Raw genomic sequence first — 57,671 nt, forward strand, 5'->3', positions numbered from 1 at the left:
TGAAAGAACATTATAATCTTACCATTTCAAAAGAGACTTTAATACGTTTTTTAAAAAGATCGGGTATGTATGGAAGTGAGTCCGGCGATCACTCAAGACAAAACGGAATGATATAGACTTCCAACTAAAGCAACATCAACTAACAGAATTACGTAAGTGTGAGGATTCAGGATACTTAGATTTATATTTCGTTGACGAAAGTCACTTTAATCTAACTCCCTATGTTCCATATGCATGGCAGGACAAGAAGAGTCAAATATTACTTCCGTCATCAAGAAGTAAAGCTCTTAATGTTATAGGAGCAATGAATCGTAAAAATGAGATATTTTATGAAGTACATGAAACAACAATTAATAGTGATATTTTGATCTCATTTATAGATAAGTTATGTAATTAGATAACAAAGAAAACAATACTAGTCCTTGATAATGCGCCTATTCATAGATCCAAAAAATTTAAAGCAAAAATAGAAGAATGGAATGCTTTAGATCTTTATATCTATTTTATTCCTCCATATTCTCCAGAACTTAATATCATAGAAATACTTTGGAAACACATCAAATACTTTTGGCTTGAGTTTAAAGCATATGAAAGCTACAATTCTCTGAAAAAATGTCTATTGGAAACACTAGGAGCATTTTGTTTAGAACATACCATTAATTTTGCATGAGTACTTAATATGGGGTGTTTTTAAAATTTATCCCGTGTGGTATGTCTAACTCTATTCCTTCGTTCTTATTAGGAATTGACTATTTGATCGATATTCCTATTTAGATTAAAAACAACTCGAAGTCGTTATAAAAGAGGATAAACTTTAAGAATAAAAGAAAGGGACAGCAGCGCTATCCCTTGTGTTTTTAATTCAAATTTTTGAATAAAATCTCTCTTTTTCTATATCATTTTGAATGCATTCTTTGTCTCTTTTCTCCAATAAGCTAATGCTTCATTATTCGACCATTTCTTGTCTGGGAAATTTGGTCCTATTAGTAGCGTGTTTTTACGCTTAACAAGCTTTTTATCTTTTACGAATGTTTCTCCACGAACTTCTAAGTGTTCTACCATTCGTTGTCTCCACTTTTTGAGCTCTTTTTGATATCTTCTTTTCGAAGAGAGTTCCTTGATCTCTTTAGGGTCTTTTTCAATATCAAAAAGTTGTTCTTCTCCAGTATGGATAAACCATATATATTTCATCTTACCATCTGTTAGCGCTGCCCAATAGTTGGATGCACTATAACATGTTGCATGTTCTAGATCAATATATTCTCTCCACTTAGGCTCTTTATCATGAACGAAAGAAAGAAGAGATTTTCCATCTATCTCTTTGGGTATTTTACCGCCAGCAGCCTCTAAGAATGTTGGTAAAAAGTCGCGTAGCTCTACTGGTTTGAAGCACTCAGATCCTCTTGGCATGGCTCCTTCCATCCAATTCGGATATTGCATTAAGAATGGAATTTTGGCAGATGGTTCATATGCATATGTTTTTCTCCAGTGGTTGTGGTCTCCCATCATATCTCCATGATCAGAGGTGAAACATATAATACAATCGTCATAAATCCCCTTCTCTTTTAATGCTTCGATAATCTTTCCAACTTGATCATCAATAAAAGAGATGTTTGCATAGTAGTGTAATTTCGAGTTTTTTGCATAGTCATCTCCGAAATCACCAAATGCTGTGGAGTAGTTTTCTTTATTTCTTAAAGGAGCAAATTTCTCACTCCAATCTGCTCTAACAGGAGGTTCTATATCTGATATATGATATTTATCTAGATACTCTTTGGGGGGATCATAAGGACTGTGTGGCCTCGCAAATGATACTTTTAAGAAGAGGGGGTTCTCAATCTCATAATTCTCAATAAACTGTACTGCAGTATTACCTGTCCATTCCGTAGGGTGAAGCTTTTTGGGTAGTTTATATGTATCTGCTTTGTTTTCATTCCATCCAATTCCTGTTTTGTCGGGGTCAAATCCCGGAGCATTAAGTCTGAACCAATCACGGTAATCACTTACATAACCATCGTCTTCTATTCTACCACTTTCATCTACAAGTGTTCCATGAAATCCATGAAGTGACTTTTGTGGATACCAATGCATCTTTCCTATTCCAAAAGTATAATAACCTAGCTCTCCAAGCATACGTGGCATTTCAATAGGATATTTTCTAGCCACTCTAGAGTAGCCTAGCATTCCATGATTCCATGGTGATTGACCTGTTAATAGTCCTGATCTTGCAGGAGTACAACTCGGTGTTGAGCTATATCCAGATCGAAATATTAATCCGTTTTGACCAATTTTATCAATGTTCGGTGTTTGAACGACTGGATTTAGTAGACCAATAGCATCTCCACGATGTTGGTCGGTCATAATAAAGATAATATGTGGTTGTTTGTGATTTGGTTTATTCTCTTTGGCCTCCAGTGAATTAGGGGCGAGTGTTAATCCTGCTGCTGCAACGCCTGATGTTTGTAGAAACGTTCTTCTTGTGAGCTTTGTCATAACTTATGTGTGTTTAAATTCTGTATTATATACTATAACGTTAAATATACTGATATAATATCTTTTATCTTGTTTTTGTTCTGTTAAAATTGTTTTCTATCTCTATAGAGATTTATATTCATTTTCACCTCTATCTATAGTTTAGTGAGGATCTTATTATCAAAAATATTAGGCACAAAAAAAGGAGCTTATCAAATAGAAAGGCTCCTTTTTTTCTTTAGTTTATATCTTTATACGATTCCTGAGAATCCCATAAATGCCATTGCTAGAATTCCTGCTGTAACCAAAGCAATAGGTGTGCCTTTTAAACCTTTAGGTACATTCATTAGCTCTAATTGCTCACGAAGCCCTGCAAAGATTACTAATGCAAGACCAAAACCAACAGCATTTGCTACAGCAAATGTAACTCCTTCTAGTAGATTGAACTCTTTCTGTATTGTAAGAATTGCAACTCCTAAGATTGCACAGTTGGTTGTAATAAGAGGTAAGAATACCCCTAAAGCTTGGTAAAGAGAGGGACTAACCTTCTTTAAGATAATCTCTACCAATTGAACCAATGAAGCAATGATTAGGATGAATGAAATAGTCTGTAGATAACCTAATCCTAAAGGATTAAGAATTTCATGTTGTACAATAAAAGTAACAATCGTTGCAAGAGCCATTACGAAGGCTACTGCACCAGTCATTCCAATTGCTGTAGATACTTTCTTAGAAACACCCAAAAAAGGGCAAATTCCCAAGAATTGTGAGAGTACAATGTTGTTAACAAAGACTGCAGATATAATAATGATTATATATTCCATTTCTTAAGCCTTTTTTATTTTGTTAATGATTGCAATAAGGTAACCTAATACCAAGAATGCTCCTGGAGCAAGGATAAATACCAAGCTTCCATATCCTTCGTTAAAGATTGTGAAACCAAAAAGTTTACCACTTCCTAAAAGTTCACGGATACCTCCTAGTAGCGTCAGTGCGAAACTGAAACCAAGTCCCATGCCAATACCATCAAGCATCGATTCAAAAGGACCATTCTTAGAGGCGAATGCTTCAGCACGACCTAGTACGATACAGTTTACTACAATCAATGGAATAAAAAGACCTAGACTTTTATAAAGTGCTGGTAGATAAGCCTGCATTACCATTTGTAATACTGTCACAAAGGTGGCAATAATTACAATAAAGCTAGGAATACGAACTTTATCGGGAATAAATCTAGCTACTAATGAAATGGCAATGTTTGAAAGCATTAATACAAATGTTGTTGCTAACCCCATCCCAAGACCATTAATAGCAGAAGAGGTTACTCCCAACGTTGGACACATACCAAGAAGAAGTACAAAAACTGGATTTTCTTGAAGAAATCCTTTAGATACTATTTTAAGTTTGCTCATGATTCACCTCCTTTGCTCTCGTTGTGTTTTGTCGTTGCACCAGTTGTTGCATCTGTATTTCCTTCTATGGCAGAAGCTCTTCTAAGTGCATCTAGAAATGCTCTTGACGATATTGTTGCTGCAGTAATTGCATCAATATCTCCACCATCTTTAGTTACAGTCATATTTGTCTTAGATGGATCTAGACCAATAATAGAATTATTTTTCCCTTCTTTGGGTGTACTAAACCACTCTTGCATTTTAGATCCCAATCCAGGAGTTTCTTGATGTTGTAGTACTTGGAAACCGGATATTTTATTTGTGTTATCTAAACCGACCATAATATCGATATGTCCTGAGAAACCGTTATTTGTGTATGTTTTAACTGCTCTACCCACAACATTACCGTTTGCATCTAAAGCCGGAAATATTTCTAAGCTGTCTTTATCTCCTTTATTCAACACTTTATAGCTTTTAGCCAATTTGTCGAATTTAGGTAGTACTGAAGCAATCGCTTCTTCTTGGGCTTTAGTTTGACTCGCAGAGATTGCATCTGCGGTAAGCTCATTCATAAAGCCTAAAATTGCACCCGCCCCCATTGTTACCACAAATAATGTGATAACCATATTTGTAAAGTTTGATTCAATTTTTGCCATTATGCTTTTCCTCCGAATCTTTTAGGTTTGATATAGTTATTGATAAGTGGAACAACTCCATTCATAATCAATATAGCAAATGAAATACCTTCTGGATATGCTCCAAAGTTTCTGATACATATTGTAAGTATACCAATTGCTACACCATAGATTAACTGTCCTTTCGTTGACATAGGAGAAGTTACCATATCTGTTGCCATATAAATTGCTCCTAACATTGCACCTCCAGTAAGTATATGGAATAAAGGATTGATGAATTGATCAGGATTAATCAGATATAGAGTTCCTTGTAGAATGAACATACTTCCTAGTACTGCAACAGGAATGTGCCATGTGATGATCTTCTTGTAAAGCATAAAAAGACCTCCTAATAATAGCGCTAAGGCAGATATCTCTCCTAATGATCCGCTCATCGAACCAGTAAAAAGATTAAAATTAGAAGGAAGGTTTGGTAACAACTCAGAAACAGATTGTCCTGATTTGATGCCTTCTTTTAGTATTCCTAGTGGTGTTGCTCCAGAGAATGCGTCCACTGTTTTGTTTGCTGTCCATGATGTCATTTGCACAGGGAAAGAGATCAAAAGGAATACACGCCCTACTAATACTGGATTAAATAGGTTTTGTCCTAATCCACCAAAGGTCATTTTACCTACTCCTATAGAGATTAGTGCACCCAACACTACAAGCCAAATAGGAAGTGAACTTGGAACATTAAATGCTAACAAAAGCCCTGTAATTATTGCGGAACCATCTTGGATTGTTGATTCTCCTTTTATCAAAAACTTCTGAAAAAGGTATTCGAATAATACGCATGATGCTACAGAAACTGCTGTAATCAATAGTGCTTGCCATCCAAAGAATACTGTACTTGCAATTAATGCAGGAATGAGTGAAATAACCACTCCATACATAATCTTAGTAACAGATTCATCTCCTTTGATGTGTGGTGATGGTGATACGGTAAGTAATTTCATTACTTTATAGATTTTTGTGTCTTAATTATCTTAATTAGCTTTTTCTTCCTCTTATAATTTGTCCTACTTTTCCTTTCCCCATTCTGATATAATCAAGAAGAGGGCGGTTTGAAGGACATGTAAATGAACAAGAACCACATTCGATACAGTCCATTACATTTCGTTGTTCTGATTGATCCCAGTTTGATTTCTCTGCCAACGACATCAAAAGATAAGGTTCTATTCCCATTGGACAAGCTTTCACACATTTTGCACATCGAATACATGCATCCATTTTTGCTCGTGCAGACTCTGTGTCTTGCATGATAAGAATACCAGATGTTCCTTTTGCTGCAGGTACTTCTAGATTAACTAGAGCTTTACCCATCATAGGTCCACCGCTAATAACCTTTCCTGTATCTTCAGGTAGTCCTCCAGCAAAATCAATAAGATCGTTTGTTGGTGTTCCTCCTCTTACAAGTAGGTTACAAGGATTTTTTACTGATTTACCTGTTACTGTAACGATACGTTCGAAAAGAGGTTTGTTCTTCTGTATTGCTTCATATACTGCATATGCTGTAGCAACATTATTTACAACAGCACCTACAGCAATTGGAAGTGCACCAGAAGGAACTTCTTTGCCAATAGTTGCTGCAATCAATTGCTTCTCTCCACCTTGAGGATATTGAACTTTCAATGGAGCAATCTCTATACCTTTATAAGCCTTAGCGATTTTTTTGAAGTAATCAATAGCATCTTTTTTATTATTTTCGATACCTATGATCGCTTTTTCAACCCCGACACCTTTCATTAATATAGAGACACCAACCATAATTTCTTCTCCTTTTTCGAGCATGATTTGGTGATCTGCAGTAAGATATGGCTCACACTCTACAGCATTAATGACAAGAACTTTAGCTGTATTTCCTGGAGGAGGAGATAGTTTAATATGTGTTGGGAATGTTGCACCTCCCAAACCGACAATACCAGATTCTGCAATCTTAGCTTTAATTTCTTCTTGAGTTAGAGTTATCTCTTTTACGAGTTCGGTTGATCTATCAATAGACTCTTCCCATTCATCTCCATCAACATCGATTACGACAACATCTTTTTTATACCCAGAGCTGTCGATTATTTGATCGATTTTTTTCACTTTCCCAGAAACAGAAGAGTGAATATTGGCAGAAACAAAACCTGAGGCTTTACCAATCATCTGTCCAACCTTAACCATATCTCCTTTTTTAACCAGAGGAGTTGCTGGCGCCCCAATGTGTTGTCCCATTGGGATATATACGGTCTTAGGGATCGGCAATGTATGAATTTTTGCATTAGCCGACAGTTTGTTCTCAGCAGGATGAATACCTCCGATTTTGAATGTCTTAAGCACCATAATATTTTAAATTGTTTTTTCTTGTTAATTTGAGAGTCTCGTTTATGAAGCAGCTTCTTCCTCTTTCTTCACTTTGCGTGGAGGAAAGTTCTCTTCAACAATAGCACCTGTTGGACATACTGATACACATTTACGGCATAACTTACATTTATCCGCATCGATAAATGCCAAGTTTTTCTCCATTGTAATGGCGTCAAAAGGGCACTCTTTGAAACATTTCGTACAACCAATACAAGCAGTACTACAAGCTTTTTTGGCTGCTGCACCTTTGTCCATATTGCGACATGAAACGTAAACCTTACGACCTTTTGGCATTTTTTTACGTAATTCAATCAGTGTCTTAGGACATGCGGTGACACACGCACCACATGCAACACATTTTTCGTCGTCCACCTCAGGTAGTCCTGTCTCAGGGTTCATATGAATTGCATCGAATTCACAAGCAGTGACACAATCTCCACATCCAAGACATCCATATGCACAACCTGTATCTCCAGCATACAATGAAGAGGCAATTGCACAAGAAATTGAACCATTATAATGGTTTGTTTTAGGACGATGTTCGCATGTACCGTTACATCTCACAACCGCTGTTTGTGGTGCTTTTTTTACGGCTTCTAATCCTAAGATATCTGCAACAGATCCCATGCAGTCATTTCCCCCAACAGGACAATAAAGAGAAGAAAGTTCCATCTCTTTAACGCAAGCTTCGGCGAAAGCTCTACATCCTGCAAAACCACATCCACCACAGTTTGCCCCTGGTAATGTTCCTTCTACATCATCAATGCGAGGATCTTCTTCAACTTTGAACTTTTTCGCAGCAACTGCAAGAATTACTGCTGCCAAAACTCCAATGATACTTAAAACAAGAATCGTGTTTATAACAAGTGTTAGAATCATTATTAATTAGATTTACTAGATTTTACGAATTGTAAATTCAAGCTTACCTGATATTCTATTACGGAATAGATATAAGCCTAAATAATATGGAACAAGAATGGCAATAGCAATTACAGCGGATATCGTGTCTGAAAAACCTATGTTTTTAGATACAATAAGCGCTATGATAAGTATGCATAAAGGAAGAATGTAACCAAGAATAACAGCTAGTTTCTCTTGGCGTTTATTTGCCACCAATAGAACTTTTTCTCCATTCTTGATACTTTGATTTACACGTTTAATGTGAACCATTTTCTCTTCGACATCTGCTACAGAACAAGCCCCTTTTGCATGGCATCCAGCACATGCTGATTTTGAAATAATTTTTACCCAAGCTTCTTTGCCCTCCGTTTTATAAACGACGCCATCGTGGGTTAATTCTCTATTCTTATCCATGATATCTATGAAAAAATACTCTACAAATCTAAATATGATTATCTCTTTTCAAATATCTTTGGTTATTTAAATAATGAATTGACTTCTTATTTATTTTTGTTTTAAATACGGCGTAGAATTATAGACTTTTTTCGGATAATAACGAAAATGTTTTATAGAATTGACACACTAGAAGGACGGAATTTGGGACTTGTGTATTGTTTGTGTACTTGTATATCCCCATGTCTTCCTGTGACTCAAACTATCTGAATTAAATGTGTTGTTGAAGTTGTGAGGACGGTAATGTTTTAATCTTTAGTTAATTCAATCGTATTATTAACATAGTGGACCGGATCGTATTACTATTGTTCTCCGCTTTTCGGTAATGGAAATATTAATTGGATTGTTGTTCCCTCATTAGGTTTTGAAATAATATCAATTTTACCACTATTTTTCAGCGTAAACTCTTTGCATAAGATCAGACCTAGTCCTGTTCCTTTTTCATTCTCCGTTCCTTTAGAATATATCTTTTCTCCTACATTAAATAATTTTTTTTGAACAGAAGGAGTGATCCCTACACCATGATCAATAATTAGAATTTCGCAAAAATCGCCATTGGTTTGTGTCTTTATTGTAATGGTAGAACCCCTAAATGAAAATTTAATTGCATTGGATGTTAAGTTGCGAATTATTGAGATCAACATATTTTGGTCAATCTCTAGACTAATATTATTTTTAAATTCGCAGTTAATATTAATCTCTTTTTTTAATGCTTGAGGCTTTAATATTTCAATGGTGCTTTCAATGACTGAGTTTACTTGCGTGATAGTCTTGTTTACAATTAGTGCTCCATTTTGAGATTTCGACCATGCCAATACATCATCAATAAGTTGCACCATATTTTGTGTTGACTGAACTATTATTTCAGCATAATGCTTCTTTTGTTCTGATGAAAAAGAGGGGTCGTCATTTTTGATAATATATGAAAAACCTTGTATTGTCATAATAGGGTTTTTCAAGTCGTGTGCTAAGATCTTAATAAATTTATCTTTTGTATTATTTACCTCGGTAAGCTTTTTAGCTGATTTTTTTAAGAGTGTTTGATTGTAGATCCTATTGGACAGCGTCATCGCAGCCAAATAAGAGATGATAATAAGAAGGAATAGGATCACTAAATATATTGCAACAAGTCTACTTAACTCTTTTGATCTAATTTCGTGGTATTGGTCTATGGATATCAATGATACCAGTTTGTATTCATGGTTTCCAAACTTTTTGGACAGGTCGAAGCCTATCTTATTTCCAATTAATGTATTCTTTAAAGTCTCTCCCAAATTAATTGAAAAGAAGTTGACAAAACCATCCTTTGTAATAAAGGATCCATTCTGTTGTTTCTTCTCTAGTTCAATTCTTTGAATAACACTATAAGGGATAGGAGGTGTATTTTCTTTATACTTATTGATTACAAGATTATTGTCGATATCAAATACATTGTCTTCATTTTCAGATATCATAAATAATCTTCCTATGGTATTTTCATTATAATGAAGAATTTGTTTGTCATTCCTCATTTTATCAAGTATGTTTTGAAAGCTACAACTTAACGATAAAATTGAAGGTTCTCTTCTTGCATTAAAAACATACATGGATATAGTGATTGCTTTATTGCAAAGGTTTGAACACTTTTTAATATCTTCTAAAGAGTGTATCTGGCTTATTTGTACTCCAGTTGTTTCCCCAGGGTTAAGTTCTTGAGCTGTATAATCAGAATCTTTAATATTACGCTCTGTTAGGGTAAACTGATTATTTGTGTAGGTTATTGATAGATATCGATTCTTTTGGGGATTAATTATTTGAATGCTATTATACAGTTTCTTTTTCTTTAGATAAGTTGATATCTTCTTCTCTAATATTGCTTTATGCGCCTTGTTTGGCGTGTCTAAGTAATTGATAATAATGGAACGTGACGAAATCTCATTGAGGTCCATAAAAAGATCTTCAATGGTCGTTGTAATCTCTTTTGCCTGCACTTGTAGAAGGGATTGGTTCCTCATTTCACTCCCTTTTATATTTTTATCTGCCTCTAATACAAAATAGGACCAAAAGATTATTCCTAATATAACTGTTGCAAATAATACAAAAGTTGGAAAGAATTTATTAAAAAGTCCTTTTTGATCATTCTTTATTCTATTTATCATCTCTATCCCACTCATACTCTTTGATCAACTAATATCGCTCCAATTAAATAAACTAATGTTTGTATTTATTAACATTTTGAGAAGTTTATTGTTTGCTGGATTTGTAAGTTTTGGATCTTTTTCTGCAATTTTAAATATAATATTTCTAACGTCTGTTAATATATTGCTATCTTTTGATAAATCAGACAAGTTTAACCCTTGAATGTCACCACTCTGTTGTATTCCTTCGATATCTCCAGGCCCACGAAGTTCAAGGTCTACCTCTGATATTTTAAAACCATCGCTATGGTCAACCATTGTTTGCATTCTAGCTTTAGAGACTTTACTAATTTTGTCACCTGTAATAAGGAGACAGTATGCTTGATCCGCACCACGGCCTACTCGACCTCTCAGCTGGTGAAGTTGTGAAAGTCCAAATCTTTCAGCACTTTCAATAATCATAATAGATGCATTGGGGACATTTACTCCAACTTCAATTACTGTGGTTGCAACCATGATACTCGTTTCATGATTTTTGAACCTTATCATTTCAGCCTCTTTTTCTTGCGATTTAAGTTTACCATGAACAACACTAATAGAATAATCGGGGAAGTCTTCTGCAACTTGTTCGTAGCCTTTTTCAAGATTTTTAAAATCTAGCTTCTCGGATTCCTCTATTAAAGGAAAAACATAATATACCTGTCTGTTTTTATTCAACTCATTTTGAATAAACTCATTAATCTTTTCTCTTTTAGAATCAAAATAGTGTTTTGTTATGATAGGCTTCCTTCCAGGGGGTAGTTCATCAATAACAGACACGTCCAAGTCTCCGTAGAGAGTCATGGCTAGAGTTCTAGGTATAGGCGTCGCAGTCATCACTAAGATATGTGGAGGGACAACCCCTTTATTCCACAATTTTGCTCTTTGAGCCACTCCAAAACGATGCTGTTCATCAATAATTACAAGTCCTAATTTCTGAAACTTTACTTTATCTTCTATCAATGCATGTGTGCCAATAAGAAGGTCTAATGTTCCGTCTTCTAGCTCTTGATGTATTTGGCGTCTTTCAGCTACTTTGGTTGACCCCGTTAATAATTTTACATTAAGGTTCAACCCTTGATTCATCTCTAAAATAGACTCTAGGTGCTGTGATGCGAGTATCTCAGTAGGAGCCATGATACATGCTTGAAATTGGTTGTCAATAGCGATTAATGCCGACATAAATGCAACCATTGTTTTACCACTACCCACATCTCCTTGAATAAGTCGATTCATCTGTGTCCCTGTTTTCATGTTGTTTCGTATTTCACGAATTACACGTTTTTGAGCCCCAGTTAGTTCAAAAGGGATATTGTATTGGTAGAAATAGTTAAATTTATCACCAACAGTTGTAAACACATTTCCTTTATATTTTTGCTCTCTTTCAATCTTTAAATAGATCACCTTAAGTTGGTTCATAAACAGCTCTTCGAATTTTATTCGGTATATCGCTCTATTTAACTCATCATAGTTTTTAGGGGTGTGTATTCCAATTAAGGAATCTTTTTTAGTTGCTAGGTCTCTATATTTAAGTATCCATTCTGGAAGATTTTCAACATCATCCTTTTGGATAAGTATAAGCGCATTTGTAATTATCTGAGCCAAAGACTTTGATGTCATGCCCTCTTTTTTCATCTTCTCTGTTGTGTGGTATTGAGGATACAGAGAACCTAATGTTGATTGGTCTTTTTGTAGTGTTAATTCTGGATGGACAATACTCATTGACGATCCAAATTTTTTAGTCTTTCCAAAGAGTATGTAAGGCTCTTTTATTTTAAGACTTTTTTTAAGATATTTTGCCCCAGTGAAAAATGTTAAGTCAATGAATGAATCTCCATCAGTAAAGTATGCAGTAAGCCTCTCTTTTGTTCCACTTCCTTCACTTCGAATCTGGGTTATATAACCCTTACATTGAACTATCTTTTCTGATTGCTTTGCCTCTTTGATAGACTGAAATGTCGTTCGGTCGATATATTTGTATGGATAGTAGTTTAATAACTTTTCTATGTTGGTTATTTTCAACTCATTTTTAAGGAGTAGTTCCTTTTTTGGACCGACTCCCTTTATATATTTTAAGCTTGTATACATAGTCATATCATCTACAAATATATAATAGATTATTCGATATCAGGTTCTATTTTAGATTGAAAAAAAGATCAAAAGATGTTTCTTCTTTCTATTTTATTTCATTATCTCTAATGTGATTCATATTAATGTAAATAAACTCTTTTTCATTAGTGTTCATAAATTGTTTTAGATAATGTAGACACTTTTTGGGCTCAAAAGTTTAATTTTGTCGTGAACTGCACTTTTTGTTAAACAGAAAGTGGTTAATTGAGATGAGTTTTGAGAAATAGAGATTTGATAAAGCGGTTTCTGAGATTTAAACGAAAACGTGTACATAAAAAAGGACATGGTATTCATTCTCCTTTTTTATTTAGTTTGATAACAGGGGTAATTGATAATCCACATCGATACTATCTATATGACAATATTGATCAGATGTATCAGCGTTTTGTTGAAAAAAATAATAATACACTTGCCTCGAACATAGACTCTATTTTGCCTTCAATAAAAATTTTATATTGTATTCATCGTCTATTAAATGAGTTTCAGCCTTCCAAAATATATTTCTCAGGGCGTGATATAGAGCTTTTTAAACCAGTGTTTGAAGCCGTTTCTGATACTGTCGAAATCTTGTCGTTAGATGATTATGTGAAATCTCGTAAAAAAATAATAGATGAGACATGTATTTTATTCTGTAACGAATCTTTGTCTGCTAAATTTGCTAAGTTAATTCAAAACATTGTATGTCCTGATGTTGTTATCTTTCACGGACTGCATTGGGGAGTTGATGTTGATAATATGTGGGAAGATATGGTTAATGATTCGCCAATAACAGCCTCTTTAGAGTCAAGAGAACTAGGAATTGCGTTCTCTGATCAAAAATTAAATAAACAGAATTTTTATATCAAATTTTGATTATGAAGGTATACACAAAAACTGGAGACAAAGGCAAAACAAGTCTATATGGAGGTACTAGAGTAGATAAATTCGATACTAGGTTAGAAGCTTATGGTACAATCGATGAGTTAAATAGTTGTGTTGGAATGATTCGTTGTCACTTGGATGCGGATTCAACTGAGATGAATGTATTGATAGAGATACAAAAGAAGCTATTTGTTATTGGAGGAGTGCTTGCTACTGATAAAAGCAAAATAGAAGAAACGGACCAATTGGTATGTAAAGAGGAGGATATAAAATTTCTTGAAGTGGAGATTGATCGAATGGATGACCAATTGCCTCAAATGAACTACTTCATTTTACCAGGTGGAGAGATAACAAGTTCTTCGTGTCATATTGCAAGAACTGTCTGTCGTAGAGCCGAGAGATTGGTGTTGAAGTTGTCTACTTCTATCGAAATAGAAGAGAACCTTACGAAGTATTTAAATCGATTGTCTGATTTTCTATTTGTACTCGCACGATACACTGCACATCTAAAAGGGGAAACAGAAACTCCATGGATTCCGTGATTTTTTACTCAGTTTTGTTTTGCATAAAGAAAAAAATTTTAAATTCGCAAAAAATAAGATAATCTATCACTAATAAATAACTAGAAAGTATGTATTGGACGCTTGAATTGGCTTCAAAGCTAGAAGACGCACCATGGCCAGCTACAAAAGAAGAGCTTATTGATTTTGCTACACGCTCTGGAGCTCCAATGGAGGTAATTGAAAATCTTCAAGAGATAGAAGAAGAGAGTGAAGTATTTGAGACGATTGAAGATATTTGGCCTGATTATCCAAGTAAGGATGACTTCTTCTTTAATGAAGATGAATATTAATTTTTGTAATCACGATTTGATTGATTATCATCTACAATAGATGGCTCTTCAATATTTGAAAATCGTTTATAAAGAAAAATAGAAATGACTGTTTGCAGTAATGCAAATCAGTCTATTTCTATTTTTTTGTTTAAGCAAACTTGATCACATCTTCTTTAGTGATTTTTTTATCTGAAAGAATAAGTAGTCTCTCAATTACATTTCTAAGTTCTCGGATATTACCAGTCCACTCTTTTTCTTGTAACTTCTTCGTTGCTTCTTCTGATATCTCCATAGGTGCTTTACCATAAGATTTGCTTATCTCTTTGATAAAGTGATTGCACAACTCTGGGATATCCTCTTTTCTTTCATTAAGAGGAGGTACATGGATAAGAATTACACTTAGACGATGGTAGAGATCTTCTCTAAAATTACCTTTCTGTATCTCTTTCTGAAGATTTTTATTGGTTGCAGCAATCACTCTTACATTGATCTTGATCTGCTTGTCTCCTCCGACACGTGTAATACAGTTCTCTTGTAGTGCTCTTAAAACTTTAGCTTGAGCGGAGCTGCTCATGTCCCCAATCTCATCAAGAAAGATAGTACCATTATTGGCTTGCTCTAGCTTTCCTTTTCTAAGTTTGTTTGCAGAGGTAAAAGCACCCTTTTCGTGTCCAAAGAGTTCACTCTCAATCAACTCTGATGGGATGGCTGCGCAATTTACTTCAATGAATGGTTGTTGATTTCTTTCGCTGTTTTTATGAAGTCTCTTGGCAATAAGCTCTTTACCGGTGCCATTGTCTCCAGTAATGAGAACTCGTGCATCTGTATTTGCAACTTTGTCACAAATATCTAGAACGTGACTTATTTTATCCGAACTGCCAACAATAGTTTCGATTTCAGATATTTTCTTTTTTAAAACCTTTTTTTCTTGTATTAGATTTCCTCGTTCTTTTGCATTTCTTATTGTGATAAGTAATCTGTTTAGATCAATCGGTTTCTCTATAAAGTCGAAAGCGCCTTTTTTTATACACTCTACAGCGGTATCGATGTTTCCATGTCCAGAGATCATAACAAAAGAGGTTTCTGGTGCAATAGGAATACATTTTTCAAGCACTTCTATGCCATCCATATTAGGCATCTTGATATCACAAAGTGCTATTCGATAGTTGTTCTTCTTAATCATTTCAATGGCCTTTATTCCATCTTCAGCCGTGTCCACATCGAAATCTTCAAAAGAAAGGATGTCTTTCAATGAATTCCGAATGCTTCTTTCATCGTCAATGACTAATATTTTGTCCATAATATCTTAACTGTTGTATTTATAATAGTATAGTGCACCTTCAGCAAGGGCATAACCTGTTTGGTATATGTTTTTTATTTTTGATTTATCTAATACTATTTGGGTTAAGATGGAGGCATACACAATCATTGTTGCCCTGATTGGTTCCATTCCTTCCATCGATTCTCTATCATTATTGCTGCTTTTCATCAATTTATCATGCAACAATTTTAATTCTTGGAAATTAATATTGTTTATTCTTTGCATGTGTGATACACACTTCTTGTAAGTGACTAGGTCCACAAAGGTATCGAAAGCTCCTGAGCTTCCAAGCAAGGTTCTAGGTTTGTAATGTCTGATAATGTCCCATAGTTCTTGATGATTCGACTCAAAATAATCTAAAATTTCTTTTTGATTTGTAGAAGTAATGTTGTTTTCGAAAGGGAATTGATTCAATATTCGTGCCATTCCTGTTTTGAAACTCTTACTCCAAACTATTTTATTGTTGCATAAGAGTACAAATTCATTACTTCCTCCTCCAATATCCATTGTGAGTATTGGCCCTTCAAGTTCTTTTGACAAATGGATTGTTGCTGCTGTTGTTATTTCCGCCTCTTTCTGTCCGTTTAGAATGATAAATTTAAAGCAAGGATTTGCTGTGATTGATTCGCGAACACAATCCCTGTTTTTTGACTCTCTTATCGCAGCGGTTGCAAAGATATTTAACTGCTCAATTCCATATTTTTGAGCAGTTAAATGATGTGTATGTAGAACATTTAATATCTTCTGGATACCAAGTTTTGTGATTTTACCATTTATGTAGTGATCTGTTGATCCTAATATAACAGGAATAGATTTTTTAAAGGATATGGTTAGTTTTTCGTCCTGAATTGATCCAATTACAAGTGTACATGTGTTTGTACCTAAATCAACTATTGCTGTTTTCATTTAATCTTTTCATAAGTTTATACCAATGTTTAAAGGTAAAGAAAACAAATGATAGTATTTCTAAAGGTTGTTAATTTCGAATTGTCTCAAAGCCATCTTTTTCCCACTCTTTTATTCCTCCTTTCAAAACCAAACAGTTTTTATATCCTATTTTCGAAAGTCTGTCAAAGGCTATTTTGGGTCTCATTAGTGTATTATCCACTCCATATAAAATAATGGGATCCTCTTTATCTAAGATGATCTCTTCAATCTTATGTGCAAAGCCAGATTCGGACACGTCGATATTCATAGAATTGGGTATATGATGGCTTAAAAAGTCCTTCTCAGAAAGGACATTGATTATCGTGATCGGAGCCTCTGATTCAAGAATCTCTCGAAGTTGTATTGGTGTAATATAATTCATTGTTAAAATCTTTTTATCAATAAACTATATTTAATTCGTTTTTGTTCAAAAAATAGTCTTTTTTCAAACGGTTGATTGTCAAAAGTTAACCGCATATTCGTTTCTTGGTGAATTGAAAAAAACTTTGGTATTTTACTTTTCGTGTTTGTAGAATTAAAAAAGTGCCTTATATTTGCACCGCCTTTAAAGATAAGAGGCACCCATTTTAGAGTAGATTCAGTAGCTCAGCTGGTAGAGCACATCCCTTTTAAGGATGGGGTCCTGGGTTCGAACCCCAGCTGAATCACGATTTCCAGTCCCTTTAACGAATAGGGGCGAGTTTTTTATATTAAGAGTAGATTCAGTAGCTCAGCTGGTAGAGCACATCCCTTTTAAGGATGGGGTCCTGGGTTCGAACCCCAGCTGAATCACGATTGCAAGTCTCTTTAACAAATAGAGGCGGTTTTATATTAAGAGTAGATTCAGTAGCTCAGCTGGTAGAGCACATCCCTTTTAAGGATGGGGTCCTGGGTTCGAACCCCAGCTGAATCACGATTGCAAGTCTCTTTAACAAATAGAGGCGGTTTTATATTAAGAGTAGATTCAGTAGCTCAGCTGGTAGAGCACATCCCTTTTAAGGATGGGGTCCTGGGTTCGAACCCCAGCTGAATCACGATTGCAAGTCTCTTTAACAAATAGAGGCGGTTTTATATTAAGAGTAGATTCAGTAGCTCAGCTGGTAGAGCACATCCCTTTTAAGGATGGGGTCCTGGGTTCGAACCCCAGCTGAATCACGATTGCAAGTCTCTTTAACAAATAGAGGCGGTTTTATATTAAGAGTAGATTCAGTAGCTCAGCTGGTAGAGCACATCCCTTTTAAGGATGGGGTCCTGGGTTCGAACCCCAGCTGAATCACGATTGCAAGTCTCTTTAACAAATAGAGGCGGTTTTATATTAAGAGTAGATTCAGTAGCTCAGCTGGTAGAGCACATCCCTTTTAAGGATGGGGTCCTGGGTTCGAACCCCAGCTGAATCACGATTGCAAGTCTCTTTAACAAATAGAGGCGGTTTTATATTAAGAGTAGATTCAGTAGCTCAGCTGGTAGAGCACATCCCTTTTAAGGATGGGGTCCTGGGTTCGAACCCCAGCTGAATCACGATTGCAAGTCTCTTTAACAAATAGAGGCGGTTTTATATTAAGAGTAGATTCAGTAGCTCAGCTGGTAGAGCACATCCCTTTTAAGGATGGGGTCCTGGGTTCGAACCCCAGCTGAATCACGATTGCAAGTCTCTTTAACAAATAGAGGCGGTTTTATATTAAGAGTAGATTCAGTAGCTCAGCTGGTAGAGCACATCCCTTTTAAGGATGGGGTCCTGGGTTCGAACCCCAGCTGAATCACGATTGCAAGTCTCTTTAACAAATAGAGGCGGTTTTATATTAAGAGTAGATTCAGTAGCTCAGCTGGTAGAGCACATCCCTTTTAAGGATGGGGTCCTGGGTTCGAACCCCAGCTGAATCACCATTACAAGTCTCTTTAACGAATAGAGGCGGTTTTATATTAAGAGTAGATTCAGTAGCTCAGCTGGTAGAGCACATCCCTTTTAAGGATGGGGTCCTGGGTTCGAACCCCAGCTGAATCACAATGAAAAGGGCTATTTCTTTTAGAAATAGCCCTTTCTTGATATCATTACATACGGTTGTTAATAAGAGAACTTTATCATTGCAAAGAGTGTTTGATTTAAGTGTATTTAATTACTAAAAATACCAATGAGGAAGATAATGTTTCCAAATAGAATTTAAGATTTTTGAATTACACGGCTATAGAGTGTTGTTCAGGTATAGTTATTGTAAGTATAAGTAACTTGTATATAGTTAATCTTAAGTTCAGATAATTAGAGTAAGCATTGTATTATTCCCCCTTAAAAGAGATCATATAGAATGAAGAAAGAACAATTATTGGGTTCAAATTTAATGGCTATTGTGGCTTGTCTACTTTGGTCTACAGCATTTGTAGGTATAAAAATAGGGATACAATATACTCCTCCATTACAGTTTGCAGGTATTCGTTTTATGTTATCTGGCTTACTAATTTTTCCTTTCATACCTAATAAGTCAAAAATTATTTCTACTATCAGGGCGCATTGGAGGTATATGCTCTTGCTTGCATTGATGCAAACAGTGATACATTATGCGCTATTTTATCAAGGAGTCAGTTTAATACCAAGTTCGATGAGTGCGATCATCATTGGTATGGGACCAATGTTTGTCTCTTTGGTATCTCACTTCTTTTCTGAGTCAGATAGAATGACTCGTGACAAATGGATCAGTATTATTCTTGGAATTATTGGAGTTATATTTGTTGTTTTTGGGAAGCAGAAGGATAGTACAACAGTCAATGGTTTTTTGACTTTAGTAGGGGTAACACTTTTGCTGTTAACCAATCTAAATTCTGGTTTTGTGAATGTGCTTGTTAAATCTAAGACTGCAAAGATACCACCTTTACTGTTAACAATGTTTACGATGTTTGTAGGAGGAGTGGGACTTTTTGTGGCCGGAGTCAGTGTAGAAGGTTTTGCCGGTTTTGTTTTTCCTGCACCATACTACTACTCTTTGGCTTGGCTTTCATTCTTATCGGCAGCCGCATTTTCACTATGGTTTACTATTTTACAGAGGCCAGAAGTACAAGTTTCTGAAATTAACTTATGGAAATTTTTAATCCCTGTATCAGGAGCTATATTAAGTTGGGTTATTTTACCAAATGAATATCCAACATTATTGGCCATTATCGGAATGTGTTTTACTGCTGCATCTCTTTTATGGATGAATATAAGTAGTAAAAGATCTAAATGAGAATGATATTTTACTTAGTATTATGTAAATTTGCATAGAACTGATAAACAATGATAATTACCTTATGTCATACTTAAAGAACTATCTATACATTTTAACTCTATTATTAGCATTTTCGTCGAATAATTTGTTTGGTCAAGTAGAATCCTCAAGCCCTATTCAAAAGAGGGATTCTGTACAACAAAGTATTCAGCTACTACAAAGACTTCTGTATTCTCCTAAAGAGTGGAAAATCACAGATCAGGAGTATCGTCAGGGAATCAAAGGATTGCTTCACCATGCAACAGACCTTCCTTTAGATACCACTGTTTTAAAAATGGAATATTATCTTAATAGTCCTGGTTATCAAAGTGTCTTTCATCGCGATGTCGAGGATGTAAAGTATAGAGATAACATTTATGGGTATATCAACGATAGTATTAGACTTGCCTTGTTAGATACACTTCGAAGCAATACTATTGATAGTCTTTTTAATGAAGGAATAGAGATTCCTGATTCTCTACTATTGATTGTTGCAGATAGTGCTAAGATGATTCCTAGTATGAGTGCATCTGAACTATTTAATACCAATTCAGCAATTGTTCCTAAAGATTTTACCGATAGTCTTCGTATTAAATTTGATTCGTTGAATCTTAGACCTGAGTTGTCAGTAGAACAATACGACAGTATACGAACAGAGTTCTCTGACTCTTTGCGTATAGAATACAATAAAGTGCAACGCAATGAGTATAGAGATTCGCTATTTACAGACTATAGACAAAACTATGCTTCAAAAATCGCAGATTCTGTAGTTGAAGATAGGGATTTTGAAATTCTACAGCGAAATAAAGATCTACTCTATTTTTATAATGATTCCGTAGTTAATGATACAAACCGTAAGGCCTTTTCCGCGATTCAAACATTGCAGTCTTTTGCCAAACGTGATTCTATAAAAGTGACTTTTACGAACTTGGATGGGAGTGAAGTCTCTTTGTGGACCAGTAATCAGGATGGAAAGAACAATTTTATTCGTTTCTATCTTAAAAATATGCAGAATGATTCTTTAGGAGTTTTAGTATTTAATCAAGGAAAGGGGAATGCCAATATATTTATTGATGACCCATCTGTAGAGTTAACTAGGATTGAGCAAACAGACTATAAGCAAGCACCTAAACTACAAGAGAAGAAAATTAATATAAGGGATGAATTTGTCGTTCCTATTGTGAAGAAAGTTATTCTTAGTCCTTGGGATCTCGGTGGGAAAGTGAGCATCGGATTCACACAAACCTCTTTGTCTAACTGGTCTGCAGGAGGAGAATCGTCTCTATCAGGTTTATTTATGGGAAACTATCACTTTAACTATAAAAAGCCTACTGAAACATGGGAGAACACTATTGATATAAAATATGGTATCAATAAGAACAAAGATACTGGCATTCGTAAAAACACTGATAACCTTGAAATAAACTCTAAATATGGTTTCTCTGCTTTCAAGAAATGGTACTATTCAGGGGAATTGAGTTTTCAAACCCAGATGGCACCGGGTTATAATTATGGGTTAAGCGATACTGACCCAACCAGTAAGTTTATGGCTCCAGGTCGTTTGAGATTCTCTCTCGGTATGGATTATAAGCCGGATGGTAATTTATCTGTGATGTTCTCTCCATTGGCAGTTCAAGCAACCTTTGTGTTGTCTGAAGAGGTGAATCCCACAGACTATGGTTTAGTGGCTGGAACGAACCAAAAGTGGGACCCTGGTTTCTCTGCTAAAGTGAATTACAAGCATATTTTTAGTGAAGATATGTCTTTTGAGACTAAAGGTTCTATCTTCTCGAAATATAATGGGGTATTTAAGTCAATCAACTTTAATTGGGAGGGTAAGTTAAACCTCCAGTTAAATCAATATATACAAGCAACTATCTTGTTTAATGCTCGATATAATAGTGATACTAAATTTGCTATTTATTCGGAAGACGAAAGTGGTAATAATGTAAAAATTGGTGAAGAGAATCGATTTGAGTTTAAAGAGATGCTTACGCTAGGCTTTAGCTACACATTCTATTAAACGAAAAGTACCTATAATACCTTAAAAAAAAGAGTCAATCAGTAGAATGATTGACTCTTTTTTTTCTCTATTTTTCTATGACATTTTGTGGATGCTATAACTCGCACAGAGGCGATGTCAATCCATTGAAAATTTGCTTTGTAAATATTTTGTGATTCTGATATAATACTTGGTAATCAAAAGAAAATATGTATTCTGAAAATCGACAAGATTGTTTGGACTATCTCTTTCGATTAAATTAGAATCTAAAGAAAACGTTTACCATATAACTTCGAGGTCGTAGCTTATAGCTTTTATATATGTTGGTATAGCCATTCTGAAGGGAATATGTGTATGTTTCTTGATTGAATAGATTATTGGCTTCAAGCGTGATTTCACATCTCTTAGATATAAAATATGTCATCTCTGCACTGGCCATCGCCAAGTCATTATGAAGATCCTCTTGTTGGTTGTCGATATAAGTGCCTTTGAGTTTCATTACAAATTTGTCATTGGGAATAAATCCTAAAGTCATGATTTGTTTCCAGTCTTGTATGGTGATCCCTTTGCTGTCCAAGGGGCTCGTAACCTTTTGATTCGAATAGTCTACCTTATAGGTTATACTAGACCATTTTGTGGGGTGTATGTTGATCTTAGGGCTGATAGAGTAGAGCGTAGATTGATAGGGTGATGCTTCATTATTTTGGTAGATGACATTGTCATTTTTCCAATACAGTGAACTCATGGATATTTTTCCTTTTAAAGCAGATATTCCTTTGGCGATATTCCACATGGCAATCCAGCTTTCTGATTCACTCTCTTGATCTATAAATGTATTTATCTGATACTGGTCGTAAAAATATCGATCTCTTGTTTGATGGATATCGTTCCATGACTTGGTGATACTTATATCAGAGAAAAGTGCATCCAGAGCATTTTTGTATTTTAGGCCTAGGGTGATGTTTTTGCTCATGCCAGCTTCTCTATTTTGATGTCCAACAGAGAGGTTCCAAAAGTCCTGCATAATCATACCAGAGTAGAACCTTTGTTCATCGATAGGAGTCTGAGATATTTTTCCTGATAATGAGGTGGATAGTCTTGCACTCAAAGGAACACGTATATATAAACTTGATGACAAAAGGAGCATAGAGAAATCTGTCTGCTCATTTTTTATCATATCATCATATCGATAGGGGACGAAAGAGAGAGGAAAAGTCAATTTGGCTTCAATGGTTCTCCTCTTATACTCCAGTTCTGGACCGGCATACAACCTAAGGTATTTCATCGTTAGATCATTAGATGTCGGAATTTTATCTTTGTCTATACCATCTAGACTGCTCTCTAGAGAACGGCTCAATGCACTTGCTCCTAGTCTAAGTCTGAAAGACAGCGCATCCTTATAGAAAGAGATGGCACTATTGACATTTGCAAAGTATGCTGTAGCGTTTACTTCTTGTTCTTGGTCAGTCTCGTCATTCACCACATTTAAATTCTCTTTCTTATTCTGATACGATACATAGGCATTCAAAGTATAGGCATGCTTCTCTTTTCGTTTTACCAACTTCAATTTGTTTGAGAGTAATCCTGTCGGAATATTGGCAATTTGATTATTGGGATAAGATCCGTTGTTTGTCATATTTAGATCCGACCATGAAAAGTCACTCTTAAAAGTATTCTCCAAAAATAGTGTCTTCGTATTACAACTTAGTACCACATCCCCCAGGATGTGATTATTCTTATCGGTGGCTTCTTCGATGATCTCACGAACTATATTTCCATCAGGTAGGTAGTCTGTAATCTTTGTATATACGTCAGACTCTAAACGATTGTTCGTGTAATTAATTTTTGTACTTAATTCAAAATCGTCTCCTATTCCCCAGAGATTATTTAGACTCACCAAATTGGAGCGATTAAATCGAGTGTAGTCTGCATCTATATTACTGATATAGTCGGGGTGAACGTCTATATAGCTATGCAGCTTATAACTATTAGAGAAGGGGTTTAAGAGATCTTTAAATTTAAAGTCACGGGTCTCTCTGGTAATATCATCCCCTGTGTTATTCGACTTACAAAGATGGAAGTTTTGTGCTTTTTTGCTAAATTTCATTGCAAGTCCTTCACCATTCCATAGAAAGGGTTTATATCCTGTCCCTGCTTTTACAGTTCCAACCCATCGTTTTTTAGCATCTGCTTTCAATCTAATATTAATAGCTGGATTTTGTGATACCGAAAGATCCTCCATAGCCTTAATTGGCTGATGCCTCTCATAGACCTCGACACTTCCCACATCCTCTGGGTGAACGTTATTGGTTGCCAATCCATACTTTGATCCCATCAAATCGCGACCTTCAATATAGAACCTATTGATTGGAGTTCCGTTATATTTTATTTCCCCTGTTTTACTCACTTCAATACCTGGCATCTTCTTTAGTACATCCGCTAAGGATTTGTCCTGAATATCTGAGAATTTGGATACTATATAACTAAGGGTATCTCCTTTTTCATTGATTCCTTTGGCATTGACGATCACCTCCTTTATTTCAGTGGCTTTCTCCTCCATCTTTATATTGTAGTGATGTTGTTCTTTTGTGAGAAGCACCGATTTGGGGGCAAATCCCATCATGGCAAAGTTTACATAGTGTTTCTCCAAAAAATAGGGAGTCTTCAGGGTGTAATTGCCATTAGATGAGGTCTTGGTAAATCGGATTATTTTATTATCTGAGGTCCGGATGGTGACCATTACATCTGGGATAGGCTGGTTTGTCTTCGATTCAACTACCTTTCCTTGAATAATATAGTTTTCTGCTTTTGCCTCGTTAAAAGAGGTCTGTAAGGAGAAAAGAGTGCATATCAGTATTGTATATAACGATTTCATAATACTAAATTATGGTTAGGTGGGCTATTGGTGAAAAAAGTATAAATGCACCGAATATTGTAAATTACAATTCACTTCTTTATATTGAGATGAAGATCGGTGCTTCAAACGAATGCGGTTCTTTAAGTTTTTAACGATTGGTCTTGGAATGAGAAATTATCGTAATCAGTAGCGTTGTAGGTTGTGTTCACCATGTGTCATAAAAAGGTTGTGTAAAAGAGATCCACTTTTTCATATACAATGACACTCTAAGTGACAGTATCATCTCTACCTTACTTCTCAATATCTTACAGCTTAATAATCACGTTCTATGATATCGTATCTCATTACCTTTTGAACTTCGCCTGCTCCTAGGTCTATTCCTGTTTGCATCTCAATGGAGCCTGATATATCCCTTAAATACTCTTTCTTGGCTTTTAGGAATTTTAATCGTTTGGTTTTTATGAATTTATGATTCCCAACTTCACTTTTTCTCATGATGATAGGATTATTTCCTTTCTTTATTCCTTTTAGAGTGAAATGATATTGATTTCCTGAATCATATACCTCTGTAATCAATCCTGGTAAGCCACAAAACTTCCACGGCCCATCGCTAATGGGAACCTCTGGTGTGAACCATGCCATCCATTCTCTGCCTCTGAAAGTACATTTTGCAAGTTGACATGTGTAGTTCAATACGGTTTTAGTACTATCAGTCATTTGCCATTCTTGTGCATTTAATTCATCTTCATAAATATAATCCTGCATCATAAGTCCATCTGTAACAGTCATTTTTCCTTTGGGATAATCTTTATAGACATAGGTTTTCATCCGTTTCTGAGGAAATGCACTATTACTCTTCAAGGACTGAGAAAACATGGATTGGGCAACCTTATTCCCATCTGGAAGAGCAAAAATAGAATCTACTTGATTGCTATAGAAACTATAGCATTTGGACATTTTGCTTCCAACTTGTAGAACTAGCAGGTCGTTGCTCATCTTCATCGTTAATGTATCCTTAGTAAAATCGAGCTCGTAGAGGCAATTCAGAACCTCTTCATCAAGTTTTTTCCCGTACACACTATTTAAGGACAAGACAAAGAAGATTACTAATATTTTTTTCATCATATTTCGATATTTATTTAGTTCTATTGTGAATCGATTTCAATACATATTGCCTGTGATAAGGCAATAGGCTCCATACAATAACTAATAATTTTGGACTTGTACTCAATCATATATCTGCAACTTTTATCGACTTTTTATCTAGTCGTTTCAAGATGCTTATCTCTCTTTTCTCCTACTATACCCTAAGAAGCTTATCCGTTTTGAGGTATATGAATGATGCCTAAATATTTCGAATTAAGTTAAATAGTATAAATAAATGTAAATAAATATATTCACTTAAACAATTTAAGATGCATGTTTCATAATCATTTAGAGATCATATTTCTATGTGGTAACGTGATATTTTACACAGAACTATCCTTTGATTTGCTCTTTTAGAATGAATGAATAACCAAGCTTTAAGCCGTGATTGATTATATCTTTGTCCATGGTTTGTTGACATCTCGTTCATGCTTCAGCCATCGAATCGATGGAGAATCGATGGAGAATCGATGGACAAACCATGAACAAACCATGGACAAACCATGGACAAACCATGGACAAAGTACCTATGAAACCATGTTCAGACTCCTTTTAAAGCACTGTCCAAAAAAGTGTGTAAGTGATTTGTATTTATCTCCTATTAATATCCCAAAGGTATACATTCTAGAAATGCTTTGATTTTGCATAGGAATCATATTCATTTGATAAAGAGGTATCGTGATATCTGATTGATCTTTAAGAGGTCCGTTGTTTTGGGTAAGTGGCTAGGTACTTGTTCAATGGATTAAAAATATCTTTTAGAAGTATGATATTTTCATTGCAACCTTTACTGTATGCAAACCCAACTACTCCATTTTATTATATAAGCTACAAGGTCTTGTATTTCACGTATTTGTTTAATAAAATGTACATTTAATTCTTTCAAATCTTGCGTATTATACTTCTCATTATTTTCACCTTAACCTTCTATTTATTGCATTTTAAATAAGGAGCAGTTGATTTGTTGCTTTCAACGTTATGTATATATAAACGATATAATTTTCATTTAGATGTTTTGTATCCCTATAATGAGGTATCTGTGATTGTCTTTGTAAATTACTGTAATACAGTTGTATATATATTGTTGTAGGTGTTTGTATTTACATTAAAGGATAAAAGAGTCTTAAATTATCATTGGTTTTAGGTATTGAAATCGCAGTAGTGGAAGTATAGTTTTGTTTGGTAAAGAGTAATAAAACCAAAATATTATACTTGCATGAAACTTATTAGTAAAGCGTGGATGCCTATTATCATGCTTATCATTATGTCATTTTCTGTATTTGCACAACAGAAGATCACTTCCACTAGAATCAAAGTCATTGATGCTAAGGGCCAGCCCATTGTTGGCGCGGTCGTTTATTTGACATCGAATAGAGCACACGCAATTACAGATGTAGATGGTCTGGCTATAATTGACCTGCATGGTGCTGGAGAAAAAGATAGTTTGAAAGTACAATATCTAGGATACGATAGAAAATCAATCGCTACGAACTCCAAAGTGTTCCAAAAAAAGGAGATAAAGATAATTCTTAAATCATCGGATATCTCTTTGGATGATGTGGTGGTTCAAGGCTATTCTGAACAATCAAAGGTGGAAAGATCTAGCTTTACGGTGAGTGCTATTGATACGAAAGAATTAAAGGGTTTGACCAAAGATTTAAATGAATCATTAAATGAAGTCCCCGGTGTAAAAGTGCGTCAACAAGGAGGCATGGGAAGCAATTATAATTTTACAGTCAATGGTTTTTCTGGCAGTCAAGTAAAGTTTTTTATTGATGGTATTCCGATGGAATTTATGGGAAGTTCTTATGGGTTGAATAGTTTACCAATCAATATGGCAGAGCGAATTGAGGTGTATAAAGGGGCTATTCCTGTCTATCTAGGGGCTGATGTATTGGGTGCTGCAGTCAATATTGTGACCAACCAAAAGCGCCAAGATTATGTGGATGTATCTTATTCATATGGCTCGTTTAATCAGAATCAATTTTCTGCTTTGACCAAAACATATTTATCAGATCATGTGGCATGGTTTACCAATGTTATTGGGAATTATGCGGATAATGATTACAAGGTGAAAGTGGATATTTATGATGTGAATGATTTTTCATATCAAGGGACTGATGAAGTAAGACGTTTTCATGATGGATATAAGAGTGGTTCTGTAGAAACAGGGCTTAGTTTTGAAAATTATTCGTGGGTTGATAAGTTGACATTACGTGCAATTTTTTCAGCAGACTATAAGGAACAACAGACCGGTATGAATATGACGCAGGTGGCTGGGGAAGCTTTTACTAAAAGTAAGATGTTTATGACATCTCTTCTATACCAAAAAAACCATGTAATATCAGAGGATAGTAAACTAAGGTTCTTTGCATCCTACAATAGGAATTTGGCATCGGTGGTGGACACTAGCTCAAATAAGTATAATTGGAATGGTGATTATAGTACAAGTGATATTGGAACTTCAGGAGAGCTTTTAAGATATAAAACAGATTTAACTTTCCATGATCAAAGTTGGATGGGGAATTTGTCCTATGAATTGCCTTTAAATGACAAGCATAAGCTGATTTTCAATAATACGACTAGTTATTTTAGACGTGTTGGTACGGATGATGTGAATCCGTATGAGATACCTTATAAAGAGCCTAATATCTTATTTAAAAATATATTTGGAGCATCTTATGTTTTCGAGCCTTGGGGAGATCGATGGAGTACCTCTATTTTCTACAAAAATTATCATATGAAGTTAGAGTCTGCGAATGCTCAATACAGCACCTATGAAAAGGTGGAAAATAATTATCAAGATAATGGAGGAGGTGTCTCTACCACTTTTTTCTTTTTGGATGATTTACAGCTAAAGACTTCTTACGAAAAAACCTATCGCATGCCAGAACCTATCGAAGCTTTGGGTGACGGTTTATTAATACAAAATAATGCCAATTTAAAACCAGAAAAGAGTGATAATTTGAATGTTGGCCTTTTGTGGAAAAAAACTAAAGGGAATCACCATTGGATGATAGATGTAAATTATTTTTATCGATATTCAAAGGATTTGATTCGTTTGGATGTTGGTGGGGTGGTTAGTTCTTATCAAAATTTATCTGCAGTTTCTGGTAGTTGTTATAACATTGATTTAGGTTATCAGTATAAAAGACGTTGGAAACTTCATGCGAATGCTACTTATCTAAATGATGTTAGCAAGTCTGATGAGTACGGCTTTTATGATGTGAGAATACCGAATAAACCTTATCTGTATGGAAATATAGGTTTAACGTATACTTTCCCTCATCTATTTAATGAGATGGATTCCTTCAGTATAACATGGAATACAAACTATGTTCATGCTTTTTATTTGGCTTGGCCTAATATGGGTTTGGCAGAATCCAAGTATACGATTCCAATGCAATTGTCTAGTGACTTGTCTCTTTATTATCAATGGTCGAAATCCATTTCAGTTGCTCTCGCTTGTACCAATATATTCGATGCCGAATTGTATGATAATTACGCACTACAAAAGCCAGGTCGTGCTTTTTCAATAAAACTTAGATATAATATAACAAAACAAAAGTAAGATGAAAAACAATAAATTTGCCTTCATGTTTTGGTCAATTTTCTTTTTGGGACTCATTGTTTCCTGTTCTAAAGATGAAGTAAAGACAGAACAAAATAATAAAACAAAAACTCCCTATGTTGTTGCTTTGAGAACGAAAGCTACAGGAGGAAGTACTGCAGATTATCTACTTTCAGTAGGAGATTTAATGCGTGGTGAGATTACTGGTGTTGGGCATGGAGTAGAGCAGATCGGGTGGAGATATTTTGATTCTACGCCAGGTCGATATCTTAGCATTGGATACGGTGATAATAATGTGCTTGGCTATACTGTGAATACCGAAAGTGGTGTCTTAACAAATTATGGAAAGATGGTATTCGAACGACTTGATATGAGTGCTCCAGTAGATGACCAAACGATGCTAGGTATTGGAGCCCCTTGGGGTGGTGGTACAGATATTTGTACCATGATGATTATTGATACTAAAGGGCTTAAAGTGACGAAGTCAAAGAAAGTCAAATTGAGTAATATGACCTTAGAGCCTAGCCAATACTTGTGGCCAACCTCTGCACGAATTGTAAATGGAAAACTATTCCTTTCGTTTTACCTTGTAGAAGGAAAGTCATTCAATACTCCTGTTACAGATAAAGCTTGGGTTAGTGTATTTGATTACCCTTCTTTAGATTATGTGAAGACGATAGAAGATACAAGAACAGGACCTCTAGGTCAATATGGAAATAGTCGTATGATGGTGAAAACCGAATCTGGAGATATTTACTGCTTCTCTTCTTGTTCTAAAGAGGCTGGATTTGATACTGAAACAAAGCCATCTGGTGCGGTTCGAATCAAAAGTGGACAAACAGATTTTGATTCAGGATATTTCTTCAATATACAAGATGCTAGTGGAGAGGGGTATGAAGTGGTTTATACCCAATATCTAGGAGGTGGTAAAGTTTTTGCTCGTGTTGTAACAAGTAGTGGTGGGGATGTTAAATGGGCTGCAACCTCAGATAAGGTTGCCCCTTGTCGTTATGTTATTCTCGATATTTTTCAAAAGAGTGTAACAGAGATTGCCAATCTACCAAAGTGTTCTGGTGGGTATGGGGCTTACTATCTATACGATAATGGTAAGGTCTATGTGCCTATTCATGATGCCAATCAAGAGACCTATGTTTATCAAGTGGATCCTGTTAATGCAACAGCTGTAAAAGGGGCAAAGGTAAACGGTATTGATCTTCCTGGAATATTTAAGGCAGAGAAAGCTTTGTAATACAATAACTATCAATACACTCAAAAGGGGCTTCTTATTTGAAGGAGCTCCTTTTATACATATTATTATGAAAAAGAAATTGTTTTTGATCCATCAATATGTTGGATTGATAGTTGGAGGCTTGATGTTTCTTACTGCAATTAGTGGTGCATTGTATGTCTTTCATGATGAACTGTTTCAAGTTTTTCATCATGATGTAATGTATGTGCAAAAGTCTGGATCCACGACGCTTCCTGTAGATCATTTGATAGGGATTGCCAATAGACAGCTTCCTAATGATATGAAGGTAACAACCAGTAAAATGTTGCATAACCCGATGCGAGCTTGGGAGTTTAGATCATATCACCAAGATCAGGATGCAGTAACATATTTTGGTTGGATTAAACAGGATAAAATTGTATATATTAATCCCTATACAGGAAAGGTTCTTGGAGTATTAAATCATAAATACGAATTTTTTCAGTTGGTAAAGATGTTTCATTGGAGTTATCTTCTTCGAACGGAATATGGACAGCCAATTGTAGGAGGGGTTACAGCACTTTTCTTTCTTTGTTTGATTACGGGATTATGGCTTTGGTGGCCTAAGAATGGGGTAAAGAGGAGTAGTTTTAAGTTTCGTTATAGAAAGAGTTTTAAGGTTTTGAATAGAGATATTCATTTCACTTTAGGAGCCCTTACTTTTCCATTGGCTTTGATCTTAAGTATTACTGGGATGGTGTGGTCTTATCGCTGGGTGATGGGGCTTGTCTATTTAATATTTAACCTTGGGGTTCATGATTATGATGCATCTCAAGTACAATCAACTCCTATGGCTACTACGACTACTACTTATGAAAAGATCTATCGAAAGACCCAAACTCTTTATCCTTCATTATATTATATCTCTTTATCAAGACCTAAAACAAAGAAGTCTCCAGTGCAAGTTTTTGTGAAGACTTCTCCTTCTGTCTATTATAATAGTGCAAGCTTGTCGTTTGATCAATTTAGTGGTAAGCTCCTTCGAGAGCAGTCGTATGATAATGCTAGTAGTGGTGAAAAAGCGATACGGATGAACTATGATATTCATGTGGGAGCCATCGGTGGAATCTTGGGTAAAATCTTGATGTTTCTAGTATCCCTTATTCTTTCCTCATTACCCCTTACGGGTTATTATCTATGGTCATTAAAGAGGAGAAAATAAGGTGTAAATAAGAGTATATCTGATTTTTTAAGCTACTCGAAATATAGAATTCTCTAATACCATCCAATTATCGAAACGTTAATTATGGAATGGTTTATATTGATATATCGAATATGATAGGTTGAAACTAGTTGTTTTTGAACAACTAGTTTCAATACTACCTAACAAAGTATTGCAAGAATAATTCCAACAGCGAAAATAAAACTGGCAAAGCCATTGGTGGTACCAAAAGCAATGTTTACTCTAGATAGGTCATTGTGTTTTACAATGCTGTGTTGGTATATAATTAGCGATGTGAAGATAAGCGCTGCAATGGCGTAAATGAATTGGTTGTAAGGCCATATATAACCAATGACCATTAAGATACCAATGACAAATAGATGGGATAGCTTTGAAACGCGCAATGCGTTTTTTACTCCTAACAAAGATGGAATTGAGTAGAGTTGGTATTTCGAATCAAAACCAGCATCTTGACATGAGTATATAATATCAAATCCTCCTACCCAAAAGAACACCAAAACCCCGAATAGTACAGGAATGATGTTAAAATGCGCTGTAACAGCCAAATAGGCACCAATAGGAGCAAGGGCGAGTCCCGTACTCAATACATAATGACAAAGGCTAGAAAATCTTTTCATATAGCTGTATACAAGCACTGTTGCAATTGCAATAGGAGAGAGGTAGAAGCACAGGTTGTTTAAAAAATAGGTCGTTGTTATAAATGCGATCACATTGATCCATATAAAAATACGAGCTTGGGTAACGGAGATCTCTCCTTGGGGTATCTCCCTATTTTTAGTTCTAGGATTTTCTGCATCATATTTTCGATCTACCAACCTATTGAATCCCATTGCTGAATTTCTTGCAAAAATCATACAAAGAATAATTAGAAGGAGGGTAGAGAGTTCAAAAGTTCCAAGCTGTTTGTAGCCTAAAGTGAAACCAATGAATGCAAACGGCATAGCAAAGATTGTATGCGAGAACTTTACTAAGCGAAAATATTTTTCAATTTTATGTAACATGAGAATTAATTCTAATCAAATAAGTATGATGCAAAAGTATAATAATAATTGCAATCAATAAATATGAAAAAGACAATAAAATAGATATAATTGGGATGATAATTTTTCTGTTAAATTAAAAACCTATACTTTAGCATGACGAAAAAAAGAGGGTTCTCTTTGATCAAAAATAGACTTCTTTTGTTAAATAAAGATAGAAGTGAGAGGTTTATCCCTTCTATCCAAAGTGGAATTGTATGAAAGATTACAAGAAGTATTTTACATTATCTGGATCTCCTGAAGATATATATAATTGTCTTACCAATCCCGTAATGATTGAGATTTGGACTGGCGAGCCAGCAGTGATGCCGAAAGAGCCTGGAGGTGAGTTCTCTATGTGGGATGGTGCAATTTGTGGAAAGATATTAGATCTTGTCCCGAATAAACAGATTGACCAATTGTGGTATTTTGGAGAAGACCTTTATTCTCCAGTTTCAATTAAGTTACACCCTCATAAGAAAGGAACGAGCGTAGAGGTAAAGCAGACTAATATTCCAGAAGATGCGTATGATAACATCGCTGAGGGCTGGGATGAGGATTACTTTGGTGCTCTGGAAGAACTTTTTGAGATCTAATAAGCTTGAATCGTATCTTTGTCTCCTCCTTTCATAATTTATGTACATACAAAGAGATTTGTTATGATAAATTATATCTACAGCGATGACAATGGCTATCACTTTTCTTCTTCTTCTAACTCTCTACAGGATTTAGATGGAAAAGATCTTTTATGTGTTGATTTAGAATCTCCTTCTTTCGAGGAGAAAAGTATTGTAGAAGAGTATTTTGATATTACTTTTTTAAGTTGGCATAAAGCCGAAGAGATTGAGAGTAGTTCTCGTTATTCTGAGAATGGAGAGGTGGTCCGTGCGAACTCAAACTTTATGCGAGTTGTCGATGGTAAGTTTGGTTATACGCCTGTCTCTTTCATCATAAAGAACAAGATTCTATTTGCTTATCACTCTGAAAAGACTAATGGTTTTTATCAAGTGTATGAGCGCCTAGTTGGTCAACCTTCAATGGATTTTACTGGATGGTATGTATTCTTAACTCTATTAGATGTTCGGATTGATTTTGATGCGGATTTGATAGAGTTTGTTGGCCGTGAAATTAATGCAATTAGTCAGCGTATTCGTTTTAAACAGGAGTTAGAAGAGCGTCTGATTTTGGAGATCGCGAAACTACAAGAGGCAACCATGTTGTTACGAGAGAATATTGTCGATAAACAAAGAGTGATGTCGTCTATATTAAAAAGTAGACGTTTTCCTGAAGACGATAAGGCTCAATTGAGAATGATGCTGAAGGATGCCGGTTCCTTAATTGATCATACTGCTTTTAGCTTTGAGCGATTGGACTTCCTTCAAAGTACTTTGATGGGTTTGATTGATCTAGATCAGAATAAGATAATTAAGATTTTTACTGTCGTAACAGTGATTTTCTCTCCACCAACTTTAATAGCAAGTATGTATGGTATGAACTTTCGATTTATGCCTGAACTTACATGGAAGTTTGGATACCCATTTTGTATTTTTCTGATGATATCTAGTTCTCTATTAACTTTGGTGTTTTTTAAGAGAAAGAAGTGGTTATAAAAAAAGGCTGTTTTGTAGAAACAGCCTTTTTTCGTTATTCAACATCTTTATCAATAAACCAGAGAACTGGTTTATTGCTCTGTATATGATATGCTGGATATTGAATCGCATTAGTACTTTGATTTTTAATTTCGTTAAAAATATCTTTTTTATCCGCTCCTGTAACAAGAAAAATAACTTGTTTTGATCTGTTGATTACAGAACCCGTTAAAGAGATTCTTTTCTGTTTTGTGATTGGATGTGTTGCTACGACACAAATTTCCTGTGATGTAATATACTCAATTTGGTGGGGAAAAATACTTGCGGTGTGTCCATCATCTCCCATTCCAAGAAGGATGAGATCGAAAATAGGCCAAGTGTCTTTCTTCGAGATATGTGTTTCGATAAGCTCGCCATATCGCATTGCTTCACTGTCTGGGTTATTTGTCCCATCAATTGGATGTACTTGCTCTGAAGAAAATCCTGTAGGTTTAACAAAATACTCGTTGAAATAGAGAAAGTTGCTCTCCGGATCATCCATTGGAACACAACGTTCGTCTACCCACCAAAAGTGTACATTTTTGAATAGATCAAGGTGTTTGCTTTGGGCTAGGTATTTGAATAGTATTTTTGGCGTGTTTCCTCCAGAGATTGCAATATGAATTGCTGGATGATCTTTTACATCATCCAGCCAATTTTCTATCCAATCTATTAATGCCATTGCTATATCTTCTTTGTTCTTATAAGATATATATTGAGCTTCTTTCATGGGTTATTTTTTAAAGTTCACAGTAGTAACCATCATTACTTAGATTCTTACAAGGATACCTCCATGTTTGTTCATCTCCTTCAATTAAATTATCTGCTTCATGAGGTCCCCATGTTCCTGCAGGATAGCCAAAAATAGGCGCATCGCTTTTTTTCCAATATTCCTGTATTGGTTTTACAAACTTCCAAGCCTCAATAACGGAGTCTCCTCTTGCATAAAGTGTTGCATCCCCAATCATGCAGTCAAGAAGTAGTCTTTGATAGGCAGATGGCAACTCTTTTTCTGAAAGGGTGTTGTAGTGAAAATTCATATTGACAGGTTTGGTAACAAATCCTGATCCAGGTTCTTTCATTCCGAATTTCATCAATATCCCTTCATCTGGTTGTATTCTGATGATCAATTGGTTGTTGATCTGAGGAAGTTCTTTGCCTCCAGAGAAAAGGTGGTGAGGAGAGTTTTTAAAATGAATAACCATCTCAGAGACTCTCGTTGGAAGTTTTTTTCCTGTTCTGATATAGAATGGTACATTGCTCCATCTCCAATTGTTGATATAGAATTTGATTGCAGCGAATGTCTCCGTTCTAGAGTTCTCATCGACCCCTTCTTCTTGTCTGTACCCTTTAATCTCCTCGTTCTTTATACGAGAAGAGATATACTGTCCGCGTACTACGTTGTTTTTTATTTGCTCGTCAGATGTGAATGGTGCAAAGGCCTTAAAAACTTTGAGTGTCTCGTTTCGAATAGCATCAGCCTCTACTTCTACAGGAGGCTCCATTGCAAGAAGACCAACAAGTTGCAGTAGGTGATTTTGGATCATGTCTCTTAGTGCCCCCGACTTATCGTAATATCCTCCTCTCTTTTCCACTCCAAGACTTTCAGCAGAGGTAATCTCTACTCTTTCAATGAAGTTTCTGTTCCATATTGGTTCGAAGATTGCATTTGCAAATCTTAGTACCAATAAGTTCTGTACTGTCTCTTTGCCAAGGTAGTGGTCTATTCGGTATATTTGGTGTTCCTCAAAGTTGCTTAGAAGTTCTTGGTTGAGTTTAAGCGCACTTTCTAGATCTGTACCAAAAGGTTTTTCGACAATTAATCTGCTGAAGTGCCCCTCTTCTTTGTTTAGTCCAACCTCTGCAAGATTTTTAGGTATTATGGTATAAAGAGCAGGAGGAGTAGAGAGATAGAAAATCAAGTTTTTTTCGATATTCTTCTTTTCACACAGCGTATCAATCCTACCCTTTAGTTTTTGGTAGTCCTCTATGTTGTCAGGTTGTACCGGTTGATAATGAATGATTTTTTTAAACTCTTCAATGCTATTTTGGTCCTCCTCTTGAAGGAATTCGGTGGATTTCGTTCTAAATTGTTCGTCGGTGAATACTGTGCGACTGGCTCCAATTAGAATGAAATTTTCTGGAAGACTTTTTTGGATAAAAAGTTTATATAGAGATGGAATTAGTTTTCTTTTAGTAAGATCCCCTGATGCACCAAAAATGATGAGTGCTTGCGAAATTGGTCTATTCATTTCCAGTAATTATTTGTTTCAACAATCTTTTCAGACTAAAGATAGATAATTTGGAATATGAGACAAAGAAATAAAGACTAATTTATCTTATAATGTAACATAAAATATTGTCCTCTAGATGAATGTATTGAATATTAATGATTTCGTTGGTGCGAGAGAAGTGGATTGTCTTGAAATCTTTAGATACTGTAGTCTCAGATAGTAGGTCCACAGAAGGATATTCTAGTATTTTATAGACTGCTTCTTTTGCACACCATAATTTAAAGAGGTCTAGTGTGTCGGATGTTTGTTCCTTTTTGTTTATGAATCTGTCTTTAATATGAATGATTTTACGATGGATGTTTTCTACATCGACGGCTACATTATGCGTATTAGAGATGATGACTGCCACATAATCCATGGAGTGAGAAATGGAGAGGTGTGAATCATTAGATCTGAGATATGGTTTCCCATTTGAAAGATAATTAATTTGAGGATACTCCCCATTTAAAAGTAGTTTAACTAACATGCGAGAAATAATCCACTCTCTTTTTCTCCTATTATTTTTTATCCTTTTAATACGTTCTATGTCGTCTATAGAGAGTCTAAATGTCTCAATATCTTTCTCTTCTACCTTACTGATTTTGCAAATTGCGAGTGTCGCATGATGAAGATTGTAAATTTCTACATGGTCCTTATTCATTCCAATGGGTTGTTTCAATCAGTTCTACGATATCTTTAGTAATAAAGTTGATAACAGGTTGTAGACTATCTTGGTTTGGTACATTATGGAAATATAGAGCACCACGAAGGAAATGTTTGGTTGAATCTGTTAAGTAGAATTGCATTGGAGATGCAGCATTCCCTTCGATTGTATAAACCAAACCATACGTTTTATTCGTATTGTTTACATACTCTTTCTGTTCGATAGCATCTGCCCTAATAGAGTGTTTAAATGCCCACTTGTGTGCTTCTTCTATTAAGATAGGTAGGTTGTTGTTCACATCAAAATAGCTTAAGTAGATCTTTGCCCCATTTTTAGGGAAGCTTACTTCGTAGAAATCATCTTTCTCTTTTGCTTTTTTTCTATAAAAAGTAGTATAGTCTGGAATGGAGAAGTTGAAAGTCTCTGCGAATGTTTTATGATATGATTTTTCTGGTAGGGTAATTCTAAAATATCCCCTAGGTTTAGGAATACTATGGTCTTTGCATCCCAACAACTGCGTTAAAGAGATCAGGAGGAATAAATAGCATATAATATTTTTCATGAGTGTCTTAAGATTTAAAAATAACTCTTATTTCGATAATCCTGCGACTATCCATTTTCTCTACAATGAAATCGATATTTCTAATTTGTATTTTCTCTTTGACAAGAGGGAAGTCTCCTTTGATCTCGAGTAGAAGTCCTGCTATTGTATCGGCATCTCCTTTTACATCATCTAGATACTCTTCATCGAGATGAAGGTCTCTGAGAAAATCAACGAGGAGTGTTTTTGCATCAAATATATAGGTGTCGTTGTCGACTTTGGTGTAATTTTTTTCATCTTCATCAAATTCGTCTGAAATTTCTCCGACAATCTCTTCAAGGACATCTTCTAAAGTTACAATTCCAGAAACACCACCGTATTCATCGATAACAAAAGCCATGTGTATTTTTGTCTTTTGGAACTCTTCTAAAAGGTCGTCAATCTTTTTATTTTCTGGAATATAGAAAGGCGGTCTAATCAATGTTTGCCATCTGAACGTATTCCCTTTGTGAAGATGGGCCAGTAGGTCTTTGATATATAAAACACCTCTTATGTTGTCAAATGTGTCTTCAAAAATAGGAATTCGAGAGTACCCTGAATTGTTAATTGTTTGAATGACTGTAGTGAATGATTCATTACAGTCAAGTGCTATCGTATCAAGTCTAGAGCACATGATCTCTACAACAGATTTTTTTCCAAACTTGACAATCCCTTCAAGGATCTCTTTGTCTTCTTGGATCTCATGTTCTTCTGTAAGAGATAGAGCATGAGATAAGTCGGAAACAGACATGTTGTTTTTGTGATGCCCTACTTTTTTGTTGACAATACTTGTAGATTTAATTAAGACTGTATTCAAAGGTTTGAAGATCTTATTTAGTATCGTAAATGTCGAGGTCATTCTAAGAGAGAATGCATAGGGTTGTTTTGTCGCAAGAACTTTGGGTATAATTTCACCAAAGAGAAGTATCAAAAAGGTGATAATGATTGTTTGAAATACAAACCCAATGGTGGGAGCATTGCTAAAATCAATGAGGCTTGAGGTTATTTTTGATGATAAAAGAACTATGCCAATATTAATAAAATTGTTTGCAATCAGAATTGACCCTAGAAGTTGTTCTGGCTGTTTTAATAAGGTAATAGTTGCGGCTCCCTTTTTGTTGTCTTTTGACTTTAACCTGTCAATATCGTGAGGCGATAACGCAAAGAATGAAGCCTCTGATCCAGATATTAGGCCAGAAAGAATTAGTAGAACAAATAAAATGATTAACCCTACAAAATCATGGATGTCAAAGGACATAAACTTGATATTGTCTAATGCTATGATCATCTGGGAGGGAATTGTGTCTGCTTCCAATGTTGTTGTTTTAAATGAATACTTTAATAAAAGATATATCTTTTAGTTAATCAGATTCTTTTTTGTCTAGAATCTGTATTTGATATGCAATAATTTCTGTGATACGCATTGGTGGCGTATCTTTTTTTTCGATTGTTCTGCTTTTTAATTTTCCTTCTATATAAAGATGCATTCCTTTTTTTATGTGTTTGTCTGCAAGAATAGCTTGTTTGCCCCAACAAGCAATCCTATGCCACTCTGTTTGTGTAACTTTTTCATTTGACTTATTTAGATGACTCTCATTTGTTGCAAATGGAAATCTTGAGACGCAATTCTCTTTATCAAAGTAGTGAGTTTCAGGATTATTTCCTACATATCCTATTAAAATAACTTTGTTTACTGACATATATGCAAATATTACTAGTAATATAATAAAATACAAGATATTTTCATACAATGTTCGTTTAGTTTTCGATTTTTTTAAATAGATCTATGAATGGTTTTGGTGTAGGATAGTTTTGAACTTCTTTCATTGGAATAAAGTTTTGGTGTTCTGACTTCGTTTTTGTCTCCCATATATGTATATGTAGTGTTTGGTGTGTTAGTTTATGTATTTTATTTTCTTTCTTGAGAATGGTGTCAGGTTTGATTCCTTCTTTTGCTAAATTAAGAATAAGTGTTTTTTCTGATATCTCATCAAGTTCTTCTTCTATAAGGTAGGGTGTATATAATCCATTCCAAATATCTTTTTTGTTTCTCTGCTCTATGTATATGGTGTGGTTGATGCCTTTGATTATAATAAAGTGAAGGTGTCTCTCTTTGGGTTTTCGTTTTGAAATGGTCTTTGGAATTTGACCTATACTCCCAGTTTGTCTTGCGATACATTCCCCGTGTAGCGGACAGGAAGTGCATTGTGGATTTGTAGGGGTGCATACTAGTGCGCCCAACTCAATTATTGCTTCGTTCAATTCTTTGGGGTGTGAGTAGAGATACATTTCTCTTATAAGAGAGTCTATATGCTTATATGTGGACGTAAGATGTCCTGCGGTTTCAATTTTAAATAGTCGAGTAATGACCCTAATGGTATTTCCATCAATTGCAGGATATGGTTTATTCCATGCAAATGACATGATTGCTCCCGCTGTGTATTTCCCTATTCCTTTCAATTGGAGTATTTCTTGATGTTCTGTAGGAAAAACACCTTTTAAGTTTTCAGATATGTGTTTGGCTGTAGCATGGAGGTTTCTTGCCCTAGAATAATATCCGAGCCCTTCCCATGCTTTTAATACTTCCGTTTGACTTGCCATCGCAAGTTGATTTACGTCTGGAAAAAGTTGTATAAAGTCATTGAAATAGCGTTTTCCTTGCTGAACTTTTGTCTGTTGAAGTATGATTTCTGATATCCAAACACGGTATGGAGATCTGTTTTTTCGCCATGGCAGATCTCTTTTTTTGCCTTTATACCAAGTAATCAATTGATTAGCTATTTTCTCCATCTTTTGTGTTTTTAATAAAATTCTCTTATGTTTGCCGCAAAAATAATTGATTTCTATTTCATTAATAATACGAAACGTTTATCTTTGTACTCCTAAAATTGAGTCAAGGATATCGTTTAAATTAAATTTATAGCAATGACAAAGGCAGATATTGTAAACGAAGTTTCGAAGAATACTGGTATTGAGAGAGTTACGGTTCAGAAGGCAGTTGAGGCCTTTATGGATACCGTTTCAGATTCTTTAGTAGAAGGGAAAAATGTGTATCTTCGTGGATTCGGGAGTTTTATCGTAAAAAAACGCGCTGAGAAAACCGCTCGTAACATTTCAAAGAATACAACTATTATCATTCCAGAGCACTTTATCCCAGCCTTTAAGCCAGCAAAGTCATTTGTGAGCAAGGTTAAAGATAACGTTAAGTAATATTCATATTAAAAAGTATAATCATGCCAAGCGGTAAAAAAAGAAAGAGACATAAGATGTCTACGCACAAGCGTAAGAAGAGACTAAGAAAAAACAGACATAAGAAGAAGAAATAATTCTTCGACTCTGTTTTTAAAGAGTGTAAAACCTAGGGCATTTTTGCTTCTAGGTTTTTGCTGTATTATAAGTTCAGTTTTATATTAAACAAAAATGTGATTGTGAGTAATGAACTGGTAATTGAAATAAATCCATCTCAAGTGGAGATTGCTTACTTAGAGGATAAACGCCTTGTTGAACTCAATCGGGAAACCAGTGATGCAAAGTTTGCAGTAGGTGATATCTATCTTGGAAAAGTGAAGAAGATAATGCCTGGGCTAAATGCTGCGTTTGTTGATGTGGGATACGAGAAGGATGCTTTCCTTCATTACCCTGATCTAGGACCACAATTCCAAACATTAAACAAATTTCTTATACAGTCGACGTCTAAGGGTAAGAAACCTGTGTCGATGAATAAAATACAGTCGGACCCTGATATTTTTAAGGAAGGAAAAATTACTGATGTGTTGCATTCTGGTCAGTTGATCTTGGTTCAGATATCCAAAGAGCCAATATCAACCAAAGGACCGCGTTTAACATCAGAGATCTCTATTGCAGGGAGAAACCTAGTACTAATGCCATTTAGTGATAAGGTGTCAATCTCGCAAAAAATTAAGTCAAGCGACGAGAGAAGTCGTTTGCGCAAATTGATTCAAAGTATTCGACCTAAAAAATACGGTGTTATTGTTCGAACTGCAGCAGAAGGAAGTAAAGTTGCAGAGTTAGATAAAGAGTTACGTTCTTTAGTCGCTAAATGGGAAGCTGTTCCTGGAAAGCTAAAACAAGCCAAAGTTCCATCTTTGGTAGCAGGCGAATTGGATCGTACAATAACAATGATCCGTGATGTATACAATCCCGACTTTACTAATATTTATGTGAATGACAAACAGTCTGCTGGAGAGGTAAAAGATTATGTTGCAAGCATAGCACCTGAAAAGCAGAAGATTGTTAAGCATTATAGTGGTGATGCTCCCATTTTTGAGCATTTTGGAATTGAGAAACAGATTAAGGCACTTTTTGGAAAGACCGTGTCGTTCAAGAGTGGTGCTTACTTGATTATAGAGCATACAGAGGCATTTCACGTTATCGATGTGAATAGCGGAAATCGTTCTAAGGCTGGAAGTGATCAAGAGACCAATGCTCTCGAGGTAAATATGGCAGCAGCTGTAGAGATTGCAAGACAACTCCGTCTACGTGATATGGGAGGGATTATTGTGGTTGACTTTATTGATATGCATAGTAACGAGAATCGAATTAAGGTTCTTGAGAAGATGCGTGAAGAGATGAGTAAAGATCGAACAAAGCACAATATTCTTCCGTTGAGTAAATTCTGTTTGATGCAGATTACGAGGCAGCGTGTTCGTCCTGAAATGCATATTGAAACAGCTGAAAAATGTCCTACTTGTAACGGAACAGGAGAGGTTTCTTCTACTTTGTTGTTGGTGGATGAGGTCTTTAATAATCTCAAGTATATCTACCTTGAATTGTTTAGGAAAAATGTTAAAATACATTTACACCCATTTATTGCAGCCTATTTGACAAGTGGTATTGTTTCTAGGCATATGAAGTGGATGTGGTGCCTAAAAAAGCGATTCAAAATAGTCCCAAAAACGAATATGGGATTCTTAGATTGTAAGTTTTATGACAACGATGGAGAAATTGTTCTTTAATTAAGAGTAATAAACCTCTAAAAAAGACTCAAGAATGTTCTTGAGTCTTTTTTTATTGCCATTTTTTTTTAAATTTGTGACTGTATTTGGACGAAACATAAAATTATACAATGGACATGAGGAAAATTGGACTGATTGTGTCATTATTTATTCTTTCTATTCTTCCTTCTTTTGCTCAAATTCTTGAGCCAGTAAAGTGGGAGTTTTCAAAGAATCAGATAAGTGAGACAGAGTATGAGTTGGTTTACTCGGCAACGATCGAGGATGGCTGGCACTTATACTCGACTGATATCCCCGATGGTGGACCGGTGAGAACATCTTTTAGTTATGATAATAAAAGTGACTTTAAGATATTGGGAAGTATCCAACAGGTACCTGAACCTGAGAAACATTTTGATCCGACATTTCAAATGGATCTTTCTTGGTTTAGTCATGAAGCTACTTTCGTGCAGAGAGTAGAAGTTCCTGTGGGTAAGATGGTGGATATAAAGGGACATGTGGAATTTATGGTTTGTAACGATGAAACTTGTCTTCCTCCTACTGAAATAGAGTACTCTTTTGTTATTAACGAAGGCCAGAAACAAGATGATGTGGACGACATCTTGAGTTTGCCAGAGGATAATGACCAGAGCTCAGCAGTGTCAACACCTACTGTCTCATCTTCGGAGAATAGAGACTATTTAAATATATTTATAATTGCTTTCCTTAGTGGATTGGCAGCATTGTTAACACCATGTGTGTTCCCAATGATTCCGATGACCGTGAGTTTCTTTACGAATCCGAATGATTCGAGAGCGAAAGGAATTAGAAATGCTGTTCTTTATGGTTTGTCGATAATTGTTATTTACGTTTTGCTCGGAACTGTGGTTACAGCAGTCTTTGGTGCCGAAAGTTTAAATAACCTCTCGACCAATCCATGGTTTAACTTATTCTTTGCGATTCTGCTTTTTGCGTTCTCATTCTCGTTTATGGGTGCTTTTGAAATCGTATTACCTCATAAGTGGGTTAATGCAATTGATAGACAAGCTGATAAAGGAGGTTTGTTTGGGATATTCTTTATGGCTTTTGCATTGGCATTAGTTTCATTCTCATGTACAGGCCCTATTGTTGGTAGTTTGATTGTAGAGGCAGCACGAAATGGAGGTTTGGCTCCAATTATTGGAATGTTTGGATTCTCTTTGGCTCTGGCTCTTCCATTTGCATTTTTTGCAGGGGCACCTACTTTGATGAATGCTTTACCAAAGTCTGGAAGTTGGTTGAATTCTGTAAAGGTTGTCTTAGGATTTCTTGAGTTTGCGTTTGCATTTAAGTTTCTTTCGATTTCGGATATGGTACTTGATTTGCACCTTTTAGAACGTGAAATATATTTGTCTATTTGGATTGCGATTTTCTTTGCAATGGCGATGTACCTTTGGGGTAAAATTGTTCTCCCACATGATTCACCATCTACATTCTTGCCTGTTCCAAGGTTTATCTTAGGAACTATGGTTTTAAGTTTTGTAATCTATATGGTGCCAGGTTTATGGGGAGCGCCAGTGAAGATTATTAGTGGTTTCCCGCCTCCAGTGAATTATGCTGAGGCCCCTCAAGGTTTTGGTGCTTCTTCAGTATATGTTGGTTCTGGTGAAGGTGGAACTGTCGAGCTTAATAGAGATCAGCACTTAGGACCTCATGGTATTCCAGTATTCTATGACTTTGAGAAAGCTCTTGAGTATTCTAAACAAGTACATAAGCCTTTGTTGGTTGATTTCACTGGAAAAGGTTGTACCAACTGTCGTAAGATGGAGGACAATGTGTGGGTTGATCCAGCAGTTAAGAAGAAACTATCTAATGATGTAGTGATTGCATCTTTATATATTGATTTAAGAAAAGATTTGCCAAAATGGGAACAGTATACATCGAAAACTACAGGAAGACGTGTTAAGACTGTTGGGAATAAATGGACAGATTTCCAAATTGAACGTTTCGGTAGAAATACACAACCTTTTTATGTAATTCTTGGGCCTGATCAGATTCAACTAGGTGATGGAATGGGATATAATCCAAATCCAGAAATATTTATTGAATTCCTAGATAAAGGAGTCGATATGTTTAATGAGAATTATGAAAGAAAACTTTAATAGTTTCTTTTCAAGATATTAGAAATAAGGTGCTATAGCGATATGGCACCTTATTCTGTTTATATGAATGTAGAAATAAAAAAAGGTGTCGCTTAGACACCTTTAAATTTTTAAGGAATTAGATTTTATTTTTTCTTCTTATTCAGTTTTTGTTTTTTTCTTTTATTATGAAGCTGTTTGAGATTATTTTCTACTCGATCATGCTCCTTAATTAGCGATTGCCAAGTTTGAGATGTGTCGTCAGAGTAGTCGATTGTTTCATTATAATCGTCAATATTGATTTTGATCTCTTTAATTTCATCGCCAGTATAATCTTCAATTGCTTTAAGAAGTTCGTTCTCTTCATTGCTTACAAAAGATACTGCCTTTCCTTTACTTCTACCACGTCCTGTACGACCTACACGGTGTACATAACTGTCTGCTTGTTCTGGAATATCATAGTTGACGACAAATTCAACATTTGGAATATCGATACCTCTTGCACTAATATCTGTAGCAATTAGAATATTTGATTCCCCACTTTTGAACTTTTCAAGTGTCGTTATTCGTTCATTTTGGTCTTTATCTCCGTGAAGTGTTAGGCACTCAATATTGACTCTTTGCATTGCTTTTTGTACTCTTTCTGCACGTACTTTGGTTCTTACAAAGATCAGAATTTTATTGTCATTGTTTTCTTTGATGAATCGCTCCAAAAAGAATCTTTTATCATCCTTCTGTACTTTTACAATAGAGTGGTTCACATTTCTTGCTACCGGATTCTTCGGAGATATTTGAATTCTTATTGGATTTACAACAAGAGAGTACGCTAATCTTTTGATTTTCTCGTCTATTGTGGCAGAGAAGAAAAGGGTTTGTCTTCTTTTAGGGATATGTTTTTGAAGTGATTTGATGTCATGGTAGAATCCTTTGTCTAGCATTTGATCTGCTTCATCTAATATTAATATCTCTAGTTGATTTAGTTTTAAATGTCCTTGACTTATCAGGTCAAACATTCTACCTGGAGTTGCGACTACAATGTCTACTCCTTTTGTTAGAGTATTAATTTGACTGTCCTGTTCAACTCCCCCAAATATAGATCTGGCTACTACTTTTGTTTTTTTGCCTATATCATTAAAAACATCTGTAATCTGGATGCACAACTCTCTGGTAGGAACCATTACCAAACAACGTATACCTGTAGCTCTTTTCTTTGACTTTAAAAGTTGGATCTTGTGAATCACAGGAATTGCAAATGCAGCAGTTTTACCTGTTCCTGTTTGAGCAATCGCAAGGACATCTTCCCCTTTTAGGATGTGTGGAATTGACTTAAATTGGATATCCGTAGGTTTATTAAGACCTTTTTTTGAAAGATTCTCTTTAATCTGAGGAATCAGACTGTATTGATCAAATCTCATATATATTTATTGATTATAATGTCTTGTAACAGTGGATTTTTTGAACCATTTTGCGCAAAGGTAATCAATCTTTATCTATATTGATCTTTAATTTAAAATATTGATTTTAATCATCAATTTATAACAAACCTGTGATGATTTGTTGTAATAGGTTATTTGTCATTGAATAGCTCTCAATTTTATGTATTTTAGTAGATGGATTTTAGATTCTATTCTCAATTCATAATTTGGACATTTATACTTAATTAAATTATCAGTTCATGAAGAATATTTTAGCAATTGCATTATTGGCACTTAGCTTATTGTCTGTTGATGGGGCTATGGCAGGACAGCGTAAGAAAAAAGACAAAGTAAAGGGGTATGTGTTCACTCCTGTAAAAGAGCTACAAGCTACTTCTGTAAAAGATCAAAACCGCTCAGGTACTTGTTGGGCATTTTCAGGTGAATCGTTTTTAGAGTCAGAGATGATTCGTATGGGAAAAGATCCAGTGAATCTTTCTGAGATGTTTGTGGTTTATCATACATATGCTGATAAAGCACGTAAGTATGTTAGAATGCATGGATACCTTAATTTTGGTCCTGGTGGAGCTTTCCATGATGTATCTTACGTTCTTGGTAAATATGGTGCTGTACCTGAGTCAGTGTATTCAGGAATGAATTATGGTACAGAGAAGCCTGTTCAAGGTGAGATGGATACAATGTTGAAGGCTCAAGTGGATGCGGTAATAAAAAATAAAAATAGAAAGCTCTCGACAGCTTGGGATAAAGCAATCACTAGTACTTTGGATGCTTACTTAGGTCATGCTCCAGAGAAGTTCGTATATGAAGGGAAAGAGTATACATCACAGAGTTTTGCGAAAGATTATTGTGGTTTGAATGCGGATGATTATGTAGAGATCACTTCTTATACTCATCATCCATTCTACTCTAAGTTTATCTTAGAAGTTCCAGATAATTGGATGTGGAATAACGTATATAACGTTCCTTTAAAAGAAATGGATCGTATCATGGATAATGCAATATCTAATGGATTTACTGTTGGTTGGGCTGCGGATGTTTCAGAAAAAGGTTTTGCAACTAAATCAAAAGGTGTAGCAGTTGTTCCTGATGTAAATTTCAAAGAGATGAATGATGCAGAGATCTCTAAATGGGAGTCTTTGTCTTCTTCAGAGCAAAAGCAAAAGTTGTACTCGATGGACAAACCAGGTCCTGAAAAAGAGATCACTCAAGAGAATCGTCAACTAGCTTATGATAATTATGAGACTACTGATGATCATGGTATGCACATTGTAGGAACAGCAAAAGATCAAACAGGTAAGTTGTACTACAAAGTGAAAAACTCATGGGGTGCTTATAACAAATACAAAGGATATTTCTATTGTTCTAAAGCATTCTTTAACTATAAGACTATGTGTATTATGGTTCACAAAGATGCTATCCCAGCAGATATTAGAAAGAAATTAGGACTATAATTGATATAAAAAAAGGCGTTTGTACAAACGCCTTTTTTTATATTGTTGATAATGCTTAGTATGCATTAATGATTGCAAGGAAATCTTCTGGCTTAAGAGAAGCACCACCAATAAGACCACCATCAATATCTTTTTGAGCAAAAAGTTCTGCAGCATTTTTAGGACTACAAGAACCACCATAAAGAATAGAAGTAGCCTCTGCTATTTCATTACCATATTTTTCAGCAATAATAGAACGAATATAAGCAAGCATGTCTTGTGCTTGTTCAGTAGATGCAGTTACTCCTGTTCCAATAGCCCATATTGGTTCGTAAGCAATAACAATTTTTGAAAAATCTTCAGATGAAAGTGTGAAAACAGTCTCTTCTAATTGTTGCTTAACGAAATCATTTTGATTATTTGCTTCTCTAATTGTTAGAGGCTCACCACAACAATAGATCGGAGTTAAACCATTTTCTAAAGTTAAAGCTACTTTTTTATTAAGAATTTCACTTGTCTCATTATAGTATTCTCTACGTTCTGAATGACCTAGTATCACGTGAGTAGAACCAGTTGACTTAACCATAGACGCAGAAACTTCACCTGTGAAAGCTCCTTTTGCCTCAGCAGCACAGTTTTGAGAAGAAACATTGATACGATCAGTGTTTACTGTATCAATGACCTTAGTAATGTGTGTAAAAGGAACACCTAGAACAACAGTAACATCTTCTGCTCCTCGTTCTAGTACTACGCTATTAACAGCTTGAGCCAATTCTACACCTTCTTGAAGAGAAGTATTACACTTCCAGTTTCCTGCAACAATTTTTTTTCTCATTACGAAATGAATTAATAAATTAATGTTCTTTAATTAGCGATTCAAAGATACAAAAATAAAGATGGAGGTTCTAAAAACCTCCATCTTTATTGATTGTGATCACTTAAATTCCCGAAATTAGTTTAGCTCCTTTTCTAGCTTATTCAGTAGTTCAATTGAGAAATTTTCAGGAATATGATTTGCATTCCATTTTTTTATGATCGTTCCGTTCTTCATAAGAACAATACCCGGGTTTGCACGAACAACAGTTTTGAGCATTGTTTCATCTGCATTCAATATATCAAAGGAAAGGTTATATTGTTCTTTCAATTGATCAATGGTTGAAAGACTAGTAGAAGTAAGTCCAATAAAACTAATGTTATTCGATTTTGCCCATTCTGCAAGCGCTTCTGATGCTTTAAATGCATCTTTGTCTGCTTTATTCATGTTATAAGATACCCATAAAAATCCGTATTCAGGATTTGTTAGGAAGAAGTTTGAAACGTCTTGCTTTTCTCTGTTTTCAACTCTGAAATCATTGATTGGAGGTGTAAATCCCTTTTTGATCAATTTAGGTTCGTCCATATGATCGAAAACATAGTTGATTGTGTCTTGCCAAGGATAGTTTGTGTCATTAAATTGCTCTAGTTCTCTGCTGTTGATATTTTTATAATAATATACATTTTCATATATATCCTGCTCTGCACCTTCTGGTGTTTTCATCGCCTCCGGAATATTTACTCCCTCTTTAAATGGTCTAAAATCAACGATAGGTAGGTGTGTATAACTATATGTCATTACTGAGACCATAAAAATACACATGGCAACGAAACTACTCTTTCTTGTTGTTTTACAATTGTCAAATGTAGTTTTCCTATATTTTAATATGATAACAGCAAGGGTAAATAAAAAAATATTTTTTAAGAATGTTTCAGCATTAGAAATGACAAGGGCATCCCCAAAACAACCACAATCTTGTACTGGGTTATATTTCCAAATATAAGCTGTCAATAAAGTAAAGAAACTCATAAAGGCGAATCCTAGAATACTGGCTATATTTAGACAAACACCCGTGATAAGGGCAGCACCGATTGCAAACTCTATAAATGGTAAAAGGAAAGAAGATGGTAGTGTCGTAAATTGAAGAAAATCTAGATGAAAAGATTCTAGGTAGTCTACCATTTTGTAGTTGAATCCTAGAACATCTATCCCCTTTACGAATCCTGAAAAGACAAAGACTAATCCAAACAGGATTCGTGATGTTTTAATTATTAATTTATGCATATTGATTTGAGTAATTGTAGTGTAGTTATTGAATTATTATTTGGTTTTAATTATTCTCCTCAAGTCGAATAAGGGCAAAAATAGCATAGTTGATCATATCCATATAATTCGCTTCTACTCCTTCAGAGATAATTGTATTGCCCTTGTTGTCCTCAATCTGTTTTGTTCGTTTTATTTTCATCAAAATAAGATCAGTATAAGAGGTGATTCTCATTTGTCTCCATGCTTCTCCATAATCATGGTTTTTATTGAGCATAAGGTCTCTTGAATTATTCAATTGCACGACAAACAAATTTGCAATTTCGCTGTTTGAAATAGGGTTATCGTTATATCCGATAGAGCATTGAATAAGAGCCATTGAGCAATAATTTATAATGCCAATGTATTCTCCTCTAATACTGTCATCAATTTTTTGAGAACCTTTTTCTTCAATACTTCTTATACGTTGCGCTTTAATATATATCTGGTCAGTGAGTGAGCTAGGTCTGAGTATTCTCCATGCAGTTCCGTAATCCTCCATCTTTTTGGTGAAAATATCTACACACTCTTTGATAGCACTATTAAATTGTTGCTCTGTCTTGTTTGCCATTTTTATCTATTATTTGCCATAAAAATACAAAATGAGAAATTTGTGGACAACATATAGTTTAAATATTGTTTTGAAGTTTTTTATATATCTAAAAGTCTTGGATAACTACATTTTTCACAATTTGCATCATCCCATATTTTCCAAGCCTTTGAGTTCTTGGTAATGTTATACTCTTTGATTGCTTCTTCTAGAGTATATCGTTTTCTAAACACCCAGTAGAGATGACTATTCCATAATGTTTCGGAAGCAAGATTTTTATTTTGTTTTAACGTTTCTTGGAAAAGTCTATTCTCTAATGTTACCTCTGTCATTCTTTTTTTGTTCGTTCCTTTAAATAGTGGTTCATTATCTTTTCTCTTAACGATGTGTTTATAAATTGTCTGTACAAAATAGTCAGGTATTTTGAAAACGTGATTTGTTGCAGTTTTAATTCTTTGAAATTGAATTCTAATCTTTTGATCTTTGATGATAAAATTGCGTCTTGATAATTTTAGGATGTCTATTGGACGCATTCCATAATTGTAAATGAAGAAAATAATCAACTGTGTTTGTATATCTTCAGTTCTGTAGATAATCTGTTTTATTACTTTAGGGGATATATATTTTTCCATTATCAGATAACTTTATATGATTTTACAATCGGGTTTCATAATAAATACAACTTTGTGTATATAAATGTTGTAAATTATACTTGTTATGTTGCGTGACTTTTGACAAAATATCTATTGTCTTTAGTATATTCACTTATGTATGTTATTTTTGGGGTATCATTAAATTTAGATATACGGATTTTGAATATGCACTCTTTTTTGAAGATTTATAGGGACAATATTAATGGGATCATCTTTACATTGATATTTCATATTTTATTCTTAGCCTTTGCTATGACTCAAAAGTTTGAAGTTCGTTATGAAGTAGATTCTAATGATATCGTATTGGTTGAATCGGTTCCTGAACCAATTGAAAAGCCAAAAGAGAACCCAAAAGCGAAGTACTTAAGCAAACCAGAGGTTAAATCTTCAGCAGCCGTAAATGATTCACACCTTTCAGAATCAACTACTGATGACCCTTTCTTTGATCAATCTTATCAAGATGAGATTGCTGAAGCGGAGAAGTTGATGAATAGAGTGAATAAACAACTTCAAAAGAATAATGTTCCGTCTGAATCTATTGCTAGTAAAAGTGTTCCTAAAAAGAAGGTGGATAATGCTTCTAAGAGGGATCGAAAGAAGACCGTTTTCGTTGGTAAAAGTAATATTCATTACTCTTTAGAAGGGCGTTTTCATACCCACTTGCCGATACCTATTTATTTAGCGGAGAATGGTGGTAAGGTTTTTGTTGATATTATTGTAAATAGAAGAGGGAGTGTTATTTCTGCAAATTTGAATAATGCGAAGTCTTCTTATGATGATCCCTCTTTAGTTAAGTATGCTTTAGAGGCTGCCAAGAGTAGTACATTTGACCCATCAACAACTTCCTCGAATAGGCAGTCGGGTTATATCGTTTATACATTTGTGCCACAATGATGCAAACATAATGTACTATCTTGTTGTTTGATTTATAAAATAAAATACGATGAGATACCTTTTCCTATGTTGCATTTTTTTATCAAGTCTTATTTCATTATTTGCATTTGATGTGAAGGGATTACTGAAGAGTAGTTCTGGAGAATCAATACCTTACGCTACGATATATGTCAGCTCTATTAATCAGGGTACTACAACCAATATTGATGGTCAATTTATTCTTTCTCTACCCTCAAAAAAACGTTATAAAGCTTTAATAAGGTGTTTAGGGTATAAATCTAAAACGATTGTAATTTCACCCTCACAAAATGATTCAATTTTTGTTGTATTGGATGAAGAAAAGGTTCAGATATCGGAGGTTTCTGTAATAAATGGAGAAGATCCTGCTTATGATATTATGAGAAAGACGATTGGTCTTAGAGAGAAACACTTGACTGAAATTAATTTTTATAAGGCAAATATATACTTAAGAGGAACAGTTTCATTTTCGAAAGTTTCAAAATTGATGTCTTATCAAATAAAAAAAAGAGAGGGGATAAAAATAAAAAAGGGGGATGTGTTTGTTGATGAATCTTATCGTCAGGTTATATTTAATGCCCCAGACTCGTATAAGCAGAAGGTGATTCAGCATAAAAGTAGTCTTCCGATGGACTTTGAGTTGCCAATTAAAGAATTTTTAGGTGCAAGTATCTATCAGCCTTCTATTGAGATAATGATCTCTCCTTTTTCACCATCGGCTTTTAGGCATTATCGTTTTCGTTATGAAGGTTTTTTTTATGAAGGAGATTATTCTGTTAATATTGTTAAAGTTATACCACGTAAGTCAAGTAAGCAGCTATATTCAGGAAAAGTTTACATAGTGGATGGTCTTTGGTGTATTCATAGTTTAGATTTATCTTTTGACACTCCAGTGGGAGTGGTTCAGATGAAGCAGAATTTTCATGAAATTAAAAATAATGTTTGGCTTCCTGTTGATCACCATTATAGTTTTGAGGGTGGGGCGTTAGGGATAAAAGGTGACGTGAAATATGTTGCAAATATTCGTTATCTAGATGTCTCTTTAAATAAGATTTATCATCCTAAAGAAGAGAATGTTACTGTCGCTGATGTAGATAATTCTTCTGAACTAGATGTGCCCCAAAAGAATGAAAGAGATCTTAATATTGAAAACAAGAGTTCTCAAAGTATAGCTAAAATTGAAAGTTCGTCTGTTGTTCACTCCCCTATACAGAAGAGGGACCATGCTGAACTTATTGCTGCTCGGTCGTTTGATATTTCCTCTTATCAAACAATGCCGTTAGATAGCTTTCGTTCGGTTCCTTTGACTTCTAGAGAAGAGAATAGCTTGCAAAAAGCAAAGAATATTCCCGAATTTAAAGGGGATAGAGTCGGGGATTTGGTGTCTAATTCGAACAATAGTTTTCTGAAAAAGTCATATGATTTTCTTTCAGGGACAACTTACTATAAAAATGACTCATTGTTTAGAGTGAAATCACCCAATATGATCAGTATCTCTTCTTTAGTTTACAACCCTGTCGATCAATTTGCTTATCATTTAACTAGTGAGTTTGCAATACTTAAAGAAAAACAAGAGCAGTTCGTTATTAAACCTATGATTGGTTATAGTTTCGGATTAGACAAAATTGATTGGAACTTAAAGATGAAACTAAATTATACAGATAATAGTAGTTTAAACTTTGAAGGAGGAGAAGTAACGAGAGATTTTAATCGTTATACTATTAATCCCCTAACCAACTCAATCACTTCCTTTTTCTTCGGGAAGAATTATAAGAAATATTATCGTGATAGATCCTATATGTTATCACATTATACTTTTTCTAAATCAAAGTGGCGGAATACCATACATGTAAAGTATAATCAACTAGAACAAGTAATTAATAGTATTGAATCGAATCCATTTGGAAAACATTTTGATAGTAATATTTCTGATGGTTATTATATTACATCCAAATCGTATGAATCGCAAGATTTTATAGAAGTAGGGACTAAGTTTGGTGTTTTTATGAATTTTCTTGATAATAAAAACCAATCACAATATCGGACATTGAGAGTCTATCCTCCATATTTGACTGCTTCGTATAATTACATATTTTCTCCAGTCAATAACTATAACGTACATAGTTTAGAGTTTAACGTTTATCAAAAGATTAAGACATCTCCTTCTTCTTGGATTCGATTTGATCTTAATGGAGGAAAAATGTTTGGAGATACTGAAATGTTACATTTGTCTCGATACTTTAATTACGAGATTCAACCTGTTCCATTGAGGTTAGATAATCAGTATTTCTCTTTTTACAATGCAGATGGTTATTCATTTGCATCCAATGATTCCTACCTGAAAAGTAAGTTTATATATCGAACCCCCTATCTTTTATTAAAATATTTGCCTTTTTTATCTAGTTCTTTATCGAGAGAGGAGATATCTTGTGGCGTGATATATACTCCAAGAGAGCAGTATTATGAAGCTTCTTATGCTTTTACTGAGTTACTGTTCCTGTTTGATATATACGTTACGAGTTCTTTTAATAGTAATGGTTTTGATCATCTTGGAGTATCCTTAGTTATTGATCTGTAATTTTAAATTGAGTTTATTATATGAAAAGAATAATATTTATTCTAGTGTTTTTAGTGAGTTTCTTAACAACTCACACTGGATTTTGTTTTTGTACTCCTGATTGTGCCGTCGTTAATGATACACTTATTTCTACAGAGAATCGGTTAAATGCTGATAAGGATGGTAATATTTTTTATATAAGAGATGGTGTCTCTTTTACAATTTCTCCAGATTGGAATGTCTTGTATGATGATCAAGTGGCGAAAAATGCATATTATTTCTCCATGGCTACAGAAAACAAAATGAGTAGTGGGTTGATCTCTGTTGTATGGTTAGATTATTTTATGGATTTAGATGTGACATTGGATTCTCATAAGTCTCATATGCTTGAAAGTAAGGAGTATAAGTATGCTAATGTGCAATTTTCTGAAATAGCCTATTCCACCTTCTTGGGATATAAGAGTCGTGAGTGTCATTATAATGTCATATCAAAGAATGGTACAATAAGTGGTAGAATTATTGTTTTTAATTCTGCGATAAAGACAATATCTATTTTTTATCAAACATCTTCAGGGGATAAAGATGTTAATGATCTGTTGTTCAGGGATTTTGTGTTGTCGTTCGGGGTGCGTGAGGATTAATTGTCATAGTTGTTTTGGATGTATTGTATCTATAAAGTCGTACTTGTTTTTACTATTACATTTGGTGATTTGATATTAATTGTTACCTTTGTAAACATAAGTCCAAATGAAATGATTCAGTCCACAAGTTAGAAAGGTCAGCTTACGTCCAAGAGCTGACCTTTTTGTTTTTAAAAATGTGGCTTCTTCTCTGTTCATGAATTAATATATTTGTGAGTTCTGTTTATCTAATACCCCATATTTACTATTATTGATTCGCATGTCGTCATCAATTTAAGAATGATTTGATTGGATTATTGGGATTCTTCTTGTGTGGATTGTTTATGAAGGTAGAAATGGTGTCTTCTGTCCAACTATTGCTTTTTCCATTGGTTTTATTTGCATGAAATTTGATTGTTGAATCTTTTTTTTAAAATTATCTTTTTTGTAAGTCTATTTATTTTTTGGTAAACTTTTAAGAACTGATTGATTTGTTTTTTCCTTTTTTTCTTGATTATATCCTGTTTAAATATGTTTTATACCATTTTTTTGTTGTTTTTAATGGTATTAATTTCTCCTTTGAATCTAAATAATATTGCTACATAGAGTTGTATTGTATTGATCTATATGTTGTTGTGTGATATTGCAAAGTTTCGATATATTGATATATTTGATGAAAGTCTTGCATCATAGTTTTGTGATGTTTAGTATATTTATGATGTCATAAGGTCAAATAATATATTCAGTATGAATAACTTTAAACTAATAATTGTTTTATCGGTTTTTGTAGGAATCTTTTCTTCGTGTAATCAACAACAAAACGATAATAATAAAAGTAGAACGATAGACTACGTAAATGTTTTTATGGGAACTGATGGTCCTGGGAATACTTATCCTGGAGCAACTACTCCTTTTGGTATGGTTCAACTTAGTCCAGATAATGGATTGCCTGGATGGGATCGAATAGCAGGTTATTTTTATCCAGATTCTACTATTGCTGGTTTTTCTCATACACATCTAACAGGAACAGGTGCTGGTGATCTTTATGATATACTTGTTATGCCATACAATAGTCGATTCACAGAGTCTCTTGTTGATAATACTTATCGTCCTTATTCGAAGTTTGATCATAGTGACGAGAATGCATCTCCAGGTTATTATAGTGTACTATTAAAAAGTTCTGGAATCAAAGCAGAATTGACCGCAACAGATCGTGTTGGAGTGCATCGATATACTTTTCCTAAAGATGAGGATAGCCGTATTGCAATTGATTTAGGTTTTGCTATGAATTGGGATGCAGTAACTGACAGTTATATACGTGTCGTGGACAAGCAGACAATTGAGGGTTATCGATTCTCTAAAGGTTGGGCAAGGGATCAAAAAGTTTATTTTGTTGTAAAGTTGAGTAAACCAGCTGTTAGAGTTAGTTTATCTCAAGGAGATAAGAATGTTCAATCGGCCTCGACTCAAGGTATTGCTTCAAAGATTGTTCTGCATTATCAGTTCTCAGAGAAAGATGAGGTTGAACTTAAAGTGGCTTTGTCAAGTGTTTCTATTAATGGAGCTAAAAAGAACCTTAAAGCTGAAGCTTCTGGGAAAAATTTTAATCAGATACTGACTGCCACACAGAATAAGTGGGAGAAAGAGCTGTCTAAGGTGAAAGTATCCGGAACAAATCACCAGAAAAGAATCTTCTATTCAAATTACTACCACCTTTTATTGGCTCCAACAATTTATAGCGATGTGGATGGTAAATATAAAGGTGTTGGAGGTCAGATCACACAATCTTCTGGAGATATTCATTATGACACATTCTCTTTGTGGGATACTTTTAGAACAGCACATCCTTTGTTTACAATCATTGAATCTGAAAGAGTAAATGATTTTGTTCTTTCGATGTTGGATCATTATAAACAAAGTGGAAGACTTCCTGTTTGGTCTTTAGCGGGAGAAGAAACAAACATGATGATTGGATATCATGCTGTGCCTGTGATAGTGGATGCATACTTTAAAGGATTCAAAGGATTTGATCCAAATCTTGCTTACGAAGCATGTAAAGCTAGTGCAATGGTTGATGAGCGTCAGATTGATGAATACAAGAAGAAAGGGTATATTGCTTTTAATAAAGGGCATGAAAATTGGTCAGTATCTAAAACTTTAGAGTATGCTTATGACGATTGGTGTATTGCTCAATTTGCTAAAGCTTTAAATAAAGAGGCTGATTATGTATATTTTTCTAAGAGAGCTGAAAATTGGAGAAATGTTTATGATACACGTTCTACTTTCATGAGGGCTAAGACTATTGATGGAGATTTTGTTAAACCATTTATTGCTAAGGAGTATACAAATGATTTTTGTGAAAGCAATGCGTGGCAGTATGTTTGGTTTGTTCCTCAAAATATTAATGGTTTAGTAGATGCAATTGGTGGTAAA

The 57,671-nt window shown here is 34.8% G+C and carries 49 protein-coding genes and 12 tRNA genes (2 of these 61 running past the window's edge); 33 read left to right on the forward strand and 28 right to left on the reverse strand.

The genetic code is table 11. The annotated features are described in order from the left end of the window. The 3 genes in view from K4L44_02035 to K4L44_02045 are tightly spaced (each overlapping or abutting the next) and all read left to right on the forward strand, a layout consistent with a single transcriptional unit that may run on beyond the window. A protein-coding gene (locus tag K4L44_02035) for a hypothetical protein (protein QZE14676.1) crosses the window boundary here: on the forward strand, nucleotides 1-116 show its final stretch. Its footprint begins 322 nt before the window's first position; 116 of the gene's 438 nt are visible here — the last part of the coding sequence; its start codon lies beyond the left edge, outside the window; it ends in the stop codon at nucleotides 114-116. Then, on the forward strand, nucleotides 113-397 hold the full coding sequence (locus K4L44_02040) for a transposase (GenBank protein QZE15935.1): 285 nt from the start codon (nucleotides 113-115) through the stop codon (nucleotides 395-397). Before K4L44_02035 ends, K4L44_02040 begins: the two co-directional genes overlap by 4 nt. Further along, the gene (locus tag K4L44_02045; protein QZE15936.1) at nucleotides 398-670 is read left to right on the forward strand and encodes a transposase; all 273 of its coding nucleotides are present in this window, start codon (nucleotides 398-400) and stop codon (nucleotides 668-670) included. Between the two features lie 221 nt (nucleotides 671-891). Here K4L44_02045 and K4L44_02050 read toward each other — a convergent pair whose 3' ends face one another. The 10 genes from K4L44_02050 to recG form a co-directional block, all read right to left on the reverse strand. Then, on the reverse strand, nucleotides 892-2,493 hold the full coding sequence (locus K4L44_02050) for an arylsulfatase (GenBank protein QZE15937.1): 1,602 nt from the start codon (nucleotides 2,491-2,493) through the stop codon (nucleotides 892-894). A 230-nt stretch (nucleotides 2,494-2,723) separates the two neighbouring features. Further along, nucleotides 2,724-3,296, reverse strand: coding sequence for an electron transport complex subunit RsxA (rsxA, locus tag K4L44_02055; GenBank protein QZE14677.1), 573 nt, complete (start codon nucleotides 3,294-3,296; stop codon nucleotides 2,724-2,726). Between the two features lie 3 nt (nucleotides 3,297-3,299). After that, a complete protein-coding gene (locus tag K4L44_02060; GenBank protein QZE14678.1) occupies nucleotides 3,300-3,884 on the reverse strand; it encodes an electron transport complex subunit E in 585 nt (194 codons plus the stop codon). Then, the gene (locus K4L44_02065; protein ID QZE14679.1) at nucleotides 3,881-4,519 is read right to left on the reverse strand and encodes an RnfABCDGE type electron transport complex subunit G; all 639 of its coding nucleotides are present in this window, start codon (nucleotides 4,517-4,519) and stop codon (nucleotides 3,881-3,883) included. Before K4L44_02065 ends, K4L44_02060 begins: the two co-directional genes overlap by 4 nt. After that, complete coding sequence (locus K4L44_02070) at nucleotides 4,519-5,493, reverse strand: RnfABCDGE type electron transport complex subunit D (protein ID QZE14680.1); 975 nt, start codon at nucleotides 5,491-5,493, stop codon at nucleotides 4,519-4,521. Before K4L44_02070 ends, K4L44_02065 begins: the two co-directional genes overlap by 1 nt. 34 nt (nucleotides 5,494-5,527) lie before the next feature. Continuing rightward, nucleotides 5,528-6,859 (reverse strand): electron transport complex subunit RsxC, encoded by a 1,332-nt coding sequence (gene rsxC, locus K4L44_02075; GenBank protein QZE15938.1) that lies wholly within the window; start codon nucleotides 6,857-6,859, stop codon nucleotides 5,528-5,530. Between the two features lie 45 nt (nucleotides 6,860-6,904). After that, complete coding sequence (locus tag K4L44_02080; protein ID QZE14681.1) at nucleotides 6,905-7,762, reverse strand: Fe-S cluster domain-containing protein; 858 nt, start codon at nucleotides 7,760-7,762, stop codon at nucleotides 6,905-6,907. A gap of 15 nt (nucleotides 7,763-7,777) precedes the next feature. Next, the gene (locus K4L44_02085; GenBank protein QZE14682.1) at nucleotides 7,778-8,197 is read right to left on the reverse strand and encodes a SoxR reducing system RseC family protein; all 420 of its coding nucleotides are present in this window, start codon (nucleotides 8,195-8,197) and stop codon (nucleotides 7,778-7,780) included. 341 nt (nucleotides 8,198-8,538) lie between these two features. Continuing rightward, nucleotides 8,539-10,374 (reverse strand): HAMP domain-containing histidine kinase, encoded by a 1,836-nt coding sequence (locus K4L44_02090; protein ID QZE14683.1) that lies wholly within the window; start codon nucleotides 10,372-10,374, stop codon nucleotides 8,539-8,541. 24 nt (nucleotides 10,375-10,398) lie between these two features. Continuing rightward, entirely contained in the window at nucleotides 10,399-12,486 is a 2,088-nt protein-coding gene (gene recG, locus K4L44_02095) for an ATP-dependent DNA helicase RecG (protein QZE14684.1), read from the reverse strand. Nucleotides 12,487-12,738: 252 nt separating this feature from the next. On the opposite strand from recG, the gene K4L44_02100 reads away from it, so the two are divergent. The 3 genes from K4L44_02100 (at nucleotide 12,739) to K4L44_02110 (ending at nucleotide 14,236) form a co-directional block, all read left to right on the forward strand. After that, complete coding sequence (locus K4L44_02100; GenBank protein QZE14685.1) at nucleotides 12,739-13,374, forward strand: hypothetical protein; 636 nt, start codon at nucleotides 12,739-12,741, stop codon at nucleotides 13,372-13,374. A gap of 2 nt (nucleotides 13,375-13,376) precedes the next feature. Continuing rightward, complete coding sequence (locus tag K4L44_02105; protein QZE14686.1) at nucleotides 13,377-13,925, forward strand: cob(I)yrinic acid a,c-diamide adenosyltransferase; 549 nt, start codon at nucleotides 13,377-13,379, stop codon at nucleotides 13,923-13,925. A gap of 89 nt (nucleotides 13,926-14,014) precedes the next feature. Then, nucleotides 14,015-14,236 carry a DUF2795 domain-containing protein gene (locus tag K4L44_02110; protein QZE14687.1) on the forward strand — a complete coding sequence of 74 codons (222 nt, stop codon included), beginning with the start codon at nucleotides 14,015-14,017 and terminating at the stop codon, nucleotides 14,234-14,236. A gap of 130 nt (nucleotides 14,237-14,366) precedes the next feature. On the opposite strand, the gene K4L44_02115 is transcribed toward K4L44_02110, so the two are convergent. From K4L44_02115 to K4L44_02125, 3 genes are all read right to left on the reverse strand, one after another. Beyond that, complete coding sequence (locus K4L44_02115; GenBank protein QZE14688.1) at nucleotides 14,367-15,518, reverse strand: sigma-54 dependent transcriptional regulator; 1,152 nt, start codon at nucleotides 15,516-15,518, stop codon at nucleotides 14,367-14,369. Nucleotides 15,519-15,524: 6 nt separating this feature from the next. Continuing rightward, nucleotides 15,525-16,445, reverse strand: a complete 921-nt coding sequence (locus K4L44_02120; GenBank protein QZE14689.1) for a hypothetical protein — start codon at nucleotides 16,443-16,445, stop codon at nucleotides 15,525-15,527. Between the two features lie 70 nt (nucleotides 16,446-16,515). Continuing rightward, nucleotides 16,516-16,848, reverse strand: a complete 333-nt coding sequence (locus K4L44_02125) for a rhodanese-like domain-containing protein (GenBank protein QZE14690.1) — start codon at nucleotides 16,846-16,848, stop codon at nucleotides 16,516-16,518. A 213-nt stretch (nucleotides 16,849-17,061) separates the two neighbouring features. Between K4L44_02125 and K4L44_02130 the strand changes: the two genes are divergently transcribed. From K4L44_02130 to K4L44_02195, 14 genes are all read left to right on the forward strand, one after another. Then, nucleotides 17,062-17,134, forward strand: a tRNA-Lys gene (locus K4L44_02130). A gap of 51 nt (nucleotides 17,135-17,185) precedes the next feature. Next, nucleotides 17,186-17,258: transfer RNA gene (locus tag K4L44_02135), tRNA-Lys, on the forward strand. 48 nt (nucleotides 17,259-17,306) lie between these two features. Continuing rightward, nucleotides 17,307-17,379, forward strand: a tRNA-Lys gene (locus K4L44_02140). Between the two features lie 48 nt (nucleotides 17,380-17,427). Next, nucleotides 17,428-17,500, forward strand: a tRNA-Lys gene (locus K4L44_02145). 48 nt (nucleotides 17,501-17,548) lie between these two features. Further along, a tRNA-Lys gene (locus K4L44_02150) sits at nucleotides 17,549-17,621 on the forward strand. Nucleotides 17,622-17,669: 48 nt separating this feature from the next. Further along, nucleotides 17,670-17,742, forward strand: a tRNA-Lys gene (locus K4L44_02155). A 48-nt stretch (nucleotides 17,743-17,790) separates the two neighbouring features. Continuing rightward, nucleotides 17,791-17,863, forward strand: a tRNA-Lys gene (locus tag K4L44_02160). A 48-nt stretch (nucleotides 17,864-17,911) separates the two neighbouring features. Next, nucleotides 17,912-17,984: transfer RNA gene (locus tag K4L44_02165), tRNA-Lys, on the forward strand. 48 nt (nucleotides 17,985-18,032) lie between these two features. Beyond that, nucleotides 18,033-18,105, forward strand: a tRNA-Lys gene (locus K4L44_02170). Between the two features lie 48 nt (nucleotides 18,106-18,153). After that, a tRNA-Lys gene (locus tag K4L44_02175) sits at nucleotides 18,154-18,226 on the forward strand. A gap of 48 nt (nucleotides 18,227-18,274) precedes the next feature. Next, nucleotides 18,275-18,350: transfer RNA gene (locus tag K4L44_02180), tRNA-Lys, on the forward strand. A 45-nt stretch (nucleotides 18,351-18,395) separates the two neighbouring features. After that, nucleotides 18,396-18,468: transfer RNA gene (locus tag K4L44_02185), tRNA-Lys, on the forward strand. Between the two features lie 298 nt (nucleotides 18,469-18,766). Then, nucleotides 18,767-19,678, forward strand: a complete 912-nt coding sequence (locus K4L44_02190; GenBank protein ID QZE14691.1) for a DMT family transporter — start codon at nucleotides 18,767-18,769, stop codon at nucleotides 19,676-19,678. 64 nt (nucleotides 19,679-19,742) lie between these two features. Next, nucleotides 19,743-21,722, forward strand: coding sequence for a DUF3078 domain-containing protein (locus tag K4L44_02195; protein QZE14692.1), 1,980 nt, complete (start codon nucleotides 19,743-19,745; stop codon nucleotides 21,720-21,722). 238 nt (nucleotides 21,723-21,960) lie between these two features. Here K4L44_02195 and K4L44_02200 read toward each other — a convergent pair whose 3' ends face one another. Together K4L44_02200 and K4L44_02205 are read right to left on the reverse strand one after the other, a co-directional pair. Next, nucleotides 21,961-24,576 carry a carboxypeptidase-like regulatory domain-containing protein gene (locus tag K4L44_02200; protein QZE14693.1) on the reverse strand — a complete coding sequence of 872 codons (2,616 nt, stop codon included), beginning with the start codon at nucleotides 24,574-24,576 and terminating at the stop codon, nucleotides 21,961-21,963. 294 nt (nucleotides 24,577-24,870) lie between these two features. Next, a complete protein-coding gene (locus K4L44_02205) occupies nucleotides 24,871-25,683 on the reverse strand; it encodes a GLPGLI family protein (protein ID QZE14694.1) in 813 nt (270 codons plus the stop codon). 1,237 nt (nucleotides 25,684-26,920) lie between these two features. On the opposite strand from K4L44_02205, the gene K4L44_02210 reads away from it, so the two are divergent. The 3 genes from K4L44_02210 to K4L44_02220 all read left to right on the forward strand — a co-directional run bounded on the left by K4L44_02210 (nucleotide 26,921) and on the right by K4L44_02220 (nucleotide 31,704). After that, nucleotides 26,921-29,275: a TonB-dependent receptor gene (locus tag K4L44_02210; protein QZE14695.1), complete on the forward strand. Its 2,355-nt coding sequence runs from the start codon at nucleotides 26,921-26,923 to the stop codon at nucleotides 29,273-29,275. A 1-nt stretch (nucleotide 29,276) separates the two neighbouring features. Further along, entirely contained in the window at nucleotides 29,277-30,524 is a 1,248-nt protein-coding gene (locus K4L44_02215) for a DUF4374 domain-containing protein (protein ID QZE14696.1), read from the forward strand. Between the two features lie 67 nt (nucleotides 30,525-30,591). After that, nucleotides 30,592-31,704, forward strand: a complete 1,113-nt coding sequence (locus K4L44_02220) for a PepSY domain-containing protein (GenBank protein ID QZE14697.1) — start codon at nucleotides 30,592-30,594, stop codon at nucleotides 31,702-31,704. A gap of 161 nt (nucleotides 31,705-31,865) precedes the next feature. On the opposite strand, the gene ubiA is transcribed toward K4L44_02220, so the two are convergent. Beyond that, on the reverse strand, nucleotides 31,866-32,726 hold the full coding sequence (gene ubiA / locus K4L44_02225) for a putative 4-hydroxybenzoate polyprenyltransferase (protein QZE14698.1): 861 nt from the start codon (nucleotides 32,724-32,726) through the stop codon (nucleotides 31,866-31,868). Nucleotides 32,727-32,962: 236 nt separating this feature from the next. Here ubiA and K4L44_02230 point away from each other — a divergent pair, with 236 nt between their 5' ends. After that, entirely contained in the window at nucleotides 32,963-33,340 is a 378-nt protein-coding gene (locus tag K4L44_02230; protein ID QZE14699.1) for an SRPBCC domain-containing protein, read from the forward strand. A gap of 63 nt (nucleotides 33,341-33,403) precedes the next feature. Beyond that, nucleotides 33,404-34,354 (forward strand): magnesium/cobalt transporter CorA, encoded by a 951-nt coding sequence (gene corA / locus K4L44_02235; protein QZE14700.1) that lies wholly within the window; start codon nucleotides 33,404-33,406, stop codon nucleotides 34,352-34,354. Nucleotides 34,355-34,388: 34 nt separating this feature from the next. Here the strand turns inward: corA and pgl are convergent, their stop codons facing one another. The 7 genes from pgl to mutY form a co-directional block, all read right to left on the reverse strand. Next, on the reverse strand, nucleotides 34,389-35,102 hold the full coding sequence (gene pgl, locus K4L44_02240; GenBank protein QZE14701.1) for a 6-phosphogluconolactonase: 714 nt from the start codon (nucleotides 35,100-35,102) through the stop codon (nucleotides 34,389-34,391). Nucleotides 35,103-35,112: 10 nt separating this feature from the next. Continuing rightward, the gene (gene zwf, locus K4L44_02245) at nucleotides 35,113-36,624 is read right to left on the reverse strand and encodes a glucose-6-phosphate dehydrogenase (protein ID QZE14702.1); all 1,512 of its coding nucleotides are present in this window, start codon (nucleotides 36,622-36,624) and stop codon (nucleotides 35,113-35,115) included. 82 nt (nucleotides 36,625-36,706) lie between these two features. Beyond that, nucleotides 36,707-37,306 (reverse strand): 4'-phosphopantetheinyl transferase superfamily protein, encoded by a 600-nt coding sequence (locus K4L44_02250; protein ID QZE14703.1) that lies wholly within the window; start codon nucleotides 37,304-37,306, stop codon nucleotides 36,707-36,709. Next, entirely contained in the window at nucleotides 37,299-37,871 is a 573-nt protein-coding gene (locus tag K4L44_02255) for a gliding motility lipoprotein GldD (protein ID QZE14704.1), read from the reverse strand. Before K4L44_02255 ends, K4L44_02250 begins: the two co-directional genes overlap by 8 nt. A 7-nt stretch (nucleotides 37,872-37,878) precedes the next feature. Next, nucleotides 37,879-39,177: a gliding motility-associated protein GldE gene (gene gldE, locus K4L44_02260; protein QZE14705.1), complete on the reverse strand. Its 1,299-nt coding sequence runs from the start codon at nucleotides 39,175-39,177 to the stop codon at nucleotides 37,879-37,881. A gap of 73 nt (nucleotides 39,178-39,250) precedes the next feature. Further along, complete coding sequence (gene ssb / locus K4L44_02265; protein ID QZE14706.1) at nucleotides 39,251-39,589, reverse strand: single-stranded DNA-binding protein; 339 nt, start codon at nucleotides 39,587-39,589, stop codon at nucleotides 39,251-39,253. A gap of 58 nt (nucleotides 39,590-39,647) precedes the next feature. Continuing rightward, nucleotides 39,648-40,679 carry an A/G-specific adenine glycosylase gene (gene mutY / locus K4L44_02270; protein QZE14707.1) on the reverse strand — a complete coding sequence of 344 codons (1,032 nt, stop codon included), beginning with the start codon at nucleotides 40,677-40,679 and terminating at the stop codon, nucleotides 39,648-39,650. Between the two features lie 135 nt (nucleotides 40,680-40,814). Between mutY and K4L44_02275 the strand changes: the two genes are divergently transcribed. From K4L44_02275 to K4L44_02285, 3 genes are all read left to right on the forward strand, one after another. Further along, entirely contained in the window at nucleotides 40,815-41,099 is a 285-nt protein-coding gene (locus K4L44_02275) for an integration host factor subunit beta (protein QZE14708.1), read from the forward strand. Between the two features lie 218 nt (nucleotides 41,100-41,317). Then, nucleotides 41,318-42,865, forward strand: coding sequence for an Rne/Rng family ribonuclease (locus tag K4L44_02280; GenBank protein ID QZE14709.1), 1,548 nt, complete (start codon nucleotides 41,318-41,320; stop codon nucleotides 42,863-42,865). Between the two features lie 116 nt (nucleotides 42,866-42,981). After that, nucleotides 42,982-44,985 carry a thioredoxin family protein gene (locus K4L44_02285; protein QZE14710.1) on the forward strand — a complete coding sequence of 668 codons (2,004 nt, stop codon included), beginning with the start codon at nucleotides 42,982-42,984 and terminating at the stop codon, nucleotides 44,983-44,985. A gap of 125 nt (nucleotides 44,986-45,110) precedes the next feature. Here the strand turns inward: K4L44_02285 and K4L44_02290 are convergent, their stop codons facing one another. Next, entirely contained in the window at nucleotides 45,111-46,379 is a 1,269-nt protein-coding gene (locus tag K4L44_02290) for a DEAD/DEAH box helicase (protein ID QZE14711.1), read from the reverse strand. 260 nt (nucleotides 46,380-46,639) lie between these two features. Here K4L44_02290 and K4L44_02295 point away from each other — a divergent pair, with 260 nt between their 5' ends. Next, on the forward strand, nucleotides 46,640-47,851 hold the full coding sequence (locus K4L44_02295; protein QZE14712.1) for an aminopeptidase: 1,212 nt from the start codon (nucleotides 46,640-46,642) through the stop codon (nucleotides 47,849-47,851). Between the two features lie 55 nt (nucleotides 47,852-47,906). Here the strand turns inward: K4L44_02295 and tpiA are convergent, their stop codons facing one another. The 4 genes from tpiA to K4L44_02315 all read right to left on the reverse strand — a co-directional run bounded on the left by tpiA (nucleotide 47,907) and on the right by K4L44_02315 (nucleotide 51,128). Continuing rightward, nucleotides 47,907-48,665, reverse strand: a complete 759-nt coding sequence (gene tpiA / locus K4L44_02300) for a triose-phosphate isomerase (protein QZE14713.1) — start codon at nucleotides 48,663-48,665, stop codon at nucleotides 47,907-47,909. A 117-nt stretch (nucleotides 48,666-48,782) separates the two neighbouring features. Beyond that, a complete protein-coding gene (locus K4L44_02305; protein ID QZE14714.1) occupies nucleotides 48,783-49,928 on the reverse strand; it encodes a DoxX family protein in 1,146 nt (381 codons plus the stop codon). Nucleotides 49,929-49,974: 46 nt separating this feature from the next. Next, nucleotides 49,975-50,517 carry a DUF1599 domain-containing protein gene (locus tag K4L44_02310; GenBank protein QZE14715.1) on the reverse strand — a complete coding sequence of 181 codons (543 nt, stop codon included), beginning with the start codon at nucleotides 50,515-50,517 and terminating at the stop codon, nucleotides 49,975-49,977. Between the two features lie 80 nt (nucleotides 50,518-50,597). Further along, complete coding sequence (locus K4L44_02315) at nucleotides 50,598-51,128, reverse strand: tyrosine-type recombinase/integrase (GenBank protein QZE14716.1); 531 nt, start codon at nucleotides 51,126-51,128, stop codon at nucleotides 50,598-50,600. 198 nt (nucleotides 51,129-51,326) lie between these two features. On the opposite strand from K4L44_02315, the gene K4L44_02320 reads away from it, so the two are divergent. The 4 genes from K4L44_02320 to K4L44_02335 all read left to right on the forward strand — a co-directional run. Beyond that, complete coding sequence (locus K4L44_02320; protein QZE14717.1) at nucleotides 51,327-52,043, forward strand: hypothetical protein; 717 nt, start codon at nucleotides 51,327-51,329, stop codon at nucleotides 52,041-52,043. 49 nt (nucleotides 52,044-52,092) lie between these two features. Beyond that, nucleotides 52,093-54,639, forward strand: coding sequence for a DUF5686 and carboxypeptidase regulatory-like domain-containing protein (locus K4L44_02325; protein ID QZE14718.1), 2,547 nt, complete (start codon nucleotides 52,093-52,095; stop codon nucleotides 54,637-54,639). Nucleotides 54,640-54,659: 20 nt separating this feature from the next. Then, entirely contained in the window at nucleotides 54,660-55,259 is a 600-nt protein-coding gene (locus K4L44_02330; GenBank protein QZE14719.1) for a hypothetical protein, read from the forward strand. 726 nt (nucleotides 55,260-55,985) lie between these two features. After that, on the forward strand, nucleotides 55,986-57,671 hold the 5' portion of the coding sequence (locus tag K4L44_02335; GenBank protein ID QZE14720.1) for a GH92 family glycosyl hydrolase. Its footprint extends 534 nt past the window's final position; 1,686 of the gene's 2,220 nt are visible here — the first part of the coding sequence; it begins with the start codon at nucleotides 55,986-55,988; its stop codon lies off the right edge, out of view.

The organism is Prolixibacteraceae bacterium, from assembly GCA_019720755.1.
In the GTDB taxonomy this organism is placed as follows: Bacteria; Bacteroidota; Bacteroidia; order Bacteroidales; family Prolixibacteraceae; genus Halosquirtibacter; species Halosquirtibacter laminarini.

Bases quoted from the DNA above. Each gene is read 5' to 3' on its own strand.
- K4L44_02285 (QZE14710.1), top strand. From the start codon at position 42,982: ATGAGGAAAATTGGACTGATTGTGTCATTATTTATTCTTTCTATTCTT.
- K4L44_02315 (QZE14716.1), bottom strand. From the start codon at position 51,128: ATGGAAAAATATATATCCCCTAAAGTAATAAAACAGATTATCTACAGA.
- ubiA (QZE14698.1), bottom strand. From the start codon at position 32,726: ATGTTACATAAAATTGAAAAATATTTTCGCTTAGTAAAGTTCTCGCAT.
- K4L44_02190 (QZE14691.1), top strand. From the start codon at position 18,767: ATGAAGAAAGAACAATTATTGGGTTCAAATTTAATGGCTATTGTGGCT.
- K4L44_02090 (QZE14683.1), bottom strand. From the start codon at position 10,374: ATGATAAATAGAATAAAGAATGATCAAAAAGGACTTTTTAATAAATTC.
- K4L44_02330 (QZE14719.1), top strand. From the start codon at position 54,660: ATGAAAAGAATAATATTTATTCTAGTGTTTTTAGTGAGTTTCTTAACA.
- K4L44_02210 (QZE14695.1), top strand. From the start codon at position 26,921: ATGAAACTTATTAGTAAAGCGTGGATGCCTATTATCATGCTTATCATT.
- corA (QZE14700.1), top strand. From the start codon at position 33,404: ATGATAAATTATATCTACAGCGATGACAATGGCTATCACTTTTCTTCT.
- K4L44_02250 (QZE14703.1), bottom strand. From the start codon at position 37,306: ATGAATAAGGACCATGTAGAAATTTACAATCTTCATCATGCGACACTC.
- K4L44_02105 (QZE14686.1), top strand. From the start codon at position 13,377: ATGAAGGTATACACAAAAACTGGAGACAAAGGCAAAACAAGTCTATAT.
- K4L44_02070 (QZE14680.1), bottom strand. From the start codon at position 5,493: ATGAAATTACTTACCGTATCACCATCACCACACATCAAAGGAGATGAA.
- K4L44_02060 (QZE14678.1), bottom strand. From the start codon at position 3,884: ATGAGCAAACTTAAAATAGTATCTAAAGGATTTCTTCAAGAAAATCCA.
- K4L44_02080 (QZE14681.1), bottom strand. From the start codon at position 7,762: ATGATTCTAACACTTGTTATAAACACGATTCTTGTTTTAAGTATCATT.
- gldE (QZE14705.1), bottom strand. From the start codon at position 39,177: ATGATCATAGCATTAGACAATATCAAGTTTATGTCCTTTGACATCCAT.
- K4L44_02085 (QZE14682.1), bottom strand. From the start codon at position 8,197: ATGGATAAGAATAGAGAATTAACCCACGATGGCGTCGTTTATAAAACG.
- K4L44_02110 (QZE14687.1), top strand. From the start codon at position 14,015: ATGTATTGGACGCTTGAATTGGCTTCAAAGCTAGAAGACGCACCATGG.
- zwf (QZE14702.1), bottom strand. From the start codon at position 36,624: ATGAATAGACCAATTTCGCAAGCACTCATCATTTTTGGTGCATCAGGG.
- recG (QZE14684.1), bottom strand. From the start codon at position 12,486: ATGACTATGTATACAAGCTTAAAATATATAAAGGGAGTCGGTCCAAAA.
- K4L44_02220 (QZE14697.1), top strand. From the start codon at position 30,592: ATGAAAAAGAAATTGTTTTTGATCCATCAATATGTTGGATTGATAGTT.
- K4L44_02120 (QZE14689.1), bottom strand. From the start codon at position 16,445: ATGAAAACAGCAATAGTTGATTTAGGTACAAACACATGTACACTTGTA.
- K4L44_02230 (QZE14699.1), top strand. From the start codon at position 32,963: ATGAAAGATTACAAGAAGTATTTTACATTATCTGGATCTCCTGAAGAT.
- mutY (QZE14707.1), bottom strand. From the start codon at position 40,679: ATGGAGAAAATAGCTAATCAATTGATTACTTGGTATAAAGGCAAAAAA.
- K4L44_02310 (QZE14715.1), bottom strand. From the start codon at position 50,517: ATGGCAAACAAGACAGAGCAACAATTTAATAGTGCTATCAAAGAGTGT.
- K4L44_02050 (QZE15937.1), bottom strand. From the start codon at position 2,493: ATGACAAAGCTCACAAGAAGAACGTTTCTACAAACATCAGGCGTTGCA.
- K4L44_02290 (QZE14711.1), bottom strand. From the start codon at position 46,379: ATGAGATTTGATCAATACAGTCTGATTCCTCAGATTAAAGAGAATCTT.
- K4L44_02275 (QZE14708.1), top strand. From the start codon at position 40,815: ATGACAAAGGCAGATATTGTAAACGAAGTTTCGAAGAATACTGGTATT.
- pgl (QZE14701.1), bottom strand. From the start codon at position 35,102: ATGAAAGAAGCTCAATATATATCTTATAAGAACAAAGAAGATATAGCA.
- K4L44_02200 (QZE14693.1), bottom strand. From the start codon at position 24,576: ATGAAATCGTTATATACAATACTGATATGCACTCTTTTCTCCTTACAG.
- K4L44_02205 (QZE14694.1), bottom strand. From the start codon at position 25,683: ATGATGAAAAAAATATTAGTAATCTTCTTTGTCTTGTCCTTAAATAGT.
- K4L44_02325 (QZE14718.1), top strand. From the start codon at position 52,093: ATGAGATACCTTTTCCTATGTTGCATTTTTTTATCAAGTCTTATTTCA.
- K4L44_02115 (QZE14688.1), bottom strand. From the start codon at position 15,518: ATGGACAAAATATTAGTCATTGACGATGAAAGAAGCATTCGGAATTCA.
- K4L44_02215 (QZE14696.1), top strand. From the start codon at position 29,277: ATGAAAAACAATAAATTTGCCTTCATGTTTTGGTCAATTTTCTTTTTG.
- rsxA (QZE14677.1), bottom strand. From the start codon at position 3,296: ATGGAATATATAATCATTATTATATCTGCAGTCTTTGTTAACAACATT.
- K4L44_02065 (QZE14679.1), bottom strand. From the start codon at position 4,519: ATGGCAAAAATTGAATCAAACTTTACAAATATGGTTATCACATTATTT.
- K4L44_02295 (QZE14712.1), top strand. From the start codon at position 46,640: ATGAAGAATATTTTAGCAATTGCATTATTGGCACTTAGCTTATTGTCT.
- K4L44_02125 (QZE14690.1), bottom strand. From the start codon at position 16,848: ATGAATTATATTACACCAATACAACTTCGAGAGATTCTTGAATCAGAG.
- tpiA (QZE14713.1), bottom strand. From the start codon at position 48,665: ATGAGAAAAAAAATTGTTGCAGGAAACTGGAAGTGTAATACTTCTCTT.
- K4L44_02255 (QZE14704.1), bottom strand. From the start codon at position 37,871: ATGAAAAATATTATATGCTATTTATTCCTCCTGATCTCTTTAACGCAG.
- K4L44_02195 (QZE14692.1), top strand. From the start codon at position 19,743: ATGTCATACTTAAAGAACTATCTATACATTTTAACTCTATTATTAGCA.
- K4L44_02305 (QZE14714.1), bottom strand. From the start codon at position 49,928: ATGCATAAATTAATAATTAAAACATCACGAATCCTGTTTGGATTAGTC.
- ssb (QZE14706.1), bottom strand. From the start codon at position 39,589: ATGTCAGTAAACAAAGTTATTTTAATAGGATATGTAGGAAATAATCCT.